The sequence below is a fragment of the Pseudomonas sp. P4_C8 genome (genome assembly GCF_056401975.1).
Window position 1 is genome coordinate 1 of record NZ_JBFUIH010000033.1, and the last position, 57,461, is coordinate 57,461.

At 57.5% G+C, this 57,461-nt stretch carries 51 protein-coding genes, 1 tRNA gene and 5 pseudogenes (1 of these 57 running past the window's edge); 29 read left to right on the forward strand and 28 right to left on the reverse strand.

Features of this window, described 5'->3' with window-relative positions; all coding sequences use genetic code 11:
• The 4 genes and pseudogenes from AC1DWM_RS20350 to AC1DWM_RS20365 all read right to left on the reverse strand — a co-directional run.
• A partial coding sequence (locus AC1DWM_RS20350) for a glycosyltransferase (protein WP_477795980.1) occupies positions 1-876 on the reverse strand: 876 nt, incomplete at its 3' end.
• Between the two features lie 63 nt (positions 877-939).
• Entirely contained in the window at positions 940-2,226 is a 1,287-nt protein-coding gene (locus AC1DWM_RS20355; protein ID WP_223517295.1) for a flippase, read from the reverse strand.
• A 460-nt stretch (positions 2,227-2,686) separates the two neighbouring features.
• Positions 2,687-3,745: an LPS O-antigen chain length determinant protein WzzB gene (locus AC1DWM_RS20360; protein ID WP_477795981.1), complete on the reverse strand. Its 1,059-nt coding sequence runs from the start codon at positions 3,743-3,745 to the stop codon at positions 2,687-2,689.
• Between the two features lie 422 nt (positions 3,746-4,167).
• Positions 4,168-4,440: pseudogene (locus AC1DWM_RS20365) on the reverse strand (hypothetical protein); the annotation flags it as partial.
• Between the two features lie 385 nt (positions 4,441-4,825).
• Between AC1DWM_RS20365 and AC1DWM_RS20370 the strand changes: the two are divergent.
• The 5 genes and pseudogenes from AC1DWM_RS20370 to AC1DWM_RS20390 all read left to right on the forward strand — a co-directional run.
• A pseudogene (locus tag AC1DWM_RS20370) lies at positions 4,826-5,062 on the forward strand (transposase); the annotation flags it as partial.
• Positions 5,063-5,373: 311 nt separating this feature from the next.
• The gene (gene glcD, locus AC1DWM_RS20375) at positions 5,374-6,873 is read left to right on the forward strand and encodes a glycolate oxidase subunit GlcD (protein ID WP_223517299.1); all 1,500 of its coding nucleotides are present in this window, start codon (positions 5,374-5,376) and stop codon (positions 6,871-6,873) included.
• The gene (gene glcE, locus AC1DWM_RS20380; protein WP_477795982.1) at positions 6,873-7,937 is read left to right on the forward strand and encodes a glycolate oxidase subunit GlcE; all 1,065 of its coding nucleotides are present in this window, start codon (positions 6,873-6,875) and stop codon (positions 7,935-7,937) included. The genes glcD and glcE overlap by 1 nt, the downstream gene beginning before the upstream one ends.
• A gap of 3 nt (positions 7,938-7,940) precedes the next feature.
• Positions 7,941-9,158, forward strand: coding sequence for a glycolate oxidase subunit GlcF (gene glcF, locus AC1DWM_RS20385; RefSeq protein ID WP_223517303.1), 1,218 nt, complete (start codon positions 7,941-7,943; stop codon positions 9,156-9,158).
• Positions 9,159-9,178: 20 nt separating this feature from the next.
• Complete coding sequence (locus AC1DWM_RS20390) at positions 9,179-9,580, forward strand: heme-binding protein (protein WP_223517304.1); 402 nt, start codon at positions 9,179-9,181, stop codon at positions 9,578-9,580.
• A 31-nt stretch (positions 9,581-9,611) separates the two neighbouring features.
• Here the strand turns inward: AC1DWM_RS20390 and AC1DWM_RS20395 are convergent, their stop codons facing one another.
• The 3 genes from AC1DWM_RS20395 to AC1DWM_RS20405 all read right to left on the reverse strand — a co-directional run bounded on the left by AC1DWM_RS20395 (position 9,612) and on the right by AC1DWM_RS20405 (position 10,894).
• Complete coding sequence (locus AC1DWM_RS20395) at positions 9,612-9,947, reverse strand: hypothetical protein (RefSeq protein ID WP_223517306.1); 336 nt, start codon at positions 9,945-9,947, stop codon at positions 9,612-9,614.
• Positions 9,948-10,045: 98 nt separating this feature from the next.
• The gene (locus AC1DWM_RS20400) at positions 10,046-10,366 is read right to left on the reverse strand and encodes a DMT family transporter (protein ID WP_223517307.1); all 321 of its coding nucleotides are present in this window, start codon (positions 10,364-10,366) and stop codon (positions 10,046-10,048) included.
• A 75-nt stretch (positions 10,367-10,441) separates the two neighbouring features.
• Positions 10,442-10,894 carry a carboxymuconolactone decarboxylase family protein gene (locus AC1DWM_RS20405; protein WP_223517309.1) on the reverse strand — a complete coding sequence of 151 codons (453 nt, stop codon included), beginning with the start codon at positions 10,892-10,894 and terminating at the stop codon, positions 10,442-10,444.
• Positions 10,895-11,096: 202 nt separating this feature from the next.
• Between AC1DWM_RS20405 and AC1DWM_RS20410 the strand changes: the two genes are divergently transcribed.
• The 4 genes from AC1DWM_RS20410 to AC1DWM_RS20425 all read left to right on the forward strand — a co-directional run bounded on the left by AC1DWM_RS20410 (position 11,097) and on the right by AC1DWM_RS20425 (position 14,761).
• Positions 11,097-11,705, forward strand: coding sequence for an FMN-dependent NADH-azoreductase (locus tag AC1DWM_RS20410; protein WP_477795983.1), 609 nt, complete (start codon positions 11,097-11,099; stop codon positions 11,703-11,705).
• A 16-nt stretch (positions 11,706-11,721) separates the two neighbouring features.
• Positions 11,722-12,564: an alpha/beta fold hydrolase gene (locus AC1DWM_RS20415; protein ID WP_477795984.1), complete on the forward strand. Its 843-nt coding sequence runs from the start codon at positions 11,722-11,724 to the stop codon at positions 12,562-12,564.
• A 49-nt stretch (positions 12,565-12,613) separates the two neighbouring features.
• Complete coding sequence (gene pdxR / locus AC1DWM_RS20420; RefSeq protein ID WP_477795985.1) at positions 12,614-14,032, forward strand: MocR-like pyridoxine biosynthesis transcription factor PdxR; 1,419 nt, start codon at positions 12,614-12,616, stop codon at positions 14,030-14,032.
• A gap of 111 nt (positions 14,033-14,143) precedes the next feature.
• A complete protein-coding gene (locus AC1DWM_RS20425) occupies positions 14,144-14,761 on the forward strand; it encodes an LOG family protein (protein WP_223517316.1) in 618 nt (205 codons plus the stop codon).
• 9 nt (positions 14,762-14,770) lie between these two features.
• On the opposite strand, the gene AC1DWM_RS20430 is transcribed toward AC1DWM_RS20425, so the two are convergent.
• Entirely contained in the window at positions 14,771-16,312 is a 1,542-nt protein-coding gene (locus tag AC1DWM_RS20430; protein WP_477795986.1) for an ArnT family glycosyltransferase, read from the reverse strand.
• Positions 16,313-16,362: 50 nt separating this feature from the next.
• Positions 16,363-17,340: an NAD-dependent epimerase gene (locus AC1DWM_RS20435; RefSeq protein WP_477795987.1), complete on the reverse strand. Its 978-nt coding sequence runs from the start codon at positions 17,338-17,340 to the stop codon at positions 16,363-16,365.
• Positions 17,341-17,519: 179 nt separating this feature from the next.
• Here AC1DWM_RS20435 and AC1DWM_RS20440 point away from each other — a divergent pair, with 179 nt between their 5' ends.
• Positions 17,520-18,908, forward strand: coding sequence for a M15 family metallopeptidase (locus AC1DWM_RS20440; protein ID WP_477795988.1), 1,389 nt, complete (start codon positions 17,520-17,522; stop codon positions 18,906-18,908).
• Positions 18,909-19,026: 118 nt separating this feature from the next.
• On the opposite strand, the gene AC1DWM_RS20445 is transcribed toward AC1DWM_RS20440, so the two are convergent.
• The 6 genes from AC1DWM_RS20445 to speB form a co-directional block, all read right to left on the reverse strand.
• A complete protein-coding gene (locus AC1DWM_RS20445; RefSeq protein ID WP_477795989.1) occupies positions 19,027-19,488 on the reverse strand; it encodes a GNAT family N-acetyltransferase in 462 nt (153 codons plus the stop codon).
• A gap of 25 nt (positions 19,489-19,513) precedes the next feature.
• Positions 19,514-20,167: a peroxiredoxin gene (locus tag AC1DWM_RS20450; protein WP_452627115.1), complete on the reverse strand. Its 654-nt coding sequence runs from the start codon at positions 20,165-20,167 to the stop codon at positions 19,514-19,516.
• 231 nt (positions 20,168-20,398) lie between these two features.
• Positions 20,399-22,087 carry a choline dehydrogenase gene (gene betA / locus AC1DWM_RS20455; RefSeq protein WP_223517334.1) on the reverse strand — a complete coding sequence of 563 codons (1,689 nt, stop codon included), beginning with the start codon at positions 22,085-22,087 and terminating at the stop codon, positions 20,399-20,401.
• Positions 22,088-22,089: 2 nt separating this feature from the next.
• Positions 22,090-23,658: a purine-cytosine permease family protein gene (locus AC1DWM_RS20460; RefSeq protein ID WP_477795990.1), complete on the reverse strand. Its 1,569-nt coding sequence runs from the start codon at positions 23,656-23,658 to the stop codon at positions 22,090-22,092.
• A 177-nt stretch (positions 23,659-23,835) separates the two neighbouring features.
• Entirely contained in the window at positions 23,836-25,344 is a 1,509-nt protein-coding gene (locus AC1DWM_RS20465; RefSeq protein WP_477795991.1) for an aldehyde dehydrogenase family protein, read from the reverse strand.
• Between the two features lie 27 nt (positions 25,345-25,371).
• Complete coding sequence (gene speB / locus AC1DWM_RS20470) at positions 25,372-26,376, reverse strand: agmatinase (RefSeq protein ID WP_223517340.1); 1,005 nt, start codon at positions 26,374-26,376, stop codon at positions 25,372-25,374.
• A 151-nt stretch (positions 26,377-26,527) separates the two neighbouring features.
• Here speB and AC1DWM_RS20475 point away from each other — a divergent pair, with 151 nt between their 5' ends.
• The 5 genes from AC1DWM_RS20475 (at position 26,528) to lipA (ending at position 32,275) form a co-directional block, all read left to right on the forward strand.
• Positions 26,528-27,442, forward strand: coding sequence for a LysR family transcriptional regulator (locus tag AC1DWM_RS20475; protein ID WP_223517342.1), 915 nt, complete (start codon positions 26,528-26,530; stop codon positions 27,440-27,442).
• Between the two features lie 79 nt (positions 27,443-27,521).
• Positions 27,522-29,030 (forward strand): sigma-54-dependent transcriptional regulator, encoded by a 1,509-nt coding sequence (locus AC1DWM_RS20480; RefSeq protein WP_223517344.1) that lies wholly within the window; start codon positions 27,522-27,524, stop codon positions 29,028-29,030.
• A gap of 417 nt (positions 29,031-29,447) precedes the next feature.
• Positions 29,448-29,831, forward strand: a complete 384-nt coding sequence (gene gcvH / locus AC1DWM_RS20485) for a glycine cleavage system protein GcvH (RefSeq protein WP_223517346.1) — start codon at positions 29,448-29,450, stop codon at positions 29,829-29,831.
• Positions 29,832-29,872: 41 nt separating this feature from the next.
• Positions 29,873-31,129, forward strand: a complete 1,257-nt coding sequence (glyA, locus tag AC1DWM_RS20490) for a serine hydroxymethyltransferase (protein WP_223517348.1) — start codon at positions 29,873-29,875, stop codon at positions 31,127-31,129.
• A gap of 159 nt (positions 31,130-31,288) precedes the next feature.
• Positions 31,289-32,275, forward strand: coding sequence for a lipoyl synthase (lipA, locus tag AC1DWM_RS20495; protein WP_477795992.1), 987 nt, complete (start codon positions 31,289-31,291; stop codon positions 32,273-32,275).
• A gap of 80 nt (positions 32,276-32,355) precedes the next feature.
• Here the strand turns inward: lipA and AC1DWM_RS20500 are convergent.
• The 5 genes from AC1DWM_RS20500 to AC1DWM_RS20520 all read right to left on the reverse strand — a co-directional run bounded on the left by AC1DWM_RS20500 (position 32,356) and on the right by AC1DWM_RS20520 (position 36,823).
• A tRNA-Gln gene (locus AC1DWM_RS20500) sits at positions 32,356-32,430 on the reverse strand.
• A 133-nt stretch (positions 32,431-32,563) separates the two neighbouring features.
• Positions 32,564-33,670: an agmatine deiminase family protein gene (locus AC1DWM_RS20505; protein WP_477795993.1), complete on the reverse strand. Its 1,107-nt coding sequence runs from the start codon at positions 33,668-33,670 to the stop codon at positions 32,564-32,566.
• Positions 33,671-33,740: 70 nt separating this feature from the next.
• Complete coding sequence (locus AC1DWM_RS20510) at positions 33,741-34,844, reverse strand: extracellular solute-binding protein (protein WP_477795994.1); 1,104 nt, start codon at positions 34,842-34,844, stop codon at positions 33,741-33,743.
• A gap of 1 nt (position 34,845) precedes the next feature.
• Positions 34,846-35,754: an N-carbamoylputrescine amidase gene (gene aguB / locus AC1DWM_RS20515; RefSeq protein WP_223517356.1), complete on the reverse strand. Its 909-nt coding sequence runs from the start codon at positions 35,752-35,754 to the stop codon at positions 34,846-34,848.
• A 4-nt stretch (positions 35,755-35,758) separates the two neighbouring features.
• Positions 35,759-36,823, reverse strand: a complete 1,065-nt coding sequence (locus tag AC1DWM_RS20520; protein ID WP_223517357.1) for an agmatine deiminase family protein — start codon at positions 36,821-36,823, stop codon at positions 35,759-35,761.
• A 134-nt stretch (positions 36,824-36,957) separates the two neighbouring features.
• Between AC1DWM_RS20520 and AC1DWM_RS20525 the strand changes: the two genes are divergently transcribed.
• Together AC1DWM_RS20525 and AC1DWM_RS20530 are read left to right on the forward strand one after the other, a co-directional pair.
• Positions 36,958-37,824, forward strand: a complete 867-nt coding sequence (locus AC1DWM_RS20525; protein ID WP_477795995.1) for a LysR family transcriptional regulator — start codon at positions 36,958-36,960, stop codon at positions 37,822-37,824.
• Positions 37,825-38,436: 612 nt separating this feature from the next.
• Positions 38,437-39,198 (forward strand): bestrophin-like domain, encoded by a 762-nt coding sequence (locus AC1DWM_RS20530; RefSeq protein WP_223517361.1) that lies wholly within the window; start codon positions 38,437-38,439, stop codon positions 39,196-39,198.
• A 90-nt stretch (positions 39,199-39,288) separates the two neighbouring features.
• On the opposite strand, the gene AC1DWM_RS20535 is transcribed toward AC1DWM_RS20530, so the two are convergent.
• The gene (locus tag AC1DWM_RS20535; RefSeq protein WP_477795996.1) at positions 39,289-41,325 is read right to left on the reverse strand and encodes an alkyl/aryl-sulfatase; all 2,037 of its coding nucleotides are present in this window, start codon (positions 41,323-41,325) and stop codon (positions 39,289-39,291) included.
• Between the two features lie 168 nt (positions 41,326-41,493).
• On the opposite strand from AC1DWM_RS20535, the gene AC1DWM_RS20540 reads away from it, so the two are divergent.
• From AC1DWM_RS20540 to AC1DWM_RS20555, 4 genes are all read left to right on the forward strand, one after another.
• Positions 41,494-42,453 carry a LysR family transcriptional regulator gene (locus AC1DWM_RS20540; protein WP_477795997.1) on the forward strand — a complete coding sequence of 320 codons (960 nt, stop codon included), beginning with the start codon at positions 41,494-41,496 and terminating at the stop codon, positions 42,451-42,453.
• A 193-nt stretch (positions 42,454-42,646) separates the two neighbouring features.
• Positions 42,647-43,417 (forward strand): PaaX family transcriptional regulator C-terminal domain-containing protein, encoded by a 771-nt coding sequence (locus tag AC1DWM_RS20545; RefSeq protein WP_223517366.1) that lies wholly within the window; start codon positions 42,647-42,649, stop codon positions 43,415-43,417.
• Between the two features lie 45 nt (positions 43,418-43,462).
• Positions 43,463-44,452, forward strand: a complete 990-nt coding sequence (locus tag AC1DWM_RS20550) for a fatty acid desaturase family protein (RefSeq protein WP_477795998.1) — start codon at positions 43,463-43,465, stop codon at positions 44,450-44,452.
• A gap of 129 nt (positions 44,453-44,581) precedes the next feature.
• The gene (locus AC1DWM_RS20555) at positions 44,582-45,031 is read left to right on the forward strand and encodes a hypothetical protein (RefSeq protein WP_223517370.1); all 450 of its coding nucleotides are present in this window, start codon (positions 44,582-44,584) and stop codon (positions 45,029-45,031) included.
• Between the two features lie 27 nt (positions 45,032-45,058).
• Here AC1DWM_RS20555 and AC1DWM_RS20560 read toward each other — a convergent pair whose 3' ends face one another.
• Positions 45,059-46,027: an AraC family transcriptional regulator gene (locus tag AC1DWM_RS20560; RefSeq protein ID WP_477795999.1), complete on the reverse strand. Its 969-nt coding sequence runs from the start codon at positions 46,025-46,027 to the stop codon at positions 45,059-45,061.
• A 177-nt stretch (positions 46,028-46,204) separates the two neighbouring features.
• Between AC1DWM_RS20560 and AC1DWM_RS20565 the strand changes: the two genes are divergently transcribed.
• Positions 46,205-47,797 (forward strand): GMC family oxidoreductase, encoded by a 1,593-nt coding sequence (locus AC1DWM_RS20565; RefSeq protein ID WP_223517374.1) that lies wholly within the window; start codon positions 46,205-46,207, stop codon positions 47,795-47,797.
• A gap of 104 nt (positions 47,798-47,901) precedes the next feature.
• On the opposite strand, the pseudogene AC1DWM_RS20570 reads toward AC1DWM_RS20565, so the two are convergent.
• A pseudogene (locus AC1DWM_RS20570) lies at positions 47,902-48,162 on the reverse strand (C4-dicarboxylate transporter DctA); the annotation flags it as partial.
• Here AC1DWM_RS20570 and AC1DWM_RS20575 point away from each other — a divergent pair.
• From AC1DWM_RS20575 to AC1DWM_RS20590, 4 genes and pseudogenes are all read left to right on the forward strand, one after another.
• Positions 48,154-48,654 (forward strand): annotated as a pseudogene (locus tag AC1DWM_RS20575) (LysR substrate-binding domain-containing protein); the annotation flags it as partial. The pseudogenes AC1DWM_RS20570 and AC1DWM_RS20575 overlap by 9 nt on opposite strands.
• 136 nt (positions 48,655-48,790) lie before the next feature.
• Positions 48,791-48,952: a DUF2986 domain-containing protein gene (locus AC1DWM_RS20580; RefSeq protein ID WP_223517388.1), complete on the forward strand. Its 162-nt coding sequence runs from the start codon at positions 48,791-48,793 to the stop codon at positions 48,950-48,952.
• Between the two features lie 195 nt (positions 48,953-49,147).
• Positions 49,148-49,540: pseudogene (locus tag AC1DWM_RS20585) on the forward strand (IS66 family transposase); the annotation flags it as partial.
• Between the two features lie 24 nt (positions 49,541-49,564).
• Positions 49,565-49,912, forward strand: a complete 348-nt coding sequence (locus AC1DWM_RS20590; protein WP_477796009.1) for an ASCH domain-containing protein — start codon at positions 49,565-49,567, stop codon at positions 49,910-49,912.
• A gap of 36 nt (positions 49,913-49,948) precedes the next feature.
• On the opposite strand, the gene AC1DWM_RS20595 is transcribed toward AC1DWM_RS20590, so the two are convergent.
• Together AC1DWM_RS20595 and AC1DWM_RS20600 are read right to left on the reverse strand one after the other, a co-directional pair.
• The gene (locus tag AC1DWM_RS20595; protein ID WP_477796000.1) at positions 49,949-50,521 is read right to left on the reverse strand and encodes a P-loop NTPase family protein; all 573 of its coding nucleotides are present in this window, start codon (positions 50,519-50,521) and stop codon (positions 49,949-49,951) included.
• Positions 50,522-50,661: 140 nt separating this feature from the next.
• Positions 50,662-51,072, reverse strand: coding sequence for an NUDIX hydrolase (locus AC1DWM_RS20600; RefSeq protein ID WP_477796001.1), 411 nt, complete (start codon positions 51,070-51,072; stop codon positions 50,662-50,664).
• Between the two features lie 329 nt (positions 51,073-51,401).
• Between AC1DWM_RS20600 and AC1DWM_RS20605 the strand changes: the two genes are divergently transcribed.
• Positions 51,402-51,800 (forward strand): hypothetical protein, encoded by a 399-nt coding sequence (locus AC1DWM_RS20605; protein ID WP_477796002.1) that lies wholly within the window; start codon positions 51,402-51,404, stop codon positions 51,798-51,800.
• 277 nt (positions 51,801-52,077) lie between these two features.
• Here the strand turns inward: AC1DWM_RS20605 and AC1DWM_RS20610 are convergent, their stop codons facing one another.
• The 3 genes from AC1DWM_RS20610 to AC1DWM_RS20620 all read right to left on the reverse strand — a co-directional run bounded on the left by AC1DWM_RS20610 (position 52,078) and on the right by AC1DWM_RS20620 (position 55,819).
• Positions 52,078-52,650, reverse strand: a complete 573-nt coding sequence (locus tag AC1DWM_RS20610; RefSeq protein WP_223520246.1) for a hypothetical protein — start codon at positions 52,648-52,650, stop codon at positions 52,078-52,080.
• Between the two features lie 207 nt (positions 52,651-52,857).
• Positions 52,858-54,417, reverse strand: a complete 1,560-nt coding sequence (locus AC1DWM_RS20615; RefSeq protein ID WP_223520236.1) for a multiheme c-type cytochrome — start codon at positions 54,415-54,417, stop codon at positions 52,858-52,860.
• 445 nt (positions 54,418-54,862) lie between these two features.
• Positions 54,863-55,819, reverse strand: coding sequence for an AraC family transcriptional regulator (locus AC1DWM_RS20620; RefSeq protein ID WP_223520234.1), 957 nt, complete (start codon positions 55,817-55,819; stop codon positions 54,863-54,865).
• A gap of 199 nt (positions 55,820-56,018) precedes the next feature.
• Between AC1DWM_RS20620 and AC1DWM_RS20625 the strand changes: the two genes are divergently transcribed.
• Entirely contained in the window at positions 56,019-56,972 is a 954-nt protein-coding gene (locus tag AC1DWM_RS20625; RefSeq protein WP_477796003.1) for a hypothetical protein, read from the forward strand.
• Between the two features lie 81 nt (positions 56,973-57,053).
• Positions 57,054-57,461: the 5' portion of an MAPEG family protein gene (locus AC1DWM_RS20630; protein ID WP_223520230.1), read on the forward strand. Its footprint extends 12 nt past the window's final position; the window shows 408 of its 420 coding nt (coding positions 1-408); the start codon lies at positions 57,054-57,056; its stop codon lies beyond the right edge, outside the window.

The following is a 57,461-nucleotide window of genomic DNA, read 5'->3' on the forward strand; positions in this document are numbered from 1 at the left end:
ATAAATGCTAGCCTTAGCACTCTGAAAATAAACACTCGGATTAATTGCGAACATAACCCTCCGTCGAAAGCTACTATCGTGATTGCAATACCTATCAAGAATCACATAGTTTTCCTTGCTAAGCGACTTGCCAAAAAACTGCATAAATTCTTCGGCCTGAGCGCGGAACGGGCTAACATTTGACAACCTGGAAAATCGTGAAATAATTTTCTTCTTTAAAGACCTTGAGGCTCCGATTACATTACTACCATGCTGTCTATATTTTATCGTAGGATACTCACTGTAGATAAATTTCCCGAATGCAGAAATCACTAAATACACCCATGCATCATGCATAACAGCATGGCTAGGCCTTACTGACCTGACTATCTTAAATGCTTGTTCATTCATTAGAATTGATGCGCCACTCGCGACAGATTCAACGATGGCATTTTTAAAGATCAAACCCTTTCTAGGTACTTTTGTGTAGCCTATAGGACCTAAAGACTCATCAACAATCTGTAATCGTGTAGAGACAGCAACGGGAATATCACTCCCTTCTTTCTTCAACAGGTCTACAGAATGCTTGATTTTGTCAATCACCCAAACATCATCAGCATCTGAGAATCCATAATAATCCCCGACAAAATCACAGCAGAAAACAGCTTCAATAAACGATTTGCACGCACCTAAGTTCTTTCCCTTCTGTATAAACACCCTGTCATCATTGGCATATTTTTCACCAATCAAACTAACTGTGCTATCAGTTGAACCATCATCTCTGATCCAAAGCTTTACATTTGCCGACTCCTGGCAAAGTATGCTATCGATTTGCTCAACCACATATTTCTCGCCATTGAACACCGACATGATTATCACAACGTCATGAACTTTCAAATCAAACTCCCTGTAGCGGCGTCAATTAAATTCAATCTGGCATAGCAAAGTCGAAATTCTGAGTTAGCCATATTTTACTGCTGCCAAACGCGAATCAAGGATGTGCTTTGCACAAGCAAACATCAATCCAGTATCAAAAATTATGCGCAACAGCCACGCCCATGCTGAACCCTCGACACCATAGTTATTGGTAAGCCACCAGAGGGCTAGCATGAACATTGGAAGCTCGACTAAATGTATCAGCGCTGTCCATCGAGCATGCCCACTGCTCTGAATCAAAGTAAATGGAATATGTGTCAGGCTATTAATCAGTATTCCGACTGCAAAGATCTGCAGGATTGTTGCACTCTGGTTGGCAAAATCCTCGTTAATCCACCGACGCATGATTTCGTGGGCGAAAAGTATCAGCACAACCACAATTGGTGTCATCGCAAGAAAAAGCCAGAGCAGAACCTTCTTGAAAAGTTCGCGCGTTTCTCCTCCGCCGCGACTGATCTGCGCGGCAAAGGTTGGGAATAGCACGGCTGTCAATGCAGCAGGGAATATCCAGAGTTTGGTAACAATCTCATTGGGTGTCGCGTAATACGTGACAGCTGCAGTCGAAACCAATGCCCCGATGATGAAACGATCAATGTAACCCATCAAAGGGCTTATGACATTGCTCACAGTTAACCAGCCACCATTGACGCATAACGGTCGAACCCAGGTTCGTTTGACAACCAGTCCCCTATACTCTTTCGGTAAAGAGCGAAAGGCATACCAAGCGTGCACGAGACACCCTAAGACTCGCCCCATAACAAGTACCCAGGCTATCAAGTCCAGTCTAGGCTCATCAATCCAGACCACCGCAGCCGGCCCGAGAAAAGTGAAAAGCCCCATGGGTATGCGAATCAAATTAATAACTCCGAAGGCTTGTCGTGCTTCGAGTACGCCGCGGAATCCTGATGTCAGAACAATGAATGGCATCGCAACAGCCATTGCGTACAGAGCACTAATAGCTTCGGACTTATTAGGAACATTCTTAATCTGATCAACAAGAACTGGCGCTATCAAAGCCATAATCAGACCCGCGCAAAGGCCAAGGACAAGCATAATGAGATAGGCGGTTCCTGTGATTGACGGTAAATCTTGTTTTTCATCACGTGACCATGTGATAGCGATCTGCTGGGTCAGTGCACGCCCTAGTCCAAAATCAAACAAACCGAAGTAGCTAACGACAGCCCAAATCAAGGTCAACAGTCCGAAGCGCTCAGGACCGAGCTCTGCTATTAAATACGGTATAGTAAAAATTGCCGCCAGTAACGGACCGCCTAGCCCAACTAAATTCAATAGAGAGTTACGCAATAACATTAACAAGCCCCAAAAAAGAAACACAAATAGTTAATTCACAGCCTTCATTCCATAGGGGAACAGTGCTTCTTGGACAGGTATTAAGTACTGATAAAACTAGAGTTGCGATGGGGGCCTCGAGATTATTCTGCCTATTGCGGTGTCGTCGCACCACCGCAAAAAATCGCACCTCTGATGAGCACTTAAGCATCCACGCCCCCTCTGGTCCGCACCGGCCGAATAACATGCAGCTCACCTTTCGGATCAAAACACCTACTTGCCGGAGTCTACACACTMCGGTGCCCACAGGGCTCAGAAGGGTTACGACCTCCTACAATACTCGGTGAAACGGTTGCCCCACGAAAAGTTGCGGCGGATGGGGAGTTGAGCGCTAATTTTCTTCGCCCAATGTACCTTCCTGAATCTGGCGTTGGTTATTTAACGCCTCACTCCCCTCCAGTAAACGGTAGAGGAGGAGTGTTTAGGTCGTGGCTAAACGTTTTTTAATCATCAGACGAATCAGAGCAATGAAGAGACCAAGCATACCGCCAAGCACCACGCCAAGCGCCAGAATCAATGCCTTCTTGGGCTTGATGGGGGCATCCGGCAATTCGATTTTACCATCTTGACGGAAGACTGCGACTCCTTCCGGGTCGAGACTTACACCGGCATAAAGCTCGTATTGTTCCTGAAGGTTGCGCAGGTCGGAAATGAAGGGGTCGTCAGATTCGCGTGACTTAAGCACCTGCAATTCTGCTCGTAGCGCCTTGGCTCCGCGCATATACATCAAGCTACCACCCATAAATGCGGCGAGCTCGCTGTCATTCGATCGCCCAGTAATCAACGGAGGTTTTTCAAGGCCAACTTCCTCGGCAACCTTCAGCGCCTCTTGCAGCTGAGTAATGCGGTCCGCACGACGAGCTTTGGCAGTATCCCGCTGGGATTTTATCTGCCGCTCTATATTCCCGGCCTGCACAGAGAGCTCACTTTGAGCGTTTTTCAGCATTTCACCGAGGGATTGCCGAGCCGTCAGGTCGATATAGCGCTTAGYCCAGTCCGCAGCCTGGCCTGGGTCGTGACGCTCAACAACAATTACATAGCGATCTGGCTGATTTTTGTCTGGCGCCTTGACGCTTAGTGATCCAGAAAACTCCATGTAGAGCCTGTCCAGAGACCTTGAACGCTGCTCTGCGTCCAGTGACGGCAAGTAAACCTCCCTGAAGAATTGACGGCGAACTTCCTCGGCTTGCAGGTTACGAGTGAAAACAGCGTATACATCGCTGACCGAGAAAGGCACCAGTCCACGCGCTCCACTCCGTCCCAGGTTGAAGCCAGCAATGTTACTGAGCGAGGGCGGCAGTACGGAAATACGCGCTTCGTAAACCGGCTTACTGAGAAACGCATATAAGGCGGCACCAGCGGTGATCGTCAAGGTGACCAGTATGATTAGCCATTTTTGCGTCCATAAGCTCAGCAGCAGTTCAACCAAGTCGGTCTCATCATCCCTAAGAGTCCGACGGGGGGAAATATCATTAGTCACAGTTGATCCATATTTTGATGAATAGTCTTGTTTAAACTTGCAGATAACAGTTTTAAGTTCTTACCGCCCGCGCAAAAAATTCCCGCACTCTGCCAACTCTCGCTGATAACACAACCCTTCATGCTGCCGCTTACTGGGCGGGGCTCATCTGGACACAGCGAACTCCTATTCATTACAAGCCTGCCCGGGTTGCCACGGCCCACCTTGAGTGCGATATCGGTCACAGTATCCATACCGACGGCATGAGTAACCGTGGGCTCGCGTTAATGGCATAAACGAAAGTCCTGCAAGACTCCTGTTGGCTGGCAATCTAAATCCCCTTTAATAGGGCCAATCGAAAACCGCACATAGTTCAACACCCTTATGCGCGCGAAACCGAAGGCGATATTCCAATAGCTCGAACCTTCTTCATCGCGCGATGGTGGGTCTTCGTCGTGCCATTCGGGGCGCCGAGTAATGATCTCGCTGTACAAGTGCAGACAAATCTCACATCTCATGGTCACCCCCATGTCCTAGCCATTCTGCGCCTGACCGCGCTCCTCGAAGTGCGCCACCAGATCGGTGGCCACACTCTCGATACGAGGCTCGGCGCCTCTACTTTTTCCAACGCCTACCCAGTGACTTTTCAGACAGGACTGCCGCCCCTCCTCCTCGTCTTCGGCCAGCATATCGACTACTTCATCGATATGCGCCAACCCCGCCGTCACCAGCCGGGGCTGGCGCATAAACTCTACTCTGTTCTCGCCCACAGACGTTGAAACGCAGCGTTACATAACAGCGCTCAAAACACCACCCCCAACCTCTTCATAACGACTCAAGCGGCTCTCCCAGAATGGGGTCCGCATGCCGTACTCAAACACTTTTGTTTTAACTGTTTCGACCATCTGTTTCGCCGACTCGGAGCACTCGCCAAGCGCGCTTCAGCGTGCGCTGCATCCGGGAGCGCTTTGCGCACGGCGTTGATCACGTATTGCAAGCTCAGCCGCTTGTGCAGGTCTTCTTCGTCGCAGTAGCAGACTTGTGCGAGCAATAGAGACAGCCGTACAGCTGTGCGACAGTTCGGCTCGATCACAGACGTGCCTGGGCAAACGTAGCGCCCTGTACAAAGCCAAGCGCAAAATTGAAAAAGCCAAGGCTCAAGTCATGGCGAAGGTTGAGCACCCGTTCCGGGTGATCAAGCGCCAGTTCGGTTATGTGAAGACGCGCTTCCATGGTTTGGCCAAGAACACGGCGCAGCTGGTGATGCTGCTTGCATTGTCGAATCTGCGGATGTCCCGTCGACATTTATTGAGCCATGCAGCAGAGGTGCACCTGTGATGTGGGGAATAGCCGCCGCGAGGTGCTCGTAGCGGCTAAAAAGACAGGAATGAGTGAGTGATCCGAGCATTTTGGTTCGACTTGCCACTTTCAAAATCGGCAGTGGCCGAAGTCAGCCATAATAAATGGCCACTACAGACCATCCCTAGGAGGAACTAGTCAATCGCATATGTTGAGGAGTATTGATAGAAGAGGAAACGCCAAACTATTTTCTGTTACGCGATTCAACCCAAGGGTCTAACTTATGGAGTAGCACATTAACTGTCACCGGAAGTCCTCGAATAAAAACAACTGAGGGTTACGATCAGGCGATGAACATTCTTTACGATGAACGCGTCGACGGCGTTTTGCCTGACGTCGACAAAGCCGCTCTGCTCAAGGCGCTGCACGCGCGGCTGCCCGATCTGGAAATTCTGCACCAGCAGGAAGAACTCAGGCCGTACGAATGCGACGGGCTCTCCGCTTACCGCACCACGCCCCTGCTAGTGGTGCTGCCCCGCCACCTCGACGAAGTCCAGGGTGTCCTTAGAGTCTGCCATGAGCGGCACGTCCCGGTGGTTGCCCGTGGTGCCGGCACGGGTTTGTCTGGTGGTGCATTGCCGCTGGAAAAAGGCGTGCTGCTGGTGATGGCGCGCTTCAACAACATCTTGCACATCGACCCCGACGCCCGCACCGCACGGGTTCAGCCAGGGGTACGTAATCTGGCTATTTCCCAGGCGGCGGCGCCCTTCGGCCTGTATTACGCGCCGGACCCCTCCTCGCAGATTGCCTGTTCTATCGGCGGTAACGTCGCCGAAAACGCCGGTGGCGTGCATTGCCTCAAGTACGGCCTGACCGTGCACAACCTGCTCAAGGTCGAGATCCTCACCGTCGAGGGCGAACACCTGACGCTGGGTTCCGATGCCCTGGACTCGCCCGGCTTCGATTTACTGGCCTTGTTCACCGGTTCCGAAGGCATGCTCGGGGTAATCACCGAGGTGACAGTCAAACTGCTGCCCAAACCGCAGACCGCAAAAGTGCTGCTGGCCGCCTTCGATTCCGTCGAAAAAGCCGGCCGTGCGGTGGGCGACATTATTGCCGCCGGCATCATTCCCGGCGGCTTGGAGATGATGGACAACCTGGCCATTCGCGCCGCTGAAGACTTCATCCACGCCGGTTATCCCGTCGACGCCGAAGCCATTTTGCTTTGTGAACTCGATGGCGTGGAAGCCGACGTGCATGATGACTGCAACCGCGTGCGCCAGGTGCTGGAACAGGCAGGCGCCACCGAAGTCCGCCAGGCCCGCGATGAGGCCGAACGCGTGCGTTTCTGGGCCGGACGCAAGAATGCCTTCCCGGCGGTGGGACGCCTGTCACCGGATTACTACTGCATGGACGGGACGATCCCGCGCCGCGAACTGCCCGGCGTGTTGCAGGCTATCGCAGCGCTGTCGGCCGAATATGGCCTGCGGGTAGCCAATGTTTTCCACGCTGGCGACGGCAACATGCATCCGCTGATTTTGTTCGATGCCAACCAGCCCGGCGAACTCGACCGCGCCGAAACCCTGGGCGGCAAGATCCTCGAATTGTGCGTGAAGGTCGGCGGCAGCATTACCGGTGAACACGGTGTGGGCCGCGAAAAGATCAATCAGATGTGTGCGCAGTTCAACAGCGATGAGCTGACGCTGTTCCATGCGGTCAAAGCCGCCTTCGATCCGGGCGGTCTGCTCAATCCCGGCAAGAACATTCCCACCCTGCACCGCTGCGCCGAATTTGGCGCCCTGCACGTGCATATGGGACAGATGCCCTTCCCTGATCTGGAGCGCTTCTGATGCGCAGCGAATTCGACATGGATGACAGCGCCACACTGCTGGAACAAGTCAATCAGGCGCTGCAAAACGCAACGCCGCTGCGCATTCAGGGCTCCAACAGCAAGGCCTTCCTTGGGCGCATCGTCGCGGGGGAAGTCCTCGATACGCGCACCCACCGAGGCATCGTCAGCTATGACCCGACCGAACTGGTGATCACCGCCCGTTGCGGTACGCCGTTGTCAGAACTGGCCGAAGTTTTGGACGACGCACAGCAGATGCTGGCGTGCGAACCGCCCTCCTTTGGTGAAGACGCCACCGTCGGCGGCATGATTGCCTGTGGGTTGTCGGGACCACGGCGTCCGTGGTCAGGCTCGGTCAGGGACTTTGTCCTCGGTACGCGGGTGATCACCGGACACGGCAAGCATTTGCGCTTCGGTGGTGAAGTCATGAAGAACGTCGCCGGCTATGACCTGTCGCGCTTGATGGTCGGCAGTTACGGCGCGCTGGGGGTGGTGACTGAAGTGTCGCTCAAGGTGCTGCCCAAACCGCGACAGTGCCTGAGCATCAGCCTGGAAATGGACAGTGATCGCGCTTTGCTTCGCCTCGTGGAGTGGGGCCAGCAGCCCTTGCCGATCAGCGCGGCGTGCCACGACGGGCGGCGCCTGCACTTGCGGCTCGAGGGCGGCGAAGGCTCGGTGGCGGCGGCCCATGACCGTTTAGGTGGCGAGTTGCTCGACGCTTCATACTGGGCGGATCTCAACGAACATCGACTGGGTTTCTTCGATGAGGACCAGCCCCTTTGGCGGTTGTCCTTACCGCACAACACACCTCGGCTTTCCCTGCCCGGCATTCAACTGATCGATTGGGGCGGCGCACAACGCTGGCTTAAATCCGAGGCGCAGGCGTCGCTCATTCGCGAGATCGTCGGTGAGGTTGGCGGGCATGTGACCTGTTACAGCCACGGCCTGATCGACAGCCCGTTCCAACCGTTGCCTGCTGCGCTGATGCACTACCACCAGAACCTGAAGCAGCAACTTGATCCACGGGGCATCTTCAACCCCGGTCGCTTGTACGCGGAGTGTTGACCCATGCAGACCACCTTGAGCGAACAGGCCCGCCAACTGCCCCGCGCCGAAGAAGCCGAAAGCATTCTGCGCACCTGCGTGCACTGCGGTTTTTGCAATGCCACTTGCCCGACCTATCAACTGTTGGGCGATGAGCTGGATGGGCCCAGGGGTCGCATCTACCTGATCAAGCAGGTGCTGGAAGGCCACGAGGCTACCCAAAAAACCCAGCAGCATCTGGACCGTTGCCTGTCGTGCCGCAACTGCGAAACCACCTGCCCCTCTGGCGTCGATTACCACAACTTGCTCGACATTGGTCGCGCGGTGGTGGATGCCGCCGTACCGCGCCCACTCGACCAGCGCTTGTTGCGCGAAGGTTTGCGCCGCGTCGTGCCCAATCCTGGGCTGTTCAAAGCGCTGGTCAACAGCGGACAGATGTTTCGTGCGTTGTTGCCAAACACCTTGCAAGCCAAGTTGCCTCGGCGTGTGTACCCAGCCAAACCGCGCCCGACTGTGCGCCACCCGAGGCGGGTGCTGATACTGGAAGGTTGCGTGCAGCCGGGGTTGTCGCCCAACACCAATGCCGCCACCGCACGCGTGCTGGATCGACTGGGCATCAGCATCACACCGAGCCCCGAGGCCGGGTGCTGCGGCGCCGTCGACTATCACCTCGACGCTCAGGCCGCCGGCCTTGATCGCGCACGACACAACATCGATGCGTGGTGGCCGAGCATTGAAAACGGTGTCGAAGCCATCGTGCAAACCGCCAGCGGTTGCGGTGCGTTCATCAAAGACTATGGCCACTTGCTCCGCGCCGACCCGGCCTATGCCGACAAGGCGCAAAAGGTTAGTGCGTTGGCCAAAGACTTGGTCGAAGTGTTGCGCGAAGAACCGCTGGAAGCACTCGGCATCCACGCTGCCCAACGCCTGGCGTTCCATTGCCCCTGCACCTTGCAGCACGCGCAAAAACTCGGCGGCGCGGTTGAAGCGTTGCTGACGCGCCTGGGTTTCAACCTCACGCCCGTGCCCGATAGCCACTTGTGCTGCGGCTCGGCGGGCACCTATTCACTGACCCAACCCGAGCTGTCCCGACAACTGCGCGATAACAAGCTAAATGCGCTGGAGAGCGGATTTCCCGAAGTCATAGTCACCGCCAATATCGGCTGCCAGTCGCACCTTGACGGTGCGGGTCGAACCCCCGTCAGGCACTGGATCGAACTGGTCGAAGCCGCCCTGCCCTGATCGCGCATTGGAGAATTGCCATGAAAAGCAAAGCCGTACTGAGCCAGGCCGAAGTCAGCCAGATCCTCGCCGCCGCCCGCACCGAAGCACAGAACAATCAATGGGCCGTGACCATCGTGATTGTCGACGACGGCGGCCATCCCCTGGCACTGGAACGCCTCGACGGTTGCGCGCCCAGCAGCGCCTACATCGCCACCGAAAAAGCCCGCACCTCGGCCTTGGGCCGGCGCGAATCCAAGGGCTATGAAGACATGGTCAATGGTGGACGCTACGCCTTTTTATCCGCGCCGTTACTGACGTCGCTTGAAGGTGGCGTGCCGATTATTTTTGATGGTCAGGTGATCGGCGCGGTCGGCGTGTCCGGCGTCAAGGCCGAGCAGGATGCGCAAGTGGCCAAGGCCGGGGCAAAATGCCTGAAGTGATGTGGGAACGACACTGTACGTTCGTGCGTTATCACTTCCGCGCCAACTTATACCTGATGCACTCTTCATAAAAACTCTGCCGGACCGCAGCAGGTTTGAACCGCGACGGGCTGTCGTAGGTTTGCTCGGTAATGCCCATGGCCATCATGTGCATCCACGGTTTGTTGAACTTGTAGGTCTGTATCTTCTGGCGAGCGGCATACAGCGACACCCCGGACAACTTGAGCTCCTGGGCTCTGGCCGCCGTCCCCGCGCCCCAGTCACACATATAGCGGTCATTGGGCATCAACTCCCTGGCCTGGACCGCACCCGCCATGCTCGCCAGGGTAAACGAGATCAACGTGACCGTTACATTGCGCAATTGCATTCCGCCTAACCACCTGAAAATAAAGTGATTTTGGCGATAACTTCGCGCCAGCGGGGCCAGCAAATTGCCTTACCCGCGTAAAACATCCAGCGTCGGGTTCAGTTTCCCGAGACCAGCCTGAGCCCGATGACACCGGCCAAAATAAGCACAATGCACGCGATCCTCAGCGCCGTGGTGGCATCCCCCAGCAGCGCCATGCCCAGAATCGCGGTGCCCGCCGCACCGATACCGGTCCAGACCGCGTAAGCCGTTCCCACCGGCAGTGAGCGCAATGAGAGCGAAAGAAGAAAGACACTCGACAAACCCGTGGCGGCCGCCAAAAGTCCAGGGACTAACCGGGTGAATCCTTCCGAGCCCTTCATGTAGAAAGCGAACGCAATTTCGAGAATGCCAGCGATGCCGAGCAGTGCCCATGCCATGTTGATTGTCCTGCGGGAGGAATGACGTAAGTTGAATCGCCAGGCATTACGACCTGGCGAAACCTGGAGAGCGCTCTACTTTCCAGCCGCCGCAGGGGTCGAACGGAACGTCACACCAAATCGATTAAAGGCGTTCATCAACCCAATCGCGTAAGTCAGATCAGCCAATTCTTTATCACTGAACTCGGCAGCTGCCGCTTCATATTCCGCATCGGGAACGCCCATATCAGCGACGCGTGTGACGGTTTCCGCCCAGCCCAGCGCAATACGTTCACGGTCAGTGAAAACGTCACCCGCATCGCGCCAGACTGGCACCAGCACCAATTTTTCAACGACGACGCCCAGTTTGAGCAGATCGCGCGAGTGCATATCGATGCAATAGGCGCAGCCATTGATTTGCGACACCCGTAGATAAACAAGATCGATCAGTTCGTGGGAGAGACCGCTGTTTTGCAGGTAGACGTATACCCCRCCAAAAGCTTTGTAGCCTTCGGGTGCAGCCTTGGCGTAGTCGAGACGATTGCTCATGATGAATCCTTTGTGTTTGCTGTGAGGAGCTCCATCGTGCTGCGTCTTGGTCTAATTGCTAAGATCCATGATCCGCCTTGCGTCATGGGCCATGAAAGCGCAGTCATGGCCCAGTCAACTGCTCACTTCTTGGACCTTTGGAATAGGTCATCCGCTTCCTAGAATGCCCCCTCGAATACGTACTTTTATTTAGGGGCGAACCATGAAAATCCTCCACGTGACGTGCAGCCCTCACGGGACAACTTCCGAGAGCTATCGACTGTCCAGGCACATCATTGGTCATTTGCTAAAGAGCGATCCCACTGCAACCGTTATCAACCGGGTGGTGAGCGGCGATGCCATACCGCAGGTTGATGAGCATTACGCGATGTCCCAACAAGCGTCCGCCGATGTGTCCCAAGAAGGCTCCATGGCCCAATCGGAAGTGCTGATTGAAGAACTGGAAAGCGCCAACGTTGTGGTGATTGGCACTCCCATGCACAACTTCACCGTCCCCGCTGCGCTGAAAATCTGGATCGACCATATCGCTCGCGTCCGTCGCACGTTCAATGTCGGCGCGCAAGGGAAAACCAGTGTGCTGCACGACCGTCCCGTCTTTATTGCCGTGTCATCGGGAGGACGATTTTCAGGAGAAGACCCGCGTCAGCCCGACTTTCTGACCCCGTATCTGAAAGCGGTTCTGGGCATGATCGGACTGCATGCACTAACGTTCTTCTCTGTTGAAGGCACCGCTTTGGGTCCGCAGGCTGTAGCGCTGGCCAGGAGCAAGTCGGACCAAGCAGTGGAAGCGCATTTTTCAGCGCTTCGATGACCGAAGGGAGAGCCCCATGAACCGTCTCACCGCTGTCGCTTTTTTGCTGTGCGCCTCGTTTTCGATTGCACACGCTGCCGAGCGCTGGGAAACACTGCCCGCCACGCCCCAGATCACGATGGCGTCCAAGTCCGCCTACCTCGACGTCAACGGCGCGAAAATTTTCTACCGCGTCATTGGGCACGGTTCTCCCGTTGTCCTGTTGCATGGCGGCCTGGCCAACTCCGACTATTGGGGCAATCAGGTCAACGTGCTCGCGCCGCATCACACCGTGATCTTGCTGGACAGCCGTGGCCACGGTCGCAGTGGTCGGGATGCGCAAGCCTATGGCTACGACTTGATGGCCGATGACGTCGTTGCGGTGCTGGACCACCTGAAAATCCATAAGGCGGACGTCGTGGGATGGAGCGATGGGGGGATTTTGGGTCTGGATCTGGCGATGCGTCACCCTGATCGCGTCGGAAAAATATTCGCCTTCGCCGCCAACTCAAAAACCTCAGGCGTCATCCAAGGCGTTGAAAAAAACCCGACGTTTGCCGCCTACATTGATCGCGCCGGGCAGGAATACAAAAAGCTGTCGAAAACACCCGACAAGTTTGATGAGTTCGTCGAGCAGATCAGCCATATGTGGGCGTCGCAGCCAGAGTGGAGCGATGCAGACCTCAAGACCATAAAAACACCGGTGTTGATTGTCGATGGCGACCACGATGAAGCGATCAACCGTGAGCACACGGAGTACCTGGCCGCAACCATCCCGGGCGCCGGCCTGGCCATATTGCCCAACGCCAGTCACTTCGCATTCATGCAGGCACCGGCGGACTTCAATGCGATCATGCTGAATTTCCTCGGGCAAAAATAAGGACGCACCTTGATACGAAGCGAACCGTCCCTGAGCGGTGGATGAAGCCATGAACCAGCAGATCAAGCGCTTCTCCCCCCTCGACCCGACCTCTACCGAACCGATCTACCGGCAGCTTTACTGGCGGTTCCGCGGCGCCATAACGGACGGTTTGCTCATGCCAGGCGAACGCGTTCCCGCCGCACGGGCATTGGCCAAGGAACTGGGACTGGCGCGAGGCACCATCGATACCGCGTATTCCCTCCTCACCGCCGAAGGGTTCCTCCAGTCTCGTGGCCAAGCGGGCACGGTTGTGGCGGCGGGCATCAATGTCAAGGCACTGTCTGCTCGTGCGGCGCAAACAGCCAGCCCGGCGAGCAGCCAGTACATCCGGCACAAGGCACCCATTCTGCCGTTCCAGATGGCCCTGCCCGCATTGGATGCCTTCCCCAGAAAAGTCTGGTCGCAAATCGGCGCTCGCTGCGTTCGCGCTACGCAGATGGCGGACATGGCCAACCCCTCGGTGTACGGGCTGGACTCACTACGCTCTGCGATTGCCACTTACCTGCAGGTTGCGCGCGGCATAACGTGTTCGCCCGCGCAGGTGTTCGTCACTTCGGGCTACCGAAACACGCTGTCGCTGATCACTCATGCGCTGCTCAAGCCGGGTGACCGAGTGCTCGTCGAAGACCCCGGCTACTTGCCCACCCGGCAGTTGCTGGAACACCTGCAAATCCAGGTTGCCCCGGTTTCCGTGGACCAGGACGGCATGCAGGTCGCGCAAGGTATCCAGCGCACACCCGGCGCCCGTGCAGCCGTCGTCACACCGGCCCATCAAAGCCCGCTGTGCGTCTCGCTGTCGTTGCCACGTCGCCTGGAATTGCTGGAGTGGGCATCCCGGCAGCAAGCGTGGATTGTCGAGGACGACTACGACGGTGAGTACCGCTACATCAGCCGTCCACTGCCTGCACTCAAGAGCCTGGATCGCGACGGTCGTGTGCTTTATTGCGGCACGTTCAGCAAAGTGCTGTTTCCCGGTATCCGCCTCGCGTACCTGGTGGTGCCAGAGGCGCAGGTCGAACGCTTCGAACAGGTCGGCCAGATATTCCTCGGCGGTTGCCCGGAATTGACCCAAGCCATCGTCGCCACCTTTGTGACCGAGGGGCATTTCGCTCGCCATATCCAGCGCATGCGAAAACTCTACGGTGAACGCCGCGAGGCCACGGCGCGCGGGCTCAAGAAAGCCCTGGGCGATCACATTCGCATTGATGCCCTGCCGGGTGGCATGCACCTGATTCTTCGTCTGACCGGGCAAGCGTCCGACAGCGCACTGGTCGAGCGCCTGCAACAGGCCGGGATTTACGCAGAAGCCTTGTCCGACTGGCGTATCCATGACCCGACCGATTCGGCGCTGCTGCTCGGGTTCGCCAACATCGACTCGCAAGAGATGGCCGAACAACTGGGCAGACGCATTCTGCAATTGATCTAGGCATCTCGACGAACATGGCCCGGTTCAACACGCCATTCTTGGCTCTTTTGCCCGGGCCGATGGGGCGACACCCTGTGTGCTGAACCACTGACCCAGCCCCAGGAAAATCCGATGCCGACACCTCCTCCCCTTCGTAGCATTGCCGTGTTCTCCGGTTCCAACACCGGCTTCAATCCCGCCTATATTGAGGGCGCCCAAGCCTTGGGCCGGGAAATCGCCAGACGCGGCATACGCCTGGTGTATGGCGGCACCGACAAAGGCTTGATGGGTGTGATGGCCGACACGGTGCTCGCCGAGGGCGGTGAAGTCGTTGGCATCATCACGCGCTTGTTGTTCGACCTCGGGCACCTTCATCCCGGCCTGACCCGGCATGAAGTCACGCAAGACATGCGCAGCCGAAAGGCGCGCATGAGCGAATGGGCGGATGCGTTTATCGCATTGCCGGGCGGTTTGGGGACGTTTGAAGAACTGTTTGAAGTCGCGACGCTGACTCAGTTGGGCGAACACCACAAAGGGGTCGCCTGCCTGAACATCGGTGACTTTTTCAACCCGGTGCGCAGCCTGCTGGAGCATGCGGTGAACGAAGGCTTCATGAAAACCGAACACCGCGACATGCTGATCTTCAACATCGATCCGTCCGCGCTGATCGATGCGCTGGAGCAGTGGCAGGCGCCCACGGTGACGAAATGGATGGGAGTGGCAGGCGCTTGGCCTGGCCCGCCCACCTGATCGGCGCCGTCAGCGCAACGCCGCCCTCAATTCCTTGACCCGTTCGTTCCAGGTGAAGTGATAGACATGGGCAGGCGATAGCGGATGACACTGTCCGTTGTCCGCGTCGGCCCCCACAATAGACCACTTCGCACGCGAGGTTTCGCCCAACTCACGGGCGGTCTGGGCATTGAAACACTTGCCCAGCTCCTCGTCGGGGACAAGCGCGTAGGCCTTGGGATGGTCGCGCAGCCATTGTGCCGCTTGCTCGACCGAGGAGCCGGCCATGCCGAAATGCACAATCGGTTGCCGAGCGTACAGCCAGTGCCCCTCGCGCCAGTTGACCAGCACCAGTTCCGCACCGCCGGTCATGGTTGCGGCCTGCGCCATGATCGCGTTATGCGGGTTGGCACCGTCCCTGACCGGCTCGATGAAGCCACGGGCGAACCACAGCGCAAACCAGATCACGGCCACCGCCTGGAACACCCGTCGACCGCGCGGACGCTGGCTGAACCAGCGTTTGAGCAACCAGGGAATCAACGGTGCCGCCACCAACACCAACCCGGGCAGCGCCGGGTAAATGTACAACTTGCGTTTGCCGCTGCTGATGCAGAAAAACAGCACCACCAGCAGGACCCAGCCCAGCAGTACCAATACGCGCCCGTCGTGCTTGCGCAGTTGACGACGCCACGCGGGCACCAGCCACGGCAGCGCCAGCACCAACGGCAGCCAATATTGCGGGATCACAAAAACGAAGAAATACCAGAACGGTTCCCGATGGTCCCAGGCCGCGGCATACCGCCCCGCCGTCTGACGCAGCAGAATTTCCTTGGCATAGGCCACTTCATCGGCGCCGCCATTGACCACGATGGACAACGCCAAGGGCAGCAACCAGATCGCCGTGGCGCCCAACATCACCGCCAAACCCAGCCACCACTTGCGCGCCTCGTCCGGCATCGCCACCACGCCGGGCCAGTGTTTGCGCACCGCATAGGCATACGGAATCAGCATCAGCGCCGGGACAAACCCGACCCCTTTGGTGATCACGCCCACGCCCATCGCCGCGCAACCGATGTAAAACCAGCGCCAGGCCGGGCCGAGCAACAGGTGACGCGCCAGGCCGTACAGGCCGACCGATGTAAACAGCACCAAAAAGCTGTCAATCTGACCGGTTTGCAAGATGCTGTAAGTCTGATAAGTGGCCAAGTACAACAATGCCGCAATCCGGCCGATCCGCCGACTCCACAGGCGACGGCCCAGATCGTAGACCACAGCGGTGACCGTCACGCCGGACAACAGGCCCGGAATATAGAGGGCAATGGCGGGTTTTCCGGTCAGCCAGCTCAAAAACGCTACGGTCCACATGAAAATCGGCGGCTTGTCGCCGTAGATCTCTGCCGCCCGGTGCGGAATCAGCCACGAACTGTTATGCAACATCTCCAGGGCAACGCCGAGGAATCGCTCCTCGTCGACATTCTGCGGCTGCCGCAGCCCCAACCCTGCGCCGATCAGAAGCAACGCCAGCAACATCAGGCCTAAGCACTCAACGCCGGGCGAAAGCGATCTACGCATGACTCAGTCCTTCACGGGTGCGTTATTGGTTGGTATCAAGGGCGAACGCTTCATCGCTGATAAAAGTGGCGATACCACTTCACAAATTCCGCCACACCGGTTTCAACCGTTACACGTGGATGGAAGTCGACCCAGTCCGCCAGCGCCGACACATCGGCCCAGGTCTTGATCACATCACCCGCCTGTAGCGGCAAATAGTTGCGCCGGGCCTTGATGCCCAGCACCTTCTCCAGACAGTCGACGAATGCCAGCAACGGCACAGGCTCGCCCCGGCCGATGTTGAAGATTCGGTTGGCAGCTTCGCCGTCACTGCCTGGTATCGGCGGTTTTTCCCGCAGGCGGGCAATGCTTTCGACGATGTCATCGACATAAGTGAAATCGCGGGCCATCTCGCCGTGATTATAGATATCGATCGGCTCGCCATTGAGGATCGCTTTGGTGAACTTGAACAAGGCCATGTCTGGCCGGCCCCACGGCCCATAAACGGTGAAAAAGCGCAGACCGCTGGCACGAATTCCGTAAAGGTGGCTGTAACTGTGCGCGAGCATTTCATTGGCGCGTTTGCTGGCGGCATACAGCGAAACCGGGTGATCGACGGCGTCTTCGACGCTGAACGGCATCTTGCTGTTGGTGCCGTACACCGAACTGCTCGACGCGTAGATCAAATGCTCGGGGCGATAGTGCCGGCAGGCTTCCAGCACATTCAGAAAACCCACTAGGTTCGATTGCGCGTAGACGTCCGGGTTGTCCAGCGAATAGCGAACGCCCGCCTGTGCGGCCAAATGCACCACCTCGGTGAACGCATGCTCTTTGAACAATGYCATCAAAGCCGGTTTATCAACGATATCCAGCTTCTGGAAACGAAAACCCGGCAACGACTTCAACTCATTGAGCCGTGCCTGTTTGAGTTCTACGCTGTAGTAGTCGTTGAGGTTGTCGATTCCGACGACTTCAAGACCTTGCTGGCACAGCCGCTTAACAGTGTGAAAACCAATAAAGCCGGCAGCGCCGGTAACCAGAACAGTCATAGTCCCTCATTATTATTCAAAACCCGCTTCAACTTCATACCCTGCACCATTGATAAGTCATGGAGGCCCATGACATCGTTGACACGAAGCCGCTATCACCCTGCCCATCCAATGGTGAAATCTTGTTACATATTCATTTAAATCGTATGAGCGTGACAAGGGGGCTTGGCCGCGCACTAATGTTACTGATAAACCTTGTCATTTATGACATAGCCAGCGCCGAGCCAAGACCTGCGAGCATGGTCTATTTGCGCACCATCGATCCGAGCATCGAGCAGGACATGCGCTATGCCAGCGCCCACAACTTCACCGGGCATCGGCTCGAGGGCTACGACGCCGCCGAATGCCTGTTGTCCATGGACACCGCCAAGGCCCTCGCCCGGGTGCAAGCGACATTGCGCACGCAAGGCTATGGTTTGAAAGTGTTCGATTGTTATCGTCCCAGCCGTGCAGTCGCTGACATGGGGCGCTTCGCGACAGAGCCGGGTGACCCACGCAAGGCCGAGTTTTATCCGCGCGTGGACAAGCAGGACTTCTGGCACTTGGGCTATGTGGCGCGGGTGTCGGGGCACTCCAAAGGTTCAACCGTGGATCTGACACTCACCGGCCCCAAGGCGTTGCCCGTCGACACCTGGACACCTGCGGCGGCGCAAGTCGATTGCACCGCGCCCTATGAACAGCGCTGGCACGACGGCGCCCTCGATATGGGCACCGGTTACGATTGCTTCGATGAACGCGCACATACCGCTAACTCGACGATCAACGCCAGCGCGAAAGAAAACCGCCAACGCCTTAGCAGCGCCATGGAAAAAGAAGGGTTCGTCGGGTATTCGAAGGAATGGTGGCACTTCACGTTCAGTGGCGAAGGAGCACCGAAGGACGTGATGGATTTCCCCATTACACCGATGAGCTCCAGCGATGTCATCGGTGCCAGCGGTCAGCTGATCGTGGTCACCTCCAAGAACTGGGATGACATCCAGGGCACCGCGCAGCGCTATGAACGTGACGGGAAAACCTTTCGAAAGTACGGCGATGCCTTTCCCGTGGTAGTTGGCAAAAACGGTATGGGTTGGGGCAAGGGCCTGAGCGGTGCTGGTGTTTTTGAGGGTCCGGTCAAACGCGAAGGCGATGGAAAAGCACCTGCGGGGATTTTCAAACTGGGCACGGCGTTTGGTTTCGACGCTACCGTTGACACCCATCTGCCCTACCTTGCGCTCACACCGACCACCGAATGCGTGGATGACAGCCAGTCCCAGCGCTACAACGAACTGGTCGACGGTGCGGCGATGGCTAGAGACTGGAACAGCTCAGAACACATGCGCAACGAGGAGGGTTATCGCAAAGGCATTTTCATCGAGCACAACACCCCGGCGACGGCGGCCTCAGGCTCGTGCATTTTCTTCCACATCTGGCGTGGCCCCACGTCCCCGACGGCGGGCTGCACGGCCATGGATCAGGGGGATATTGCTGCGTTGCTCAAGTGGCTCGACCCTCGCGAGTCTCCGCTGCTGGTGCAGATGCCAGAGGCGCAATACGAGCAGTTTCGTGAAGGGTGGAAATTGCCTTGATGTTGGTGGGGTTTGGACTCGATCAAGGCTCGCATATCAGCCATCATCTGACTTTCCGGAAGCCACAAGACCTTGTGTCGTTGCCTACCATTGCGCCTGAATCCGCCGGCTTGTGCGTCTATGAGTTAAACCTCAAATCAAGGCAATACGTGTAATACCCCCCATCACGCACATAGCCCAACGACTCATACAACCGCTGCGCACCGAGATTGTCGGTGGCGGTTTCCAGCACCATGCCCTTGGCACCGCTCAACACCGCAAAGTCGCGAGCGGTGTTCATCAGCAACGTGCCTACCCCTCGCCCTCGGGCCTCAGGGGTGGTGAACAGATCACTGAGCAGCCAAGTACGGTGAGCATCGATGGAGGAAAACGTCGGGTATAACTGCACGAAGCCCAACGCGTCACCCACGGCATCTTCGGCGAGGAAAATCGCAGACTCGCCCCGGGCGATGCGTTCAGCGATGAAATCCCGGGACTGCGTCAGGTTCGAGGGCTGGCCGTAGAAGCCTCGGTAGGCGTCGAAAAGGCGCGCAACCTGGTCGAGATGGCTGGCGTCGACGCGAAAGGCTTTTACGACCATGTTGCGCGGCTCCTCGGGGGTTGGATTACTTGGGCTGCGCCACAGTGCGCAAGTAAGGTTTGATGGTGTTGAAGCCGTCCGGGTACTTCTTCCGCGCGTCTTCATCGGACACCGACGTAGGGATGATCACGTCCTCCCCCGGACGCCAGTTAACCGGCGTGGCGACGGTGTGCTTGGCGTTCAATTGCAGGGAGTCGAGCAGACGCAGCACTTCATCGAAGTTACGCCCGGCACTCATCGGATAGATGAGCATCGCTTTGACCTTTTTGTCCGGGCCGATGATGAACACGGAACGCACGGTGGCGTTGTCTGCGGCGGTGCGGGTGCCGCCACTGGCATTCGGATGGATCATGTCGTACAGCTTCGCCACTACCAGGTTTTCGTCACCGATCATGGGGTAATTGACCGCGTGCCCCTGGGTTTCTTCGATGTCCTTGGCCCAGCTTTCATGATTGCTGACCGGGTCGACGCTGAGCCCGACAATTTTAGTATTGCGCTTGTCGAACTCCGGTTTGAGCCCAGCCATGTAGCCCAGTTCGGTGGTGCACACCGGGGTGAAATCCTTGGGGTGCGAAAACAGGATGGCCCACTTGTCGCCAATCCATTCGTGGAAATTCAGCGTGCCTTCGGTGCTTTCGACGCTAAAGTCCGGTGCCTCGTCGCCAATGCGGATTGCCATGTTTGTTCTCCTTATTATGGGGTCGCAGGGAAAACCGTCAGAATCGGGGTACCTCTCCAACGGCATTCAGGATCGGTGTTGAACCTGTCAACGCGGATCAGTATAGGAGACGCGGCAAGACAAGGGCGTTACCGCCAGCCCTAATCTTTAAGCCATTGAATTCAAAAAATGACAAAACAGCCAGACCGACACGCCGTCGATCTGACTGTTTCTGAGCAAAACCCGACGCCACTAAACCCGGACGTTGCGTCCCGGCAGCGACGAGCGCTGGCTGGTTTCCCAATCCTGTACCAGACCGACGGGCGCATCGGAGGCTGGCAGCATGTTGCGCCCGCGCACCAGATCGCTGGCCCGCTCGGCGAGCATGATGGTCGGTGCGTTGAGGTTGCCATTCGGCTCAGTCGGGAACACAGAGGAGTCAATCACGCGCAACCCGGCAATGCCATGCACACGCAGCTCGGAATCAACCACCGCCATATCGTCCTCGCCCATGCGGCACGAACCGCAAGGATGGTAGGTGCTCTCAAGGTTTTCCCGCACGAAGGCATCGAGCTCTTCATCGGTGTTCACCAGCGGGCCTGGGGCGATTTCACCGTCGCGGAAGCGGTCCATTGCCTTCTGGCCAATGATTTCCCGGGTCAGGCGGATGCAGCGGCGGAAGCCTTCGCGGTCCTCTTCTCGTTGCAGGTAGTTGAACTGGATCTGCGGATGCTCGTACGGGTCAGCCGAACGGGCGCGCACATAGCCGCGGCTCTTGGGTTTGTTCGGCCCGGTGAGCACCATGAAGCCGTGTCCCTTGATCGGCTTGTTGCCGTCGTAACGCATGGCGGCAGGCAGAAAGTGGAACTGGATGTCCGGCCAACGCAAGCCCTTGTCCGAGCGAATGAAACCACCGGCCTCGAAATGGTTGGTGGCGCCGAGTCCATCCTTGAACAGTAGCCAGCGCAAACCGATCATCAGTTTGCTCAGCGGGTCCATTTTGCTGTTGAGGGTCACCGGTTCCTTGCAGCCGAACTGGATGTACACCTCGGCATGATCCTGCAGGTTCTCCCCTACCCCTGGCAGGTCATGACGCACACTGATCCCGGCTTTGCGCAGGACTTCGGCCGGGCCGATACCGGAGCGTTGCAACAGGTGCGGCGATCCGATCGGCCCTGAAGAAATCAGTACTTCGCGGTTGCAATGAACCTGATGGGTCTGGCCGTTGTGGTCATACATGACGCCGACGGCGCGCTTGCCTTCAAGGATGATCTGCCGGGTCATCGCGTGGGTGATCACGGTCAGGTTCGGACGACCCATGGCCGGGCGCAAGTAAGCGTTAGCCGTGGAGCAGCGCACGCCGTTTTTCACCGTCATGTGCATGGCACCGAACCCTTCCTGCATGTAGCCGTTGCAGTCTTCGGTCTTGATGTAACCGGCTTCGGCACCGGCGTCCACCCATGCCCCATACAGCGGGTTTTTCATGTGGTTGCCGTTGGTGGTGTGCAACGGCCCGGTGCCGCCGCGATAGCCGTCGCCACCCTCCTCGTAATGTTCTGCCCGTTTGAAGTACGGCAGGCAATTGCGGTAGCCCCAGCCCTGGGCGCCGAGCGATTCCCACTCGTCGAAGTCGTAGGCGTGGCCACGGATGTAGACCAGGCCGTTGATCGACGACGAGCCGCCCAGCACCTTGCCGCGCGGGCAGTGGATGCGCCGCCCGTTGAGGAACGGCTCTGGCTCGGTTTCGTAGCGCCAGTTGTACTTCTTGGTATTCATCGGGATCGAGAACGCGCTGGGCATCTGGATCACCACGCTGCGGTCACTGCCACCGAATTCCAGCACCAACACCGAGGTAGCAGGATCCTCACTCAAGCGGTTGGCCAACACACAACCCGCCGAACCGGCACCAATGATGATGTAGTCGTATTTTTGCGTAGCCATGGTTATCTCCCGGCTTCCGATTCGTTGAAAACGGGCGACGAGCGAAAGCTCAATGAATCGCCAGTGGTGTATTGCGGAGAGGTTTTCTCGATGTGCTGGATGACGGTTTCTTCGCGCTTGAGGTCGATCGAGCGGCTGAACCAGTAGTACACCAGCCCCGAGACGATCAGCCCGACCAGCCAGGCGATGTCGATGCTGCCCAGTGCTTTGGCGAGCGGGCCGACATAAACTTCTCGCTGTTCAACGCCGTCGTAGATGTAGAAGAACGGGATCATCGACACGAAACCGATGGCGTACGCGGCGATGCCACGCAGACCCCAGCTGCCGTAGATGTTGCCGTGGGGCATGAAGAAGTGCGGGATGGCGTAGCGGCCTTTGCGCACAAAGAAGTAGTCAGTCAGGTTGACCGAGGTCCAGGGCACCAGGAAGTACAACATCACCACCAGGTAGATCCCCAGCACCGACAAGCCTTTGCCCGAACTCTGGATGCTCAGGGCCACGCCCAGTTGCAGCAGGATTACAAAACCAATCGCCAGGATGCGCGCCTTGCGGGTCGGCTCGATGTGCTTGATGGAATCGACGCAAGTCAGCGTGGTCAGTTTCGCGCTGTAGATGTTCATCGCGATCACCGGCAGGAACGCCAGGATGGTGATCACCACCACCGCTGTACCTATCAGAGGCGAGACGACGTTGCCGACTTGTCCGAGAGCAACCAGCACATCCGTGGAATGCAGGTGATCGGCCAGCCAGCCACCCACCGAAATCATCCACGCCCCGGACAACGACGCGCCCAGAAACACCACGGCAATCAGCTTGCCGCTGGAGGTGTTCTTTGGCAGGTAACGCGAATAGTCGGACACGTACGGTGCGTAGGCGATGTTGTAACTGGCCGCCGCGGCGAACTGTGCGATGAAGCCGGTCCAGTTGAAGCCCAGCGGCGCCGGAGCCACTTCACCGGCAGCCAGTGCCGGCATCACGGCATCGGGCACCCAGCCCATCATCACTGCCAGCGTTACCAGGCCATACAGCGGAATCGAAAGGTACAACGCCCATTTGAAGCTGCGGTGCATCCAGTCATGACCGAGGATCGCGAGGATCGCCGCCGGTACCGTCACCGCCACCGCGATCACCCAGGGATCGAACCCGAATAACGTGTGCAGACCCTGCATCATCAACACCAGGTTGACGATGTTGAACCCGGCAAACACAAACAGCGTTGCCAGCAGCACGAGGATCACACCGCGATAGCCGAACTGCGCACGCGACTGGATCATTTGCGGCAAGCCCAAGTGTGGGCCTTGCGAACCATGGAACGCCATGAACAAGGTGCCGAACATGATGCCCAGCGTGCCGGCGAGTGTGGTCCAGAGCGCGGTCAGGCCGACGCTTGGGCCAACGAAGCCGATGGTCATGGTGAAGAAGGTGAAATTGCCGAGGAACCAGAACGGGCCTTGACTCGACAGTTTGTCGGTGCGCTCGTTTTCCGGAATGAAGTCGATCGAATGGCTTTCGACGACAGGTTTGCCGTCGAGGAGCGACACACTAGGTGCGGCTTTGGCGTCAGTATTCATGATGTACTCTTATTTTTGGAAGATCATGATGGAATAACTGCGTTCTTTTGGGTGAACGACGCCCCCTGTGGGAGTGAGCCTGCTCGCGATGGCGGTGTGTCAGTCGACATCCATGCTGTATGTCACATCGCTTTCGCGAGCAGGCTCGCTCCTACAGGGGTTTGAGTCAGCCATGACTCAGGGAAGCGTGATCCAGACAGCTTTGGTTTCGAGCAGGTAATCGAGCTGCTCGGCACCCAGGTCCTTGCCGAAACCGGACTGTTTGTAGCCACCGAACGGCATCGACGGATCGAGGGTGCCATGGGCGTTGACGTAGACCGAACCGGCCTTCAACCGTGGAATCAGGCTGTGCACCTTGCCCAGGTCATTGGAATACAGCGCGGCAGCCAAGCCGTACACCGAGTCATTGGCCAGGGCCAGCGCCTCTTCCTCATCGTCGAACGGTGCGGTGACCAGCACCGGACCAAAGATCTCTTCCTGGACAATGCGCATGTCGTTGCGGCAATGGGCGAAGATAGTCGGCTCGACGAAGAAGCCAGGACCATCGACAGGCTGGCCGCCGTATACCAGTTCGGCGCCTTCCTGCTTGCCGGTTTCGATGTACTCGGTCACACGCTGCTTTTGCAGTGCCGACACGAGTGGGCCAATGAAACAGTCAGGGTCCAGGCCCGGAGCCATTTTCAATGTACGGGTGTAGGCGATCAGTTCGCGCAGGAATTCGTCGTAGACGCTGCGATGAACATAGGCGCGTGTACCGGCATCGCATACCTGCCCCGAGTTGAAAAATACGCCGTTGGCGATCGCTTGTGCAGCCGCTGGAATGTCCGCATCAGCCAACACGATTACCGGTGATTTTCCTCCGAGTTCCAGGGTAAGTCGCTTCATTTCGTCCAGCGCCGCGCGCCCAACCGTGCGGCCTACCGGGGTCGAGCCGGTGAAGGTCAGTTTGTCGATGCCAGGGTGCATGGCCATGGCCGCGCCGACCACACTGCCGCGTCCGGAGACGATGTTGATCACACCGTCCGGGATCCCGGCTTCCTTCACCAATTCGGCAAAACGCAGGGCCGACAGCGAGGTCAGTTCAGCGGGTTTGACCACCACGGTGCAACCGGTGGCCAAGGCAGCGCCGAGCTTCCAGGCCATGGTTTGCAGCGGGAAGTTCCACGGCACGATAGCGCCGACCACACCCACCGCTTCCTTGCGTGTATAGGCCAGGTAATTGCCCGGCAGCGAAGGCTCGACGGTGCGCCCGTGCAGCTTGGTTGCCCAACCGGCGAAATAACGCAAGGTATCGACCGTGCCCTGGATATCGACGTCCCTGGCAAACGCTGCGGACTTGCCCATGTCGATCGATTCGATTTCTGCCAGTTCTGCGGCGTTCTGTTCAATCAGGTCGGCCAGGCGCTGTATCAGTCGCTCGCGTTCGGCCGGTTTGGCCTGACTCCAGGCGCCACCGTCGAATTGTGCGCGAGCGGCTTGCACGGCGCGGTCCAGGTCCTCGGTGGTGCCCATCGGAATGCGCGTGATCAGCCCCTCGGTCGACGGTTCGATGACGTCGGAAGTCTGTCCGTCGCTGGCCTCGACAAAGGCGCCACCGATGAACATTTTCTGGACCTTGCTGAGGAAGGTCTGGGTCGCTTCGGATACACCGAATTTTTGCAGGTACTGCTTAACAATCGTGTCCATTTTCATGCCCTCTGTGCGGCGGTCAGTTCACGCCGTAGCCGTGGTGGTCTCGTTCACGGCTTGCCGCGCCTGAGCCCGCTCATGGAAGATGAACCCAATGCTGTTGAGCAGCAGTTGCGCCGCCAGAATCGAGGTCATGCCGCTCGGGTCATACACCGGTGCAACCTCTACCAGGTCCATACCGACGATGTTGCCTTTGCTGCGCTTGGCCAGGGCCTGGATGATTTCCAGCACTTCGTAGTAAAGGAAGCCACCGTGGCTTGGAGTGCCGGTGCCGGGGGCGATGGACGGGTCGAAACCGTCGATGTCTATAGTGATGTAGTAGTTGATGTTTTGCGGGATCAGCGCCAGCACACCCTCGACGCCGAGACGGCGGACATCACGCACCGAAAGGATTTTCGAGCCGGCAGCATGGGCCGCTTCGTAGTCATCGCGGTTGGAGGACGAGACGTTGCGAATGCCCATCTGGGTCATGCCGACAATGTGGTTCATTTCCGAAGCGCGACGCAGCGGGTTGCCATGGCCGTAGCGCACGCCGTGGCGTTCGTCGACGAAGTCCAGGTGCGCATCGAAGTGGATAATGTGAATCGGGCCACGGCCCTCGAAGGCCTTGATCACCGGCGCGTGCACCGAGTGGTCGCCGCCGAGTACCACGGGCATGACGCCGGCATCGAGGATCTTGCGCACGGCGTATTCGGTGTTTTCGTTACTGGTGACCATGTCGGTGTGCACGATGTCGGCGTCACCAACATCGACCATGCGCACGTCGGCGGCGGTCAGGTACATCACGTCGTCTTCGTGGTCATAGGCGCCGGCGTGGCCGAAGGAGAACAGCGTCGATGCTTCGCGAATCCCGCGTGGTCCGAAGCGTGCGCCGGAGCGCCACTGGGTACCCATGTCGTTGGGAACGCCCAGCACCGCGACGTCGGCATCCAGTGCATCCCAATCGGTGCACACCGGGGATTTGCCAAAGGTGCAATGACCTACGAATGGCAGGTTCAGGCGACCGGATTCATAACCGTTATTGGACATTTCAAGCCTCTCCACTTTTTGTTATCGGCTGAGCGGACTGCAAGGCGACCGCCGTTGGAATGACTATGGGCGCAGGTTTTCGTGGAAAAAATGCTAAACATCAGATACTCATATCGGCATTGCCGATGCATCCACACGCAGGAGGTCCAAGGTGATTCAGCTGCACGATGTCGATCTGAAGTTGCTCAGGGTGTTTGCCACGATTGTCAGGTGCGGAGGCTTTAGCGCCGCGCAGGCGGCGTTGAATGCCGGCCAGTCGACGATCAGCGAACAGATGACTCATCTGGAAACCCGACTCGGGGTCAAACTTTGCCAGCGTGGGCGCAGCGGCTTTCGCCTGACCGAACAAGGCGTGGCGATTCATGAAGCGACGCAGCGCCTGTTGTCGGCGGTGGAGAACTTCTGCATGGACGCCGACGTGCTCAAACAGCACATCAGCGGCAAGCTCAACCTGGGGATCATCGACACCACCATCACCGACCCCGATTCACCGCTGCCGCGCACCACTCAACGCTTCGTGTCCCGCGGGCATGACGTGCACCTCAACGTGTACGTCGGCACCCCCGCGGAACTGGAAGAACGGGTGCTAGACGGCCGACTGCACCTGGCCATCGGGCACTTCCCGATCCATGTGCCGGGGTTGCTGCATACCCCGCTGTACCAAGAAGCCTTGGGCTTGTATTGCGGGCGTCGGCATCCGTTGTATGGCAACAAGGCCGAAGGTGATGAACTGCTCGAAGAAATTGCCGCAAGCCGCATTGTCGTGCGCGGCTACATGCAGCAATACGACCTCGAACATTTGGGTGTCAGCAAAGCGGCGGCGACCGTGGACAACATCGAGGCCCTGGCCATTTTGTTGATCTCCGGTGCCTACCTGGGGTTCCTGCCAGCGCACTTCGCCAACCAGTGGATCAAGACTGGGGAGATGCACCAACTGGCGCCGAACAGTCTGCAGTTGGTGTCGCCGTTCGACGTAATTACCCGACGCGGAACAGCACCACCGCCGATCCTCCAGGCCTTCCTTGAGGACCTGGCGGCCAGCTCGCGTAAAACCGCCAAAGGCTGATATCCGCTCGCCACACCCGAGCAGCGCCCGGCATACTCATTGACGCAGCCACCCCGTTCACCACCCTTGCAGGCCCGTTATGCGCATCCACGTCACCTTCATCGACCGCGTCGGCATCACTCAGGAAGTACTGGCCCTGCTCGGTGGGCGCCGGTTCAATCTGGACGCCGTCGAGATGGTGCCACCGAACGTTTACATCGACGCTCCGACCCTCGGCGCCGAGGTGCTGGAAGAGTTGCGCGAGGCCTTTCTCGGCGTGGAGGGTGTGCAAGCGGTGACGATGGTCGACATCCTTCCGGGGCAACGCCGAAGCTTGCAGCTCGATGCCTTGTTGGCTGCCAGCACCGACGCGGTATTGGCCGTGGATGACCGCGGTTATGTGCTGCTGGCCAACCCGGCGTTGATCGCCCTCTGTGGTCGCGAACCGGCCGGTGAATCGCTGACGACACTGTTTGATGATCCTTCCTTGCAACACACGTTGATCGAACACGGTTTTCGCCTGCCAATGCACGAGGTCAGCCTGGGCGGTCAGACGTTGTTGCTGGACGCCATGCCGATCACCGGCGCCGGCGCCCTGCTGACCCTGTATCAGCCAAACCGCATCGGCGAACGCCTGTCGGCGCTGCACCATGACCATGCCGAAGGGTTCGATGCGCTGCTGGGTGAGTCCCCGGCGATTCGCACGCTCAAGGCCCGCGCCCAACGCGTCGCCACGCTCGACGCGCCGTTGTTGATCCAGGGCGAAACCGGCACCGGCAAAGAGCTGGTCGCCCGCGCCTGCCACGCGATCAGTGCACGGCATGATTCGCCCTTTCTCGCCTTGAACTGCGCGGCACTGCCGGAAAGCCTCGCCGAAAGTGAACTGTTCGGCTACGCCGCCGGCGCCTTCACCGGCGCCCAGCGTGGCGGCAAACTCGGCCTGCTGGAACTGGCCGATCAGGGCACGGTGTTCCTCGACGAAGTCGGTGAGATGTCGCCCTACCTACAAGCCAAGTTACTGCGCTTTTTGAGCGACGGCTGCTTTCGCAGGGTTGGTGGTGATCGCGAGGTCAAGGTCAACGTTCGGGTGCTGAGTGCGACCCACCGCGACCTGGAAAAAATGGTCAGCGAAGGCCACTTTCGCGAAGACCTGTTCTACCGCCTCAATGTGCTCAACCTGCAAGTACCGCCGCTGCGCGAACGCGGCCACGACATCCTGTTGATGGCCAATCACTTCATGCAACAGGCCTGCGCGCAGATCCAGCGCCCGGTGTGCCGTTTGGCGCCGAGCACCTTTGCCGCCCTGCTCGGCAACCGCTGGCCGGGCAATGTTCGCCAGCTGCAAAACGTTATTTTCCGCGCGGCGGCGATTTGCGAAAACCCGCTGGTGGACATTGACGATCTGGACATCGCCAGAACGGCGGTGGAGCGGCAAAACGATGGTGAAGTGGGCAGCCTTGAAGAGGCCGTTGAAGGGTTTGAAAAACATCTGCTGGAGCAGCTCTATCGCAGCTATCCCTCCAGCCGCTTGCTCGCTGCGCGCCTGCAAACGTCGCACAGCGCCATCGCCATTCGTCTGCGCAAATATGGAATTCCCGCCAAGCCCTGATCCCTCAAACAACACAAATCCCCTGTAGGAGCTGGCTTGCCAGCGAAAGCGTCGTATCAGGCAATGTTTTAGCGACTGACACACCGCATTCGCCGGCAAGCCAGCTCCTACAGCTGATTTTTGTTGTGGCTGAAGTGAGTGTTTGCAAATCGCTACAGCGTATCGAATTCAAGACAGCCAACCACAACCCCGTGTTTTCCTGCCCAGCTGCCCTCCTTCCTTTTGCCTGTATTGAATTCAATACAGAAAGCAACCTTCGCCTCTCACAAAAACATATCAACTCATTGATTTAAAACAACTAACTCACATTGGCACCGCCCTTGCTATCACTCTCCCAACCACGCTCGCTGCCTCGCACGAGCCTGTAAACGTCATCCGCCACCAGCAGCGGATGGGTCTGAACAATGAGGAGCTGTTATGAGTGAATTGCGTTTTACCGTCGATCACGAATGGCTGAGGCTTGAGCAGGACGGCCTCGTCACCGTTGGCATCACACCGTATGCCCAGCAGGCGTTGGGCGATGTGGTGTTCGTGCAAGTGCCCGAGTTGGGGACGTTCGGCGCCGGTGATGAAGCGGCGGTGCTGGAGTCGGTGAAAGCGGCCAGCAACATTGGCATGCCGCTGGACGGTGAAGTGGTCGAGGTCAACGCGACGCTGGAAACGGCCCCCGAACTGGTCAACGAAGATCCCTTGGGTGAAGGCTGGTTCTTTCGCTTCAAACCGGCCGACGTCGAGGCCATTAACCACCTGCTGGATCAACACGCCTACGCGCGTTTGACCCAGGAATCGGCCGACGCTTGATGCCCCTCAACACCTTCCCGTCATCCACACAGGACACCACCATGTTCAGCAAACACGACCAGATCAAAGGCTACGACGACGAACTGCTGGCGGCGATGAACGCCGAAGACGCACGGCAAGAGCACCACATCGAACTGATCGCTTCGGAGAACTACACCAGCCAACGGGTGATGGAAGCGCAAGGCAGCGGCCTGACTAACAAGTACGCCGAAGGCTATCCGGGCAAGCGCTATTACGGCGGTTGCGAACACGTTGACGTGGTCGAGCAACTGGCGATTGATCGGGCCAAACAATTGTTCGGTGCCGATTACGCCAACGTGCAGCCGCACTCTGGCAGCCAGGCCAACGCCGCGGTGTTCCTTGCGCTCCTGCAAGCCGGCGACACCGTGCTGGGCATGAGCCTGGCCCATGGCGGGCACTTGACCCACGGCGCCAAAGTCAGTTTTTCCGGCAAGCTCTACAACGCCGTGCAATACGGCATCGACACCACCACTGGCCTGATTGATTACGACGAGGTCGAACGCCTGGCGGTCGAGCATCAGCCGAAGATGATCATTGCCGGGTTCTCCGCTTATTCGAAGACGTTGGACTTTCCACGTTTCCGTGCGATTGCCGACAAGGTAGGTGCTTACCTGTTCGTCGACATGGCCCACGTTGCAGGGTTGGTGGCGACCGGTCTGTACCCCAACCCGATTCCATTCGCCGACGTCGTCACCACGACCACCCACAAAACCTTGCGCGGTCCGCGTGGTGGCTTGATCCTGGCCAAGGCCAATCCGGAGCTGGAGAAAAAACTCAACGCGGCGGTATTCCCCGGTGGTCAGGGCGGCCCGTTGATGCATGTGATCGCCGCCAAAGCGGTGTGCTTCAAGGAGGCGCTGGAGCCAGGTTTCAAAACCTATCAGGCCCAGGTGATCCGCAATGCCCAGGCGATGGCCAAGGTGTTTATCGACCGTGGATTCGACGTTGTGTCCGGCGGCACCGACAACCACTTGTTCCTGGTCAGCCTGATTCGTCAGGGCCTGACCGGCAAAGACGCCGACGCCGCCCTCGGTCGAGCCGGGATCACGGTGAACAAGAACGCCGTACCCAATGACCCGCAATCGCCGTTCGTGACCTCGGGCCTGCGCATCGGCACGCCAGCGATCACCAGCCGTGGTTTCAAGGAAGCGCAGAGTATCGAGCTGGCAGGCTGGATCTGCGACCTGCTTGATCACCTCGGTGATGCCGATATTGAGGCGCAAATCGCCCAAAAAGCCGCTGCAATGTGCAGTGACTTCCCGGTCTACCGCGACTGATCAAGCACCACCAAACCCCTGTGGGAGCGAGCCTGCTCGCGATGGCGGAGTGTCAGTCGACATCAATGTTGAATGATTCACCGCCTTCGCGAGCAGGCTCGCTCCCACATTGGACTGTGTGTTGGACTCGTCTCTGCCTTCGAACAAAAGAAAACTCACATGAACCCAATTGTGGAATCAACCAGCACCACCCCGGCCAAAATGCAAGTCGGCGTCAAACTGCGCGGTGCTGAAAAGGTAGCGCGGATTCCGGTCAAGATCATTCCGACCGATGAGTTCCTACGCAAACCCGACTGGATCCGGGTGCGCATGCCGATCTCTCCCGAGGTCGACCGGATCAAGCAGCTACTGCGCAAACACAAGCTGCACAGTGTCTGTGAAGAAGCCTCGTGCCCGAACCTCGGTGAGTGTTTTTCCGGGGGCACGGCGACCTTCATGATCATGGGGGACATTTGCACCCGCCGTTGCCCGTTCTGCGATGTCGGCCACGGTCGGCCAAAACCGCTGGACGCCGATGAGCCGATGAACCTCGCGGTGGCCATCGCCGATCTGCGCTTGAAGTACGTGGTGATCACGTCCGTGGACCGCGACGATCTGCGTGACGGCGGCGCCCAACACTTTGTCGATTGCCTGCGGGAAATTCGCAAGCTGTCGCCGGGCGTGCAACTGGAAACCCTGGTTCCGGATTACCGGGGGCGCATGGACGTTGCGCTGGCGATCACCGCGACGGAACCACCGGATGTGTTCAACCACAATCTGGAGACCGTGCCACGCTTGTATAAAGCGGCACGGCCAGGTTCGGATTTTGAGTGGTCACTGGACCTGTTACAGAAGTTCAAGGTGTTAGTCCCGTCCGTACCGACCAAATCCGGACTGATGCTGGGCCTTGGCGAAACCGACGAAGAAGTGATCGAGGTCATGCAGCGGATGCGTGAGCACGACGTCGACATGCTCACGCTCGGCCAGTATCTGCAACCGTCGCGCAGCCACTTGCCGGTCCAGCGTTTCGTGCACCCGGATGTGTTTGCATGGTTTGCCGAGGAAGGCTTGCGCATGGGATTCAAGAACGTCGCGTCCGGCCCGCTGGTGCGCTCGTCTTACCATGCGGATCAACAAGTTCAGGGCGCGAAGTCCGTTGAACTCTGAGGCATGTCGCCTGGAGAGAAAGTGAGGGGCATAAAAAAACGCCAGACCGGTAAGGTGCTGGCGCTTTTTTATACAGAATATGGCAGGGGCGGCTGGATTTGAACCAACGCATGGCAGGATCAAAACCTGCTGCCTTACCGCTTGGCGACGCCCCTGTAGCAGTTGCTACGTGTGGGCGGAAATTTATCAACTTTTGCGCCTTCCGGGAAGCCCCTGATTAAAATATTTTTCTTCTAAAACAGCCACTTAACATTAATCGATTTCAGATACAACGGGCGCCGCTGCAGATTAAACCGATGGCTGATGACTGGTCACGCAGTGGATGCCGCCGCCACCGGCCGAGATTGCATCGATGTTGAGCTGCACCACCGCACGGTCCGGGTAGAGCTCGGACAACAGGTCGAAGGCCTTGGTATCGGCCGCTTTGTCGCCGAACTCAGGCGCAATGACCGCCCCATTGATCACGAAATAGTTGATGTAGCCGGCAGCAAAGTCCGGGTTGTTTTTGTTGAATTTGCTTTTGCGAAGGTTCAGCGGCGGCGACACGGTATGCACTTGCAGCTTGCGTCCATCGGCGTCCGTGGCGTTTTTCAGAATTTCCAGGTGGGCCAGCGTCACTTTGCGGTCATAGGACTGGGGGTCGTTGTCGAGGTTGGCGATCACCACGCCAGGCTTGACGAAACGCGCATAGAAATCGACATGGGCGTCGGTGATGTCTTTGCCTTTGATGCCCGGTAGCCAAATGATTTTGCGCAAGCCCAGGCGTTCCTTCAGCTCTTGCTCGACGTCTGCCTTGCTCCAGTCCGGGTTGCGATTGCTGTTGATCCAGCTGCTTTCGGTCATGATCCCGGTGCCGTGACCATCCACTTCGATACCACCGCCCTCGCCCACCAGTTCGCTGCGCAGGTAACTGGCGCCTGCGTTTTCGGCAACCAAGGCGGCCAGTTTCGCGTCCTTGGCGTGCTGCTGTTTGTTGCCCCAGCCGTTGAAGTTGAAGTCTACGGCGCCCAACCCGCCATCCCCGTCGATGACGAAGTTGGCGCCGATGTCACGCATCCAGATATCGTCGAGCTGGGTGGTGACGTAGGTGATGTTGGCCGTACCGCATAGCTCTTCGGCCAGGCTCCGTTCGTTGCTGCGGCAGAACACGGTGACCGGTTCATAGTGGGCGATGGTGCGCGCGATCAGGCCAACGGCCTCTTGCACATCGGCGGTGAAGTCCTCCCAGATCGCATCCTGTGCGCCGAAAGCGATGAAAGCCCGTTGATGTTTATCGCCTTCATCCGGCATGAACCATGGGCGCCGGGTGGCGGCGTGTACCCACCCCATGGACGCTGCGGCGCCCAGACCGGCGATCACGGAGACTTGTTTGATGAACTCGCGACGCGTCGACATGTGTGAATCCTTGAATAGCTGTTTGTTATTGCTGAAAAGGTGAAGGCCGGCACCGGGTGCCGGCCGAACGTCACTGAGCGGTGGCGGTCTTGAACTTGGTCCAGGTGCGCATCCGCGCGCGCATATCGGATTGCGGAATGTCCTTGCCCGGGATCAGCCGTGCATACGTGGCGTCGTCGAGGTAGATATCCGGGTTATTGCGCATGGCCACATCGACACTCGGCCGCGCCTTGGCGTTGGAGGTCGGGTAACCAGTGAAGTTGCTGATGGCCGCCATGTTCTGCGGCCGCATGACGAAGTTGATGAACGCATAGGCGTACTCCGGACGTTTGGCGTCGACCGGAATCGCCATGGTGTCCATCCACACCGTGGTGCCCTCACGGGGAACGCGGTACTGAAACGTGGTGTTCTTGCCGGCGGTGTCCGACGTCCGTTGCGCTTGCGTCATATCGCCGCTGTAGCCGAGGGACAGGCACAGGTTGCCGTTGACCAGATCAGTCACAGGTTGCGACTGGAACTTGCGAATGTACGGCCGCAGTTTCATCAGCAGGTCACTGGCAGCGGCGAGGTCCGCGGGCTTGGCGCTGCGTGGATCCTTACCCAGATAGTTGAGCACCACCGCCAGCACTTCGTCCGGCGAATCGATCATTGAGATCCCGCAATCGGCAAACCGCGCGGCCAGTTCCGGTTTGAACAGCATGTCCAGGCTGTTGACCGGCGCGTCCGGCATGCGCTGTTTGATCTGCTCGGCATTGTAGGTCAGGCCGATGGTGCCCCAGGTGTAGGGAACGGTGGCCTTGCTCGAATGCTCATAGTGCGAACGCAGCTTCTGCAAACCGGGTTCGACGTCATCCATCGCAGTGAGTTTTGACTGGTCCAGCGGTTGCAGGCTGCCGGCGCGCATCAAGCGCTCGGCGACCGTGTCACCGGGAAAGATCAAGTCGTAACCGCTGCCGCCGGCGAGCATCTTGGCTTCCAGGGTTTCGCTGCCGTCCATGACGTCGTAGATCACTTTGATCCCGGTTTCAGCGGTGAACTGGCTGAGCGTGTTCTCGGCAAAATAATCGGCCCAGTTGTACAGCCGCAGGGTTTTCTCCTCAGCGTGCAGCGACGGTATCGCGCAGCACAGGGTCAGGCCCAAGGCGCCGAGCAAGTGTTTGTTGGCAATGTGCATGTCAAACCCCTTGAGTGTTCCAGCGAGAATTGAGGTGACGGCCATCCTGGCTCAACAGCGCTCCGTACATATCCGGACGGCGATCGCGATAAATGCCCCAGCTCAAACGTTCTTCGCGCATGGCAGCGAGGTCCAGGGTGTGTACCAACACGCCGGTGCTGTCGCGGTCGGCTTCGGCCAGCAACTTGCCTTTGTGGTTACAGATAAAAGACGAACCGTAGAAGCTCATTTGCAGTTCGGGATCGGTAGTTGCCACCTCGCGGCCGATGCGGTTGGCAGCCACAACCGGCAGGATGTTGGCCGCCGCATGGCCGCGCATGGTCATTTGCCAGTGGTCCCGTGAGTCCAGCGCCGCGCAGCCAGGTTCAGAGCCGATGGCCGTGGGAAACAGCAAGACTTCAGCGCCCATCAACGCCAGGCAGCGGGCGGTTTCGGGGAACCACTGATCCCAGCAGATCCCCACGCCGATACGCCCGAACGCGGTGTCCCAAACCCGAAAACCGGTATCGCCGGGGCTGAAGTATTCCTTTTCCTGGTATCCGATGGCGTTGGGGATGTGCGTCTTGCGATACACGCCCAACAGACGCCCGTCTGCATCGGCCACGCTCAAGGAGTTGAAATACGCGTTTCCGGCCTTTTCGAACCAGCTCAGTGGCAACACAACGCCCAACTCCCTGGCCAGCGCGGCGAAGCGCTTGAGCACATGGCTGTCGCGAAACTCTTCAGCCAGCGCCAAATGCTTGTGGTTTTGCTCGATGCAAAAGTACGGCGTGGCAAACAGCTCTTGCAGCAGGATGACCTGGGCGCCCTCGGCCGCCGCGTCACGTACCAACTGTTCGGCCTGATCGAGGTTGTGTGGCAAGTCCCAGGTGCACGGCATTTGCGTGGTGGCAATCGTCAGAAGTGTCATGAGATCAACCCTCCACCGGCCACGCCGGTTGCTGCTGGGTAATGCAATGCACCCCGCCGCCGCCATGGGCCAGATGATTGATCCGCACTGGCACCACTTCACGTCCGGGGAACGCCTGGCGCAGCACTTGCGCCGCAACATCGTCGGCATCAATGCCGTAGGCCGGCATGATAATGGCGCCGTTGGCGATGTAGAAATTGGTGTAGGAGGCGCAGAACACTTCGGCGTCGGTGTCGACAGCATCGGTGGCTTCGTACAACTCGATCATCTCGAAGGTGCGCCCGTGGGCATCGGTGGCCAGCTCCATGGCACGACGGTTCTCGCGCACCACTTCGGCATACACCGAGCCTTGGTCGTGGGTGGCGTCGACCAACAACACTCCCGGACGCGCAAACGCACACACGCCATCGACGTGGCCGTCGGTCATGTCACCGGTCACATAGTCCGGATCACCCGGCAGCCAGATGGTCTTCTTCACGCCCAGCAAACGGGTGAAGATCTCTTCCATCTCCGATTTGCTCATGCCCGGGTTGCGATTGGAGTTGAGCAGCACCGACTCGGTGGTGATCAGCGTGCCCTCGCCGTCGACATGGATGGCGCCGCCTTCGTTGCTCAGCGGTGTGCCAAAACACTGCAAGCCCAGATGATTGAGTGCACGGCGCGCCAGGCTTTCGTCCAGATCATGCGCCGACTTGCCGCCCCACGCGTTGAAGCGCCAGCTCACACCGGCCAGGCCTTGTTGCGGATGGCAGACGAAACTTGGGCCGGAGTCGCGGCACCAACTGTCGTTCACCGCTAACGGGATCAGCTCGATGTTGGGGCCGCACAAGGCTTTGGCACTGGCGACAGCAGACGGATCGACGACCATTTTTACCGGTTCGAAACGGGCAATGGCGTTGGCCACACGCGCGAAATCCTCTTGCACCAGCGACAGTGTGACGCCCCAACCCGCCTCCCAGAGCGCCTGGTTGTGCGGCCAAACCATCCAGGTCGCGGCGTGCCGAACCCACTCGGCCGGCATCCACCATCCACTGTTTTGAATTTCGTTCTGCTGCTTGACCTGCTGCATGGTAAAAAGCTCTTTTAGTTAAGCCATTGTGTTCAATGAAAACTGCCTTGGCGGTCTTGGCATGCATGCTACGGCGGCCAAAACGGGCGAACAAACGATGGATTTTGCGCAAAAGTGATTAGGAGTACTTATCAATGCTCAAACACTGGCCCCCACTTGGCACCCTTCGCGGCTTCGAAGCCGCCGCCCGTTTGGGCAGTTTTCACAAGGCAGCCGACGAGTTGCATCTCACCCAGTCAGCCATCAGCCAGCAGATCCGCAGCCTTGAGGCGTACCTTGAACAACCCCTGTTCTTTCGCAGCGGCCGCAGCGTCAGTCTGACCGACGCCGGCCACGACCTGCTCAGCACTACCCAAGCGCTGCTGCAACAACTGGCCGTCGGCATACGCCGTCTCGGGCAATACCAGAAACCCAATCAACTGGTGCTCAACACCACACCGGCGTTCGCCCGTCACTGGCTGTTGCCACGCCTGGGGGATTTTCGCCGCCAACATCCAGAGGTGGATCTGTGGATTTACAGCACCGATGAAGTCCCGGACATGACCACCCAGACGATCGACATTGCGGTGCGCGACGACATCAGTTCACAGGCTGAATGCAGCTTCAAAGTGCTGCACGCCGACCGCCTCTTTCCGGCGGGTCACCCAAGTCAGTTGGCGCTGCCGAGCGAACAGCGCACCACCCTGCACGGCGAGCGGGAAATGGACTGGAGTCATTGGGCGGTAGAAGCCGGTATCGACGTTGGCCAGAAAGATCAGGGGCTGAACTTCTCCGATCCCGGCCTGCTGATGGACGCTGCCTGCGCGGGGCTCGGAATTGCGCTGGCCAGCCAGTTACTGAGTCGGCAGGCGTGCACCAACGGGTTGTTGCAACCCTTGGTGGAACACACCATTCGCGGACCGAACTGGGCGTTACTGACCCATCGTGACAGCGAGAACAATGCGCGGAGTTTTAGTGAGTGGTTGGTGAGTCATCTAGAGGCGGCGAGCTCGATGATGTAACCATTTAATGTCTGTATGCAGACCTGAGTGAGAGGATTGCCGGGGCTCTGTTTCAGTGAACAAAGTCTGCCATGCCTTCCTGAGCTATCAATCTGACCTACTCTCTCTATGCTGATCGGGACACTCAAAAAGGCGATTTGATCCGCAGTCGAACGTAAGCCGACGGTCATCGCATTCTTTAAGGAGAAAGACACATGAAACGAGCACGCATGCTGTTCGTGGGTGCGCTGTACAGTGTCATGTCAGTAGTACTACTGGCCGGCTGTGCGGGAAAGGCTGGCCGGGTGGACAGTCGACTCCCTCTTTGGTGACAAAGCCTTTTACAACGGTAATTGGTTAATTCGCGCCGCCGCTGCAAAGGCTGGCATTTACGGAAATGATGCTGGCGAAGCCATGTATCCTCTCGCTCACAACGATGCGAAAGGTAATTGACTCGACGGCAGTCAACACAATTACACACTCACCTTTGCAGCCGGAGAGCCCTGGCCGGCAAATGCTTTCTGGTCAGTCTTCCAGCGGATTCCGGCACCTGGTCACCACCAGCCATTGTGCAGGTGCAGTAAATAGCTGACTTCAGCCGTGCGGTTGCGCTGCCATAACCGGAGATTTGAATTGAGCCCTTTTGTCATCGCACTAATTGCTTTTGCATGTGTATTCGGCAGCGCATTGCTGGGTCTTTACATACAGAAGTTGTTGCCGGAACACCACCTGAGCGATGAATCCATTGCCGTTGTAAAACTGGCGACCGGACTGATTGCGACAATGGCTGCCATGGTGCTTGGGCTGTTGATCTCGTCCGCGAAAGTTACGTACGAAACGACCAGCACCGAGCTCACTGTCAATGCGGCCAAGGTGTTTCAGTTTGACCGGGTGTTGGCGAGGTATGGACCCGAAACCCAAGACATCCGTGCGGTGCTCAAGCGCAACTACGCTTCCGTGATCGAGCTTGTTACATCACACGACAGCGCAACGATCTCGCAACTCGACAGCCCAGAGGCCATTAGCCGTTCGGACGCTCTCAGGCAACAGATTGATGATTTGAAGCCTGGCAATGATTCGCAGCGAGCGCTCAAGGCTCGTGCGCAACAAATTGCCGATGAAGTGCTAGCTGCACGGTGGTTAACACTGCTACAAGCACATGGTTCGATACCCGTTTTGTTTTTGATCATTCTCATAGCATGGCTATCCGTTATCTTCGGCGCGTTCGGCTTGTTCGCCCCCAACAACGGGACGGTCATTGCCGCGTTTTTAACGTGTGCGCTTTCGGCCTCTGCGGCAATCCTGCTTATTCAAGAGATGAACAGACCGCTCGATGGGTTGATCGGGGTATCAGTCGAACCGATGCGCGACACACTCTCTCGTCTCGGACAGTAACCCAAAAAACGTGCTCCCGAATTTTGTGCACCTTGCGCACGACAGGTCTCCACGTGCGCAAGGTTGCTTCACCGTATAGCAGGTGATGGATTACTGATTGGTGCCTGGTATTAGTTCAAACGCGGGGGTAAATGGGGTGATGGCGGCCATCAATTGCGCGAAGGGTTTATGGTCGCCTTCGAATGTAGCTTTGCCAGCCTGGACGAGTTGATCGAAGCCGGTTTTCCTCGCCATTACGCCTTCAAGATCAGAGCGGTTAACGGTGATCGTGAGGTCGGCATTTTTCGCTTGCTGCCCTTTGATATTGGTCAGCGTCGAATTGCTCAACTCAACCACAAACTGCTCACCATTGTCCGGAGTCTTAAGGTTCAAGACGAAGTGTTGGTCAGCGACTTTGCTGCCGTCCAGAGCGATGCCGAGGTATTCCAGCCACAACTCGGTGCTCATGGCGCGGATCATGTCAGGTCCGGTGGTTTTTGGCGGCACCCCCTTAGGCATGCCATGGCGCAATTCATACGCCGCAGCGAGGAAGCTGTTGCGCACCCCGGCACTTTCCTTCTGATAGCCGACTTGCTCATAAACATCCGCCAGCAGGTCTTTGGCCTTGCTGTTTTGGGGTTCGGCGTACACCAGTTTATTGAGGATCTCATAGGCTTCGCGGTACTTGCCCTGATCGAACAGGGATTTCCCCTTGGTCATGATCTTGTCGGCGCCACCCATCATTTCTACATACAGCGGTGCCGAATCTTTCGGAGACAGCGGCATCAGCGTCGCAGGGTTGGCATCCCAGTAACCCAGGTAGCGGTTGATCACGGCACGGCTGTTGTGCTCTTCCGAGCCATGGTAGCTATGAGTCGCCCAATTGTTTTTCAGGCTTTCGGGCAATTTGTAGACGTTTTGAATCTCGTTGATGGTGACGCCCTGATTGGCGGCGTGCAGTACGGCATTGTTCAGGTTGGCATAGGCATCGCGTTGCGCGCGCATGACGTCCTGAATTCGCTCATTGCCCCAACGTGGCCAACTGTGGGATGCGAACATGACATCGGCCTGTTCTCCGTAACGATACAAAGCGTTGTTGATGTTCTTCGACCAAACCAGTGGATCACGGACCAAGGCACCACGCAGGGTGTAAATGTTATGGATCGTGCCGATGATGTTTTCGGCGGCCCAGAAAGCCTTGAATTGCGGAAACCAGGTATTCATCTCCGCAGGCGCTTCGGTGCCGGGAGTGCTTTGAAACTCCATTTCCACACCGTCGATGGTCAAGGTCTCGAAGTCTTTCGCGATATAGCGATTGGGCTCAATCAGCCCCATGTTGCCAATGGAGGCATTTTTTCCGATGGCCATGTCGACATGGCCATAGGGGCTGTGCGGCAACATCAGACCATATTGGAAGAACGCGCGCCGAGTCATGGCATTGCCGGCGTAGACGTTTTCAGCCACGGCATGTTCCATGAACCCTTGCGGTGCGATCAGCGGGACTTTGCCGCTACGCACGTCTGCTTCATCGACCACGCCGCGGATACCACCGAAATGGTCGGCGTGGGAATGAGAAATCACCACCGCTACGACCGGCCGCTTGCCGAGTTTTTCATTGATGAAGTCCAGGGCCGCCTTGGCGGTTTCCTTCGACAACAGGGTATCGAACACAATCCAGCCCGTATCACCCTTGATGAAGGTGATGTTGGCCAAGTCAAACCCGCGCACTTGGTAAATCTTCTCCGGAACCACCTCATACAGACCGAAGGCCATGTTGAGCACCGCCTGGCGTTGCAGGGACGGATTGATGCTGTCGTAGTCCTTACCTTCCAGCAAGAAGTTATAACTGCCCATGTTCCAGGCGACGTTCCCGGCTTCAGCCATGATCTTGTTGTAGGTCGGTGCAGCGATGAAGCCTTTTTTCGCTTCTTCCAAGTCGCGCTTGTCCGCGAAAGGGAGTGCCTTGCGCACACCCTTCTGCAGTTCGATCGTGTAGGTCGAAGGTGCTTTGCCTTTGCTATCGAAGTGCACATTTTGTGCTGAGGTCGGATCTGAACTTACGCCGTTTGCATCGGCCGCAAAAACGGCAGGGCTGACGCCACTGCCAAGCGTGATTGCCAGTGCCAGATGGAAGGTCTTGTTGTACATGGAAGGGTTCCTGCGCCAAAGGGGTGCCAAGAGCGTCAATGCGGTGAATTGCGCCCGATTTTATTTATTGGTTACGCGTCAACTTGACCCGTCCGGCCATGAATAGCATATTCATTTGATTACGAAAAATTCCGTTTTAGCGCTTTTCGATAACATAAAGGTTATGACATGACACCACGCCGCCTACGTCAGTTTTTGGCATTGATTGAACACGCGCACTTTGGTCGGGCAGCAAAAGCGCTGGGGGTTTCCCAGCCGGCATTGAGCAAAAGCATCCAGTTATTGGAGAGCGAACTCGGGGTCACGCTGTTCGACCGACGCACAGAAGGCGTCGTGCTGACTGCGTTTGGACAGCTGCTTCGTGAGAAAAGCCAGCGCTTGTTGATGGCCGAGGAAGACCTGCGACGTGACATCGCCTTGCTGGCGGGAGGCGATATTGGCGCACTGAAGGTCGCTTTGGGTCCCTATCCAAGCATCGCCAGCGGTTACGCCAGCATCGCGCGATTACACGCCCGGCATCCGCACATCAAGGTCACTGCACATGTCGCCGGATGGCGTGAGGTTGCTCACCAGGTCGCCACAGGGGTAGTAGACCTGGGGATCGCCGAAATCAGCACGCTAGCCGGCAGGGAGGAATTTACCTGTGAGCTGGTGGGTGAGCATGAAGGACGCCTGTTTTGCCGCCCCGGCCATCCGCTGCTGTCGAAACGTCGCTCACTGACGTTGGCGCAAACACTCGATTATCCGTGGGTGGCCTCGCGCCTTCCTCTGCGGCTGGCCCGCCATTTGCTCCCGGCAACATTGGGTTGTGCTGGCGCTTATGATGCGGTGACGGGTGATTTTGTACCGGCGATCGAAATAGACGTACCGATGCAAATCGTCAAGTTCGTCGAGACCAGTAATGCGCTGGCCTTGGGGAATTTATCGACCTTTGAGCAGGAAATCATGGCGGGTGAAATCGTACCGTTACCCATCCATGACCTCGCACTGCGTACCCGTTATGGCTTCATCTACCTCAAAGAGCGCTCACTGCCACCCGCGGTAGAGCTTTATATGAAGGAAGTGAGGGCTGTGGAAGTAGAAATTGGTCAGCGTGAAAGCCTTCTCGCCAAGATGAGGATGGAGTGACTTAAGCAGTACACCTGGCAAAGACCTTCACCGATAGCCGCTATAGCTTGCGGCCCCACCTTCGCGCATCAACTCCTGATAATTACAAAATTACTATTTTAATAGCCTGTTGCGTAATATTACCGATTACGATAATTTTTCACCTAAAGGGTAATGACTTGGGAAAACAATGAAACCTTGCGCAAAAAGCCTGGTGCTCGAACTGCTGGTCGCTAAAAACGGCGTTCCCTTGCAAGTCAAGGAAGCGATCGTCGCGTGTGAGCTATTCGGAATCAGTGAAAACAACGTCAGGGTCACGCTGGCGCGCCTCACGACCGAAGCATTACTAGAAGGTGCGGGGCGCGGTAGTTATCAGTTGGGACCGCAAGCCAAGGACATTTCGGCGCAGCTGTTTGGGTGGCGTAGCGTGGAGCAGCATCTGCGGCCGTGGGACGGTAGTTATCTGATGGTTGCGTGCAATGCCTTGGGGCGCAGTGACCGCAACATCTTGCGCCAGCGTGAACGTGCGCTGCACATGCTTGGCTTCGCGGAACTGGACAAGGATCTGTACGTGCGTCCGAACAATGTCGAGCCTGATGTCGAATCTTTGCGACAACGCTTGATCGAGCTCGGCCTGGAGCCGGCGGCATTGGTTTTCCAGGCCACGGGCTTCGAAGAGACGCAAGCGCAGCGAATACAAAGTCTGTGGAACGGCGAGTTGCTTAACGACAGCTATCGCCGTTATTGCGAGCAACTGGAGAGCTGGGCCCTGCGCGCCGAGCAACTGAAGCTGGATGCGGCCGCACGCGAATCTTTCATCCTCGGCCGCGAAGCCATCCGCCAGATCGTCTTCGACCCCCTGCTGCCGCACCCCTTGGCCGATGTGGCGCTGCGCACCGAATTCCTTGCCTGCACCCAACGTTTCGTGGACCACGGTCACCAGATCTGGCGCACCTTTTTGCAACAGCCCTCAAGCCCCAACTGACTCATCACCCAGGCCGACTACAGGCCTTTGATGTAGAGGATAGACATGCATAACAAGACTAAAATCAGCGATATTCTCAGCCGCGACGAAATCAAATCCTTTAGCGAACGCTCAGATTGGTGGGGCGCCTGGGCGGTGGGTTCTACTTGGGGGGTGCTGGCCTTGACCTTTTTGGGTCTGGCCTGGGCCCGCGATTTTTTGCCCTGGTGGGGATTCAGCCTCGCACTGATCCTGGGTGTGGGTATTATTGCCGGACGCCAGTTGTGCTTTGGGATTTTGCAGCACGATGCCGCGCACGGCACTTTGTTCAAGACCAAATGGTGCAATGACGTACTGGTTGATTGGTTGTGCGCTCGGCCGATCTGGAATGAGCTGCGCAAGTACCGTCCGTATCATCTGACCCATCACGCCAAAACTTCTTCTGTCGACGATCCCGATCTCTGTCTGGTGGCAGGATTGCCTACGACTCGCCGCTCATTGATGCGCAAGTGCCTGCGTGATCTTTCTGGCGTCACCGGCCTCAAGTTCCTGATGGGACGCTTGCTGATGGATGCCGGTGTGCTGCAGTGGTCGTTGACCAGCGATATCCGCCGCCTGCCCCAGGAGGGTCGTCGCTGGTGGGACTATCCACGGACCTTCTTCAAAAACGCCAGCGGTATGCTGCTCACCAACGCCCTGCTCTTTGCTGTGTTCTGGATCAGTGGAAATGCCTGGCTATACAGCGTTTGGGTACTGGCCTACATCACACCGTTCCCGCTGTTCATCCGCATTCGTTCCATGGCGGAACATGCCTGTCTGGAATCAAGCCCGGACGTACTTCGCAATACCCGTACCACACACGCCGGCTTGATCGCCCGCGCTTGCGTGGCGCCTATTCGGGTCAACTTTCACATTGAGCATCATCTGATGGCCTCGGTACCGTATTTTCGCCTGCCGAAATTGCATGCACTTTTGCGACAGCGCGGCATCGTACCGGAACCACCCACCTACCTACAGGTGCTCAAGCGCGTGAGCCTGCGGGTTAACAATGTTTGACTGATAAACCGGGGGGTCCAGGGATTTTTGGGGGTGGTTATAAAAGTAGAGGCTCAAGAATGCGACACCGTATTAATGAGCTATACCCAATAGGCCCCCATGCACTTCTTCCATTACTGGAGATTGGCAATGAAATTCTACACTCCTCTGGCAGCGCTATTGGTCACCGCAAGTCTCTTCGGCTGCACCAGCTCATCAAACCACTCGATGAACCTTCCTTTGGCAGCGACCCACGGGAATCCAGGGAAGATTGCCACTACCACGTTGACCAGCGTGGGCGATCAAACCAACTTTGACTTCTACATCACAGGTGTTCCAACCGGAACCATCATGCCCCCGCGCATCTTCACGTTCATCAACAAAGGCAGCTGCCAGCAACCCGGCGCAGTCGCCTACGCGTTGAACGACAAGGTCAATACTGAACCCAATGCGGGGACCGGTGGGTGGACCTTTTACAGAAGCGCGCCGATAAAAATGCAAGACCTGCTTGCCGGCAATTACTCCGTTCTTCTGCGTACCTCACCCGAGGATGGCAACGTCGATATTTTCTGCGGCAATGTCGCGCAAGCGACTAAATGATTTGCCCTGGACGATGCTGCGACCTCATCAGAGGTCGCCATTTCCAAACAACTGACGACGCCTGGCTCCCGGCGACATGGCAAACCAGCGCCGGCAAGCGCGATTGAACACGCTCTGTTCGCTATACCCGAGAAGACCGGCAACCTGGGACATCGGCATGTGCCTTTCCGCCAGATAGTGGTCGGCACGGTCGCGGCGAAGGGCCTCAACCACTTCATCGAAACTTCGCCCTTCCTCGGCCAACCTTCGTTGCAACATGCGCACGTGCATGCCGAGCTGCTCGGCAATCAACGGCAAACGGCAACGCTGTATCGGCATCATGCGCAGGACCAGGCGTTCGACTTGATTGACGATACTCGATGTCGCTTGCAAGTCGAACTGGTTGAAATACGCCTCCAGTGCGTGATGCAGGTAGGGAGCATGTTGCTCAAGTTGCTGACTCAGTTGTTCGTCGCGCAGAACCATCGCGTTGCAGGATTGGCCCGTGTACACCGTTGTTTTGAAATAGCGCCGGTAAGCCTGCGCAGTTGAAAGAGGACTGGAAAACAGAATGGACTGGGCAACGAAGTTGTCGCCATACAGCAACTTCATACCGTTATGCGCCACCCCCATCGCCAGCTCCACCATTTGCCGTCGCGGGCTCGGTCCGGACAGCCGGATGTCGATCACCAGACGCGGAGCCCGGGCCTCACTCAGGTCGAGATCAAGCTGGATGCCGGGGCTGTGGTAACCGATAAAACGGATGACTTGCGCTAGCGCCTCTCCCGCCGTTGCACACGTTCGAGCGATCACTGCAATCGGTCCGAGTACATGCAAGTCCTGGTACTCAGCCATGCGCAGACCAAAATCGGGGCACTCCAGCTCTTGCGCAGCAAACTCCAACAGCCCCACCAACGAACGCAACGGCACGCGCGCGTCCTCGTCCATCAGCAGATCCGGATTGATGCGAAAGCGTTCAAGTATCACGTCAGCTTGCCCGCCTAGCTGGCTCGTCACTTCACGAAACCCGGTAAATGATGTTGTTCTGATCAAAGAAGTCATGTCATCAAAGATCAAATAAATGTCATGAAAGATCAATAGTTTTCTGTATGTTTCAGCCAACAATCCATCCCAGGTATCCACTGTTGCTTCCTTGCGAAGCAGCCCCTGTTCGCTCATCGGGATCATGCTGTGATGGAATTCGACTACGTAATCATCGGCGCCGGCTCAGCCGGCTGCGTCCTGGCTAATCGCCTGAGTTCAAATCCCAATATCACAGTCTGTTTGTTGGAGGCCGGTCCGGAAGACCGGTCGCCACTGATCCATGCACCCGTGGGCGTCGCGGCGATCCTGCCGAGCCGACATGTCAATTGGGCGTTCCAGACAGTACCGCAACCTGGCCTGAACGGACGTCGCGGCTATCAGCCACGAGGCAAGGTATTGGGTGGCAGCAGTTCAATCAACGGCATGGTTTATATCCGTGGTCATCACAGTGACTTTGACGACTGGCAGGCCCTGGGTAATCCGGGATGGTCGTTCGCCGACGTACTGCCGTATTTTCGCAAGAGTGAAATGAACCACCGCGGAGCCTGCAACTATCACGGCGCGGATGGCGAACTCTATGTCGGCAAGAACCCGATACATCCGGCCACCCAAGCCTTTATCGAGGCGGCACAGATGGCCGGACACCGCCATAACCCCGACTTCAATGGCATCGACCAGGAAGGCGTCGGTCAGTATGACGTGACTATCCGCGACGGTCGGCGCTGGAGCACCGCCACCGCGTTCCTCAAACCGATTCGACATACCCGCAAAAATCTCACCGTGCTGACTTCAGTCGCCGCCGAGCGCATCGTGCTGGAAGGCAAGAAGGCCGTCGGCGTGGAGCTGCGCATCAGGGGCAACCGCCAGACCATCAAGGCCCGCCAGGAGGTACTGCTCAGTGCCGGATGCTTTGGTAGCCCGCACTTGTTGATGCTCTCGGGGATTGGCCCGCAAGCGGAACTCAAGCCACAGGGCATACAGGTGCAGCACGAACTTCCCGGTGTCGGGCAGAACCTGCGAGACCATCCGGATGTCGTGCTCAGCTACAAGAGCCACGACACATCCTTGATGGGGGTCTCCCTGCGCGGCAGCGCGAAGATGGGTAAGGCGTTGATCGACTATGTCCGGCACCGACGTGGCCCTTTCGTCAGCAACTTCGCCGAAGGTGGCGCTTTCCTGAAAACCGACGCCAGCCTTGCTCGCCCGGATATCCAGTTGCATTCGGTGATCGCGATGATTGACGACCACAACCGCAAATTGCACTGGGGCCATGGTTTCAGTTGCCACGTCTGCGTGCTGCGCCCCAAGAGCGTCGGCAGCGTCGGCCTGCAATCGAATGACCCGAGCGCCCCACCGCGCATTGACCCCAACATTCTGGGGCATGACGACGATGTGGAGACCCTGCTCACCGGATACCGAATGACCCGGGAAATTATCTGGCAAGCCCCGATGGCACGCTACGGTCTGAAGGATATGCACAGCGAAGGGATATACGGTGACGAACAGCTGATCGAGCTTTTGCGCCAGCGCACCGACACCATTTATCACCCGGTCGGCACCTGCAAAATGGGCGTAGACGAACATGCCGTGGTGGACAGCCAATTGCGTGTGCATGGGATCGAGGGGCTTCGCGTGGTGGATGCCTCGATCATGCCGACGCTGATTGGCGGTAACACCAACGCCGCTTCAATCATGATCGCCGAACGTGCCGCCGACTGGTTGTCCGCAAGTCAGCGATCCTGACCGTCAGTTCGTCAGTGGAGCCGCCTTTCTCGTACAGTGCGAGCGGCGGCTTTGGGTTGAATCAAAAATGGCGCTAAACATCACTGCATTCAGCGCCACGCCCCCTACGCCCGAGAGGCTTTTTTCAGACTGGGCAGCACGCCCCCCTCGCCCACCGCCGAATGAGCAAAAATGCGATTGGCCTCATCAACCGTGGCAGACTTTTCCTCCTCGACGTCACCATTGAGCGCCTTGTTCATTTTGACCGTGTCCAGCGCCCCCACCCATTTGGCGATGGCCATGGTGCCGACACCATTGCCGATGGTATTGGTGATTGCCCGCGCTTCCGACATGAACCGGTCGACACCCAGCAGCAACACCATGCCCGCCACCTGACGCAGATCGATGAGGTCGAGCAGTTGATCCATAGCAGTCGGGCTACGCCTAAAGGCCTGATTCGGGTCAACGCGTCGCTGGGGTTCGGTCGCCGTTACATCGGCCCTGCCCTGGGTGCGTTCTTCGCGCAGTACCCAGAGGTGGAAGTGCAGCTGGAAATCAGTGATCACCCGCTTGATCTGACGACACATGGGTTTGACCTGGGCATTCGATTCGGCACGCTGCCGGACGCCGCTTTCCATGCACGCAAGATCGCGTCCAATCGTCGTCTGTTATGCGCATCGCCCCTGTACCTGGAAAAGCATGGTGTGCCGCAACGCCTGACCGACTTACAGCAACACAACTGCATCTTTCTACGGCAGAACGAAACGCCCTACGGCGTGTGGAGCTTCACCAACGGTGGGCGCACACAAAACATCAAAGTCCGTGGAGCATTGAGTTGCAATGACGGTGAAGTGGCCCTGAACTGGGCGCTGGAAGGCCGCCCTTTCCGATGCATGCATCAGCGCCCTCGAAACGACGGATGCCAGATCGACAATGCACCAAGAGCGCGGCACAGAGATCTGGATTAATATTTAAGCTGATACTCTTCAAGAATTTACAAGCTGAGCAGAAAACATGAATCGTCGTAAAAAAATACAACAGTTATTAAAGGCTCACGCCAAAAAGGCCAGTGCCAAATTGGCACCGGCAAGCAAGTCTAAATACATTAGTAAAGCTGACCGATTGAAGCTGGCTGCTGAATCCAGTGACGACTCAATCATTTCCTCTGAGAGCTGATCTATGTAACTCAAACACCACCGAAATTTACAATTCTGGTCGGGCCAGGCATTCCGATGGCACGTAACGCGAGGACGTGGCCTGACAGTTCATTCAAGCCGAAGCCACTACTTGGCGATCCGCCCCCCCCTTTCACAACCTAACCTACCCAAGTGGTGCTCCCGTTGCGGAACGTCAGCGTTGGGTTGTGGATTTCATACTTGGATGATCGCCCAGAGGCAGCTTGTGCCCGAGGGATCGGCCATCGCCAAGGCGTTGGATTACAGCCTCAAACGCTGGATAGCGCTGACACGCTATCTCGACGACGGTGCTGTGCCTATCGATAACAACTGGTGCGAGAATCAAATCCGGCCGTGGGCTCTTGGGCACTCGAACTGGCTGTTCGCGGGCTCGTTACGCAGCGGCAAACGTGCGGCGGCGATCATGAGTTTGATCCAGTCGACGCGGCTCAATGGGCATGATCCGTATGATTACCTAAAGGATGTTCTCATGCGCTTGCCGACGCAGCGGGCGAGTGAGATCGCCGAGCTTCTGCCGTATAAGTGGAATCGTATCGAGGCGACTATTTTCCACGCGCCTAATTTTTAGGAGAGAACCATCAAGGCTTTATCAATTGTAGGGCCCAGTGGCGGTCGAGTCGCTTCTGGCGAGAAAACCCTCGAAGTTCGTCGTTGGCATCCGGACTTAGATCCTTCCGAGGATCTCCTGATCGTCGAAAACGGGCGATTTCTCCATACCGATGGTGACGAAGACGATGACGGTATTGCCGTCGCAATTGTGCGCGTGAAAGCTGTGCGCCCATTCGTCCTCGCTGATATGCAAGCGGCCTGTGCAAGTTACTTTGAGGATGGCTGGCTCGCATGGGAGTTGTATGACTTAAGGCCAGTCACACACCCTGTGACCATCCGCGCGGCACGGGGTATCTACGAGGTAGATTTCCTGCTCCCAGGCAGACGCTGATCAGTAAGCAAGACATGTTGGGCAGACGCTTACCCTTCAATCACGCAGCGGTTTTTTCGAAACCTGGACTTTTCGCGACGTCTTTACGCAAGGTGCTTCCCCAACACTCGACAGAAATTGACTGGTCTGGCGGTTGGATCGCAGACAGACGACGCGACATGTTGACGGGGCCGTTGCCGCAAGCTGCTTCATCTTGGCACGCGCCGATTTACGGGTAGTCCACATGAAGTTGAAAAGTTCTAGGAGGTTCCCTAGCTGCTCTGGGCAATCCTCTGGAAGGTCGGGGCGAGGGCCGCCTCGTTGGATCAAAGTTCTGAGAAGCACACGCCAAAACCGAAGCATCGACGACCGATCAATCCATATTAAGAGATCGGCTCTGGCAATTCGGTTGTCCCAGGTGGCCGAATGGCCGCCTTCAAAAATCCACTGATCGCGAGCCTCGACCTCGCGACAAAGACGAGTCTTCTCATCTGCGTTTCGCTCGAGCCACCCCGGTTGCCAATGGATCCTATCGATATGGATGACCGGCAGACCGGTGCGCTTACCCATCTCCCGAGCCAGCGTACTTTTTCCTGAACCCGGCTGGCCAACAATCATGACTCGCTGCATAGGAGCCCCTGCTTATTGAACATCCTGATCATACTGGGCAGTGTAATCGTCATCCAGCCTCCTTCATCAAGTAGAAACCATCGCCCTAGCGGCCAGGATCGGGCACGTGGATTTGCCAGACGCTCACGTTGAACGCACTCTTAGACTTCAGCGAGGGTAATCCTAAGAAAGCTTAAAGCATCCTTGAAAATCTGATGCCATCTTTCAGACGCCTCACTTATTAGAGGATGCCAAAAAAATCTGAATTCATGCCCTCCATCATCTTCTGCAAAATGTACCCAAGTATCGGGGAGTTCTTGGGCCACATGACACTCATGAAATGCCCAGATGTGCCCCGTTATAATAGAACGCCACTCTCCCAAATCTCGCCCTAGCGTGGCTTGAATGCCGGCCTCTTCTAGCAGCTCTCGTACAGCTGCCAGGTCGGTTGACTCACCTAGTTCCACACTGCCTTTGACCAGTTGTAGGCCTGCCAATGGGTGCTCAAACGCCAAAATCTCCAGCGTTTCACGGTCTCGCAGTACCACTGGGCAAGCTTTATCCGCTGCCATGCAGTTACACCTGTTCCTTTTCAGTTGATCCCTAGATGGGGCGGGAAATTTATGGGAAGCAAGTTACCACCGAAACCGGATGACGCGAAAATCTGGTCAAGGTGTGTTGAGCGTTCGCTACGAAGCCGGGCGAGTGAAATTGAAGAACTGTTGCCGCATCGCCGGTAACCGGCTTAGTTACGCAAGACGGGATGCTCGGACGCTTACGAACTTTTCCCTATTTATCGGTCTATGTGGATAGGCACATCCGCTGGGTAAGCGCGAACCCGCAGGCTTCCCGCAGCCAGATGGCCCCACGTCCAATTGTCAATCAGAGGTTGTCTTCGCTCATGAAATTCCATGACCTACGGATGGTGCTCTTCGGCCTGTTCGCGTTCGCGGCAGTAGGCTCGGCATCAGCAACACAGATGAAGACCTCAACCCCTGTTTTCGCAACTGAAGTCACAGCCGTTCAGGCGCCTGTCCAGGCCGCCGGCAACCCTTGGCCGACCTTGGCTAATATGGCCGGCAAGCAGCCAGGGCCGTTGCTTGCCCATGACGACCGATACTGGCACGACGGCCGTTGGCACGACCGTAGAGACGATTGGCGCCGAGACGACTGGCGTAGAGATCAGTGGCGTAGAGAGCAAGCCCGCCAAGAAGCTGAACGCCATCGTTATTGGGAGCGCCACCAGGATCGAGCCATGCGGCACCGCTATGAGGACGATCACCGCTACTATCGTCGCTAGTGCGAAGCCACGGGATCAATCCGCCTGCAATACGGGCGATACTCCGCCAACCTGCAAAACCAGGACTCAAACCGGCCCGAAATAGCAGTGCTCGCCCACCAGGTTGTAGAAATCAGTCTGAATACGTCGACGAGGTAGAATCGGATGTTTGTTCAGCGCTTCCCACGTGAAATCTGATCGTTCGCAATGGGTTGTTTTCTGCCACTCGTGACAGGCAGAAAATGGCCAAGAGCAGTCGCTCAGATGCCACAATCCCAGCGGTGCACGTTATGGATAGCTACCCCGGTACCGAGTTTTTTGGCGCACCGACACTGCCCGCCCTACCGGCGACTGCAAGTGCCACGCAACAAGCCAATAACGAGAATGCGGCGAATGCACCCATCACGTGTAGATAAGGCAGCACGTGATTCCAGGCTCGAGCCACCCCCAGGAAAGCAGCGAATAACCAACCGCTCATGGAAAGCGCTCCCAACAAGGCGAGCCGCGCGCGGCCTGCACTGCGCAGTGCGACGAATGGAGCCTTTTGCAAAAGCGGGAAGCCGATTCGATGCAGTAATGCACCGTTCAGGCTAAGCAGCGCGACGACAGTCACCTTGGCCCAGAGTTTCTGATTGAGCAGATACGCGTCGCCTTCATTGAGATAACCCTGAAGCACCAGCAACAGTCCGCTTGCCCAAAGGGCCAGCAGTGCGAGGCTGACGATCTTCTGAGTTTCATCAAGGTACTCAAGCCTCGCCTGGTCCAGTATTTCCTTGCGCCAACTCCAAAGTTTGTGATCCGCCTGTAACACCCTCCCCAGGGCAATACACGTAGCGAGCAGATGACCGTATACGAGAAGCATTTTGAGCATTGCCTTGACCTTATTATTGTTTGGGCGTTGCGCTCCCTGCTTCGCTGATTGAAAACGAATGATACAAATTGGCAATTGCATTTACAAGATAACCGTTCATTAACATGTGCCGGCAGCTATGTGTCGCTTGCAGCCGGCCACGAAAGCCTGAATTAGCAGCCTTTACGGTGAGTGATCGGGGTCAGGCTGGACATCGACACTGCGCAGCTAAAAGTGCGCAGTATCTGGCCCGGCGGCGGGCAGGCTTGTCCACAGGGGTACGCTCTGCGTGACTTTGGCCATCCGGGTGATTTCCACTTGCAACTTATCCTTGCCGAGCAGGTAGTCAGCCAGCTTCTGCGAGAACGGCCAGTAGTTCAGGTCGGCAGTCACGGTCAGCGGCCCGACGGCGTCGGCCGGCACCAGGAAGGAAAACTCCCGAATATCGTAGCCCTTGGGCAGAATGCGGTTGTCCGAGAGAATTTGCGTGGCGTTCCAGACCTCGACATCCAACGGATTGCCGTCCTTGTCGCCTATATGCACTTTGAAATTTCGCGTGTTGTCCTCGGTCTTGCCTTCCTTGATCGCACCCAGTCGATAGAGCTCGCGACCACTGGCATCCAGCACCCGAAAATCGATCCACATCTCCCGTCCCTCCGGAAAGCCGGTCGGCAGCTTGTGCCCGGCGCCGACATTGGCAACTTTGACTGCGACCGAGGTGTATTGCCCGGGAATGATGGTTGCCGGCAGTTGCTCGAACTTTATTTCCGCCGCACGCGCGAGCATGTCGCGCGCGCGTTGCGCGCCTTCTTCCTGACCGAGATGCTTGAGCATCATGGCATTGGCGCCGCTGAACCAATGCGAGGCGACCTCCTCGCGGTCTGGCCCCATGATCGCGGCCTTACCCGCAAAACCCGGCATGTGGCAACTCTGGCAGGTCACATTGTTAAAGCTGTAGGCGCTCTCCTGCCATTCGTCATAGGTGCGCTCAACCGCCACACTGCTGAACGGGTGCGTGACGTTGTGGCAAGTGGCGCAAAAGTCCGAGCGTGTGTGCAGAGCGGAATACACGGTGTCGTGATAAGGCGAAATGGCATCTTTACGCGGGCCGAACTTGGTCGGCCTACCGTGCGCTCGAGGGCTCAAGACATAGGCGCCGTTATCGAGGCCGGTGCGAGCGCTGATGTTGTGGCAGGTCTCGCAATCGACCCCCGGCATCGGATGATTTTTCTCGCTGTCTTCAATCGAGGAGCGGTTGACTTGCGAATTGATCTGCCCGGTCGTGAGACCGATCGGGGTATGGCAGCCGGTGCAGAAGTTATCGACCTTCCCCTCGGTGGCCGAACTTGCACGCGTGAGCAAGGCCCGATAGATGGGTTCATCCCAGGCTTGGGACATCATCGACGAGCGCCACTGCTTGTAGATCTCCGTATGGCAAGCGCCACACACCTGAGCATTGTCGAAGTCTTTTACATTCAAAACCAGGTTGCCGGGGGTATTGGCCCGATGCGGAAAGAACGGCATCCCGCCAATCACATGCATGAGCCTGGAGCGAGCCGGCTCCACCCACTTCTCATTACCTTGATTGTCGTTACCCTGAGGTTCGTCGGCCGCCACAAGAGTTATCGTAAATAGGCAGGCGAGAAAGAACAAAAGACGGCGAACAACAGGTCTGATCACCAGGTAGATCAGGTTGTGGACAAAGGCTGCCAGTATTTCACCCGGCCTGGGCGAGTTATTGCGTATCTGGTAAAAGCGCTGCGCACACGTATGCTTAGAGCGGCTCATAAGCGTTTCCCCTAGACGGTTGCAGTGAATAACTGCTGCACTTCTATTGAGTGGCCAGGGGTAATGCGTGAAGCAAACCGATGGTTAGGTAATCACTCAATGGGGTACTTACAGCGGCACTGCTTCCCGACTCTGCACCTTGTATGAACGGGATAAGCTCAGTCAGCAATTACTCTGCCAGCGTTGTGTAAAATATGTGTGATGACTTGAATACTCCGCAAACATTGGTCACGGATTGAAACAACGTGCTAATGGAGGCGCGAATACTGCAGAGCAATACCCCCCATTAATGGGGGCGTTCACTCCGATATCGGGGGGGCCACTATTTCTGCCCGTTCCTGCTCATCTTCACCCGATAACTATGTGACACACAAACATGCATAGATGAAGGCGTGGCTGGCGAAACTTAAGCGCGTCCATGTTCATACACACCGGCCTCCAGCTCTCACGCTGATTGTCTGCGCCAAGTGCCGGGCGACGTGCCGAACTGACGTTTGAAGGCGCGACTGAATGCGGCTTCGGATTCGTAGCCAACTGCAAAGCCGATTTGCGCCACACTGCCGCGACCTTCGCGCAGGTGTTGAGCTGCCACGTGCATACGCCAGAGCGTCAGGTATTGCATCGGTGGCTGTCCGACCAATGCCGTGAATCGCTCCGCGAATACCGAGCGCGACATCCCCACTTCAAGCGCCAGGGCTTCTGCAGTCCAGCCCTCGGTTGGGCGAGCATGGAGTAGCGCCAGTGCGCGCCCGATATGCGGATCTCGCAAACCCGCCAGCCACCCGCGCCGCTCAACGGGGAGGCTTGCGACATACTGGCTGACGGCTTCGACAAATAGCAGTTCGGATAGCTTGGCAATGACCGTCGCCGAGCCGACGCGTCCCGCCGCGATTTCGCTGACAGCAAAACGGAACGAGCTTTCGATCCAGGCTCCCGAAGCCGTCGCGCGAATGTCTAATTTCAATACGGATGGCAGCGACGAAAGCAACGGACTGAAGGGTGTTTCAGAGCCGAGGAATCCGCACAATAACTGCGTGGCCTCGCCGCCCCCACCGTACTTGATTCGTGAAATGCCGCCGACTTCTGGCGGCTGAACAACTTCGCTCGCCGACATGGGCGCAATACTCAGGTCGCTGCCAAAAGTATGAGGGTCATTGCGGGGAAGCAGAACGAGTTCACCTGCCTCCACGTCGATGGAGGCACCACCGTCGATGCGCAATTGCATGTGCCCCGCGGCGACAAAATGCGACGCAATGATATGCCGAGGTGCCGCCAGGAACGGTTTGCAATCATCCGCCGAGATTCTTCCGTTGATGCACCAGGGCGCAGTGAATTCCGCCTCGAGGAAAACTCCTCCAGACAGCCGAATCACACGCAAGACATCAGAAAGCGCATCCAACACTTGCCTGCCCTCTTTTCCGGACGCCTGAGCATGTAATCCGGCGCACTGGTCATTCACCGCCTGAACGGCGAGACCTAGATTAGCACCAACGCGGACTCAGCGATCGAGACTATCCCCCCGACGCTTCACCTGTGGTCATTGGCTCCGACGTCAACCGTAATTGCCCCGTTTCAACCGACCAAGGCAGCAGGAGATCCATATGAACAGCGTCGCTACCCTACCCAGCTCAGAGTCAGACAACGCCGACCGTTATGCTCAAATTGTCAGATCATCGAAAAAGGCCGAATGGCAGATCGATCGCGATTTGCTACAGGACAGGAGTTTCGACTTCTCGCGCAAATTCTTGCCCGATGGACTATCACAGATCGACCGCCTGACCTTTCTCGCCGGGGCCGAGGCGCGCCTGCTCAGCCAGATTCAGGGCCGGACCTATGCGTATATCTTTGGCCTGGTCGAGCGTTTTATCAGTGCCAAAATGCTCGATCAAGGTCGGGCCCATGTCTTTGACAATCAGCTCGCACTCGAAGCGCTGGTGCGCTTTTCCAACGACGAGATCAAGCACCAGGAGTTGTTTCGGCGCATGGAGATGATGATGGGTACGCACTTGCCAGCGGGGTATCGTCAAGTGGCCGATCCCAACGATGTGGCGCGTGCGGTACTGGCGGCCAGCACGTGGTCGGTTCTGGCGCTGACCTGTCATATCGAGCTGTTTGTCCAGGCGCACTACGTACAAAGCATCGCACCGCGCGAGGAGTTGTGCCCACTGTTCAAGGATGTCTTCAAATTTCACTGGAAGGATGAAAGCCGGCACGTCGTACTCGATGAACTGGAGTGGAAGACGGAGCATGCGCAACTCTCGCCAGCCGAGTGCGACCAGGCGGTGAACGATCTGATTGCGCTGGTGGCGGCCGTCGACGGAATTCTTCAGGCGCAATCGGCATCCGATGCCGACTACTTTATTCGCAATGTTTCACGACCGTTCAGTGTCGATGAGACAACGCAAATCAAAGCCTGCGTGCTGAGCGCCTACCGCTGGCAATACATTGTCTCGGGCGTGCTGCATCCACACTTTGGCCGGCTGCTTACAAGCATGACAACGCCAGCACAGATGTCCAGGATTCAGACTGCACTGGCACCCATCATGAGCCATTGATCGACAGCGCGCGACCGACGCCTCGTCGGCCGCGCGGCTGTGGGAAGACGTGCTGAAAATGATTTATTGAGGATGGCGGCCATGACCATACCGATGTGGATGCTGCTTGGGTTTTCGACCTGGACTTTGCTGCTGTTGATGGCAACCGTCGGCGTGTACCGCTGGGTCGCCATCTTGTTCTCGAATGTTCCGATTGCCTCGTTCCGAAGCGATCAGCTCGAAGGCGAAGATTGGTATCGGCGCGGGACACGAGCACACGCCAACTGCGTGGAAAATCTGCCTGTCTTTGCTGTCATCGTGTTCGTGATTTCAGCCCTTGGTGTCAGCGGCCCTGCAGTGAACTACTTGTCCACACTCGTCCTGATCGCTCGCGTGTGCCAGTCTTTGGTTCACGTATCCCATGTGCAAACCGATACGTTCGTGGCAATTCGGTTTACCTTCTTTTGCGTCCAGTTGGTGTGTTTTCTCGCGCTCATTGTGATAGCCGCT

Bases quoted from the DNA above. Each gene is read 5' to 3' on its own strand.
- betA (WP_223517334.1), bottom strand. From the start codon at position 22,087: ATGGCTACGCAAAAATACGACTACATCATCATTGGTGCCGGTTCGGCG.
- AC1DWM_RS20355 (WP_223517295.1), bottom strand. From the start codon at position 2,226: ATGTTATTGCGTAACTCTCTATTGAATTTAGTTGGGCTAGGCGGTCCG.
- gcvH (WP_223517346.1), top strand. From the start codon at position 29,448: ATGAGTGAATTGCGTTTTACCGTCGATCACGAATGGCTGAGGCTTGAG.
- glcF (WP_223517303.1), top strand. From the start codon at position 7,941: ATGCAGACCACCTTGAGCGAACAGGCCCGCCAACTGCCCCGCGCCGAA.
- AC1DWM_RS20615 (WP_223520236.1), bottom strand. From the start codon at position 54,417: ATGAGCCGCTCTAAGCATACGTGTGCGCAGCGCTTTTACCAGATACGC.
- AC1DWM_RS20425 (WP_223517316.1), top strand. From the start codon at position 14,144: ATGCCGACACCTCCTCCCCTTCGTAGCATTGCCGTGTTCTCCGGTTCC.
- AC1DWM_RS20580 (WP_223517388.1), top strand. From the start codon at position 48,791: ATGAATCGTCGTAAAAAAATACAACAGTTATTAAAGGCTCACGCCAAA.
- AC1DWM_RS20600 (WP_477796001.1), bottom strand. From the start codon at position 51,072: ATGGCAGCGGATAAAGCTTGCCCAGTGGTACTGCGAGACCGTGAAACG.
- AC1DWM_RS20565 (WP_223517374.1), top strand. From the start codon at position 46,205: ATGGAATTCGACTACGTAATCATCGGCGCCGGCTCAGCCGGCTGCGTC.
- AC1DWM_RS20520 (WP_223517357.1), bottom strand. From the start codon at position 36,823: ATGCAGCAGGTCAAGCAGCAGAACGAAATTCAAAACAGTGGATGGTGG.
- AC1DWM_RS20525 (WP_477795995.1), top strand. From the start codon at position 36,958: ATGCTCAAACACTGGCCCCCACTTGGCACCCTTCGCGGCTTCGAAGCC.
- AC1DWM_RS20510 (WP_477795994.1), bottom strand. From the start codon at position 34,844: ATGCACATTGCCAACAAACACTTGCTCGGCGCCTTGGGCCTGACCCTG.
- AC1DWM_RS20480 (WP_223517344.1), top strand. From the start codon at position 27,522: ATGCGCATCCACGTCACCTTCATCGACCGCGTCGGCATCACTCAGGAA.
- AC1DWM_RS20410 (WP_477795983.1), top strand. From the start codon at position 11,097: ATGAAAATCCTCCACGTGACGTGCAGCCCTCACGGGACAACTTCCGAG.
- AC1DWM_RS20535 (WP_477795996.1), bottom strand. From the start codon at position 41,325: ATGTACAACAAGACCTTCCATCTGGCACTGGCAATCACGCTTGGCAGT.
- AC1DWM_RS20445 (WP_477795989.1), bottom strand. From the start codon at position 19,488: ATGGTCGTAAAAGCCTTTCGCGTCGACGCCAGCCATCTCGACCAGGTT.
- AC1DWM_RS20465 (WP_477795991.1), bottom strand. From the start codon at position 25,344: ATGGACACGATTGTTAAGCAGTACCTGCAAAAATTCGGTGTATCCGAA.
- aguB (WP_223517356.1), bottom strand. From the start codon at position 35,754: ATGACACTTCTGACGATTGCCACCACGCAAATGCCGTGCACCTGGGAC.
- AC1DWM_RS20390 (WP_223517304.1), top strand. From the start codon at position 9,179: ATGAAAAGCAAAGCCGTACTGAGCCAGGCCGAAGTCAGCCAGATCCTC.
- AC1DWM_RS20555 (WP_223517370.1), top strand. From the start codon at position 44,582: ATGAAATTCTACACTCCTCTGGCAGCGCTATTGGTCACCGCAAGTCTC.
- AC1DWM_RS20610 (WP_223520246.1), bottom strand. From the start codon at position 52,650: ATGCTCAAAATGCTTCTCGTATACGGTCATCTGCTCGCTACGTGTATT.
- AC1DWM_RS20505 (WP_477795993.1), bottom strand. From the start codon at position 33,670: ATGTCGACGCGTCGCGAGTTCATCAAACAAGTCTCCGTGATCGCCGGT.
- AC1DWM_RS20625 (WP_477796003.1), top strand. From the start codon at position 56,019: ATGAACAGCGTCGCTACCCTACCCAGCTCAGAGTCAGACAACGCCGAC.
- glcD (WP_223517299.1), top strand. From the start codon at position 5,374: ATGAACATTCTTTACGATGAACGCGTCGACGGCGTTTTGCCTGACGTC.
- AC1DWM_RS20400 (WP_223517307.1), bottom strand. From the start codon at position 10,366: ATGGCATGGGCACTGCTCGGCATCGCTGGCATTCTCGAAATTGCGTTC.
- AC1DWM_RS20430 (WP_477795986.1), bottom strand. From the start codon at position 16,312: ATGCGTAGATCGCTTTCGCCCGGCGTTGAGTGCTTAGGCCTGATGTTG.
- AC1DWM_RS20540 (WP_477795997.1), top strand. From the start codon at position 41,494: ATGACACCACGCCGCCTACGTCAGTTTTTGGCATTGATTGAACACGCG.
- pdxR (WP_477795985.1), top strand. From the start codon at position 12,614: ATGAACCAGCAGATCAAGCGCTTCTCCCCCCTCGACCCGACCTCTACC.
- glcE (WP_477795982.1), top strand. From the start codon at position 6,873: ATGCGCAGCGAATTCGACATGGATGACAGCGCCACACTGCTGGAACAA.
- AC1DWM_RS20415 (WP_477795984.1), top strand. From the start codon at position 11,722: ATGAACCGTCTCACCGCTGTCGCTTTTTTGCTGTGCGCCTCGTTTTCG.
- AC1DWM_RS20605 (WP_477796002.1), top strand. From the start codon at position 51,402: ATGAAATTCCATGACCTACGGATGGTGCTCTTCGGCCTGTTCGCGTTC.
- lipA (WP_477795992.1), top strand. From the start codon at position 31,289: ATGAACCCAATTGTGGAATCAACCAGCACCACCCCGGCCAAAATGCAA.
- AC1DWM_RS20550 (WP_477795998.1), top strand. From the start codon at position 43,463: ATGCATAACAAGACTAAAATCAGCGATATTCTCAGCCGCGACGAAATC.
- AC1DWM_RS20450 (WP_452627115.1), bottom strand. From the start codon at position 20,167: ATGGCAATCCGCATTGGCGACGAGGCACCGGACTTTAGCGTCGAAAGC.
- AC1DWM_RS20595 (WP_477796000.1), bottom strand. From the start codon at position 50,521: ATGCAGCGAGTCATGATTGTTGGCCAGCCGGGTTCAGGAAAAAGTACG.
- speB (WP_223517340.1), bottom strand. From the start codon at position 26,376: ATGTCCAATAACGGTTATGAATCCGGTCGCCTGAACCTGCCATTCGTA.
- AC1DWM_RS20395 (WP_223517306.1), bottom strand. From the start codon at position 9,947: ATGCAATTGCGCAATGTAACGGTCACGTTGATCTCGTTTACCCTGGCG.
- glyA (WP_223517348.1), top strand. From the start codon at position 29,873: ATGTTCAGCAAACACGACCAGATCAAAGGCTACGACGACGAACTGCTG.
- AC1DWM_RS20460 (WP_477795990.1), bottom strand. From the start codon at position 23,658: ATGAATACTGACGCCAAAGCCGCACCTAGTGTGTCGCTCCTCGACGGC.
- AC1DWM_RS20440 (WP_477795988.1), top strand. From the start codon at position 17,520: ATGTTACTGATAAACCTTGTCATTTATGACATAGCCAGCGCCGAGCCA.